This window comes from Streptomyces clavifer (genome assembly GCF_036345975.1).
Taxonomy (GTDB): domain Bacteria; phylum Actinomycetota; class Actinomycetes; order Streptomycetales; family Streptomycetaceae; genus Streptomyces; species Streptomyces clavifer.
Window position 1 is genome coordinate 7159107 of the sequence record NZ_CP107793.1, and the last position, 57671, is coordinate 7216777.

The window sequence follows — 57671 nt, forward strand, 5'->3', positions numbered from 1 at the left end:
AGTCCGTCCAGCATGGCCAGTCCCATCGCCGCGCCCTCGTAGGCGAAGCCGCGGAACCGCACCGGAATCCGTTCCAGCCGCTGGTGCGCCTCGTCCTGGTCGCGTGCCTCGACGGCGAACGCGTACCCGTCGAGGAAGGTCGCCCCGACTGTTTCGAGCGTCTCCCGCGCCTCGGGGCTCTTCTCGTGGAAGCCCCGGGTCGACAGCTTGGTCTCGTTGTGGCTCGGTGTCATCAGACGGCGCCTGACCGCTCGCCAGCTCGCGCTCATCGTTGCCCTCCAGCCCGCCGCGCGCCCGGACGGCCGCAGCTCTCCGGTTACATGCTCCGGTTCCGCGGCCCGCCGTACTACTTCTGCCGTGCCGGTACCGGGCAATTCAGGAGTAGGCACGGAACGGGTCGGGTCCCGACAATCAGTCGCGTCGCCCGCACGTCCCCACATCCGAGGTCTCGCATGCGGCCGTCCCGCAGGGGAGCGGCCGGGATCGCGGACCTCGTGCACCGGTTCCGGCACCGCCCCACCCCAGAGGAGACCTCACGTGACCGATACCACTTCCCCTCCGGCCCCGACGGCCCCACCGCACGCCACGTCGCTCTTCGTCAACGGCCTGTTCCCGCGCCGCCGGGTCCTGCTCCTCGTGCTCAGCCTGCTCGGCGGCTTACTGATCGCCTACGCATGGTCCTCGAAGCTGGCGGACGACGAGATCGGCTTCCGCACCGCCAGCCAACTGCTCGGTCATGACGCCAAGGACACGCCGCTGTCCGGCATCGCCTCCGGGGTGCTCTTCGCCCTGGTGTCCGGGCTGGCAGGCTCCTTCACGGCCTGCAACGTGGCCGTGTTCGGAGCGGTGGGACCGCTGGTCGGTCAGATCAGCCTGACCCGCCGTCAGCGGCTGGCACACGCACTGCGGCCGCTGGGCTGGATGGTTGCCGGCATGCTGCCGGTCTCGGCCGCCTACGGGGTGCTGGTCGGTCTCATCGGCACCCACATGCCGCAGTTCTCGGCGGCGCAGACGCACGGCATGTCACCCCGAATCGCCCAGGCCATGATCGTGTACGGGGTGCTCGGCCTGTTCATGCTGGCGCTCGGGCTGGCCGCGGCCGGTCTGATCCGCGACCCGCTGGCGGCAGTCTCGCGCCGGTACCCGAACGCTCCGCTGGTGTTGATCGGCGCCATGGTCGGCGCCTTCCTGATCGGCCGCCCCTACCCGCTGTTCCGTAACCTGTTCCGGCAGGCGGCCGAGGAACACAACCCGCTCTACGGAGCAGTCGCCTTCTCGCTCCAGTCCATCGGCAACTTCGTGGTGATGGCGGTGCTCTTCCTGCTCCTGTCCTACACCCTCAGCCGGCCCGTCCAGCGCTGGCTGGCCACCAAGCCGGGCCGGGTGGCGACGCTGACCGCGTCCGCGTTCCTGGTGGCCGGCGCGTTCACGGTCATCTACTGGGACATCCGGATGCTGGGCAGGCTCGACTACATATGGTTCCCGACGGCTCCCTGGAATGCGTAGCGGGTTTCTCTCCACCCCGGCGTGACCACCAACGGCGGCTCCGGGCCCTACTGGGTCCGGAGCCGCCGTTGTGCGGCCCTGGCCAGGGACTCCTGGGCCCGCTGCGGATCGTCCCCCGCGCCCAGGATCATTCCGCTCACCTGCGCCTCGAAGCAGACGTCCGCGGTGTTGGGCTCGACCAGGTAGCCGCCGAGGTCCAGGGTGACCAGGCCGTGCAGGGCGATCCACAGCTGATGGGCGACCAGTTCGGGGTCGAAGGGACGGAAGCGGCCGGTCGCGGCGCAGCGCTTGACCGCTCCGACGAGGATGTCCAGGGTGTAGCGGCCGTGCTGCCGGTCGGCGTCGGTGAGGGAGAAACCGCTGAGGCCCGAGCCGCCGAACATCACGTTGTACAGGTGCCAGTGCTCCCGGGCGTTGTCCCGGTACGCCCAGCCGAGCGCGAGCACGTCGGCGACCGGGTCGTCGCTCTCCTCGACCGCCCCCATCCTGTCGCCGAGCAGCCTGAACCCCTCGTGGACCATCGCGCGCACCAGGTCGTCCATTCCGCCGAAGTACGTGTAGACGGCCGTGGTCGAGGTGCCCACCATGGCTGCCAGCTTGCGGGTGGACAGTGCGGCCGGCCCCTCCTCGCCGAGCAGCTTCGCCGCGGCGTCGATGAGTTGGGGACGGAGATTCGGGTCAACGGGTCGTGGGCTCACCCTTGACAGTATGGCGGGCGGCTGTGACGCTATTACGTGACAGCGTTACGTAACGATGATACTCAACAGAGGAGGCGGCCATGCCTCGCACCACCGACCTTGCCCGCGGCACACTCCCGCACAGCACGGTGCACCTTCTCGGGCGTGGCTACCAGCCGGTGCCGGCCGAGACCGACCACACCGGACTGACGGTGCGCGGCACGCTGCCGTCGCAGCTCGACGGAACCTTCCTGCGGATCGGGCCCAATACCCGGGGCGCCCACGACCCCGCCGTCGACCACGCCCTGGGGGGCGACGGCATGGTGCACGCGATCCGGCTGGGCGGCGGCCGCGCGCTGTCGTACCGCAACCGCTGGCTGCGGACCGACGCGATCAGCGGCGCGCTCAACGAACTGCCCACTCCCGGGCCCCGTAACGGACCGGACGACAACGTCAACGCGAACCTGGTCCGGCACGCCGGCCGCACCCTGGCCGTGGCCGCCGCCACCGCTCTGCCGCTCGTCCTCGACTCCGGCCTCGCCACCCGCGCCCGCACCGACTTCGACGGCACCCTCCCCCGCGGCTTCTGCGCGCACCCCCTCACCGACCCGGTCACCGGCGAACTCCTCGCGGTCGCGACCGACCACGCGAGGGACGAGGCGGTTCTGCTCACCCTCGACGTCGCGGGCCGGGTCCGCGAAACGCTGCCGATCCCGGTCAAGGGCCGCCCCTGGATGCACTCCTTCTCCCTCACCGAACGCCACGCCGTCCTCTTCGACCTGCCGGTGACCCACGACCCCGCCGAGGCGCGGGCCGGCTCGCCCCTGCCCTACTCCTGGCAGCACGACCACGGTGCCCGGATCGGGATCGTGCCCCGCGGCGGCACGGACGCGGCCGCATCCTGGCTCGATGTCGCACCCTGCTTCGTCTTCCACCCGGTCAACGCCTTCGAAGAGGGCGACGGCCGGATCACCGTGGACGTGATCCGCCACGAGCGTGCCTTCGACCGTGACCGGCTGCACGCCAGCGAGTCGGCGCCCACCCTGTGGCGCTGGACCCTCGATCCGCGTGAGAACGCCGTGACGGAACGGCAACTGGACAGCCGGGTGCAGGAGTTCCCGCTGATCGACGAGCGGTACACGGGGCTGCCGTATCGGTACGCCTTCACCGTCGAACTCGACGCGGGCCAGGGCGCCGCGCTCTGCGGCCCGGCACTGCTGCGGCACGACCTCGCCACCGGCCGCTCGGAACGTCATGTCTTCGCCGGCGGACGGCTGACCGGCGAACCCGTCTTCCTGCCGCGCGACGCGCGAGCCGCGGAGGCCGACGGCTGGCTGCTGACCCTGGTGTACGATCCCGCGACCGACCGCAGTGAACTGGTGGTCCTGGACACCGCCGAATTCACCGGGCCGCCCGTCGCTGTGGTCCCGCTGCCGGTGCGGGTGCCGCACGGCTTCCACGCGCAGTGGGTGCCGGGGGAGCGGTGAGCGGCGCGGGGAGGCCCACGAAGACCCCGCCAGGGACGGCCACCGGGCAATCACCCGGGCCCACCGGCACGAACTCGGCGGATCCGGCCCGAAACACCACGGAGTCGCACTCGGTCGAGTGCGACTCCGTGGGGCCAGGTGTCAGTCCAGCGGACGGGCCAACGCCTCGTCGGCCTCCCCCGGCAGCGGCACGACTGCCCCCGGAGCGTCCGCGCTGCGGGCACGCAGCCCGAACCAGACCAGGACCACGCTCGCCAGGGTCACCACGACGTTCACGATGAGCGCGCGGTGGAGGCCGTCCAGTTCCACCGCCTGGGTCGCGGCGACCGCGCTCAGGATCGGGATGCCGACCGTGACGGCCACCTGCTGGGTCATCGCGGTCATGCCCGTGGCCAGGCCCTGCTCCTCGTTGGGCAGGCCCGAGGTTCCGGTCACGGTGTAGGCCACGATGGAGGTCACATGCCCGAAGAACGCGATGAACAGCGCGGGGATCACGATCGCGAGCGCCACCCGGTCGGTACCGAGGAAGATCAGCGGAACGATCGCCAGGCCCTGCACGGACATGCCCACGGCCAGCACCTTCCGGCTGCCGTGGCGTCCGATGGAGCGCCCGGCGATGACCCCGGCCACCATGGCCGCCAGGCCCGGGACGCCGAAGACCAGGCCGGTGATCAACGGTGAGTAGTGCAGAACGTTCTGAAGGTAGAGGGTCATCAGGAAGATCATGGCGGTGCCCATGGAGAAGGTCACGAGACCCCCGTAGTTGCCCCACTTCACCGTCGGCCGCTTGAGGATGCGCACCGGGGCGAGCGGCGCGGGCGAACGCAGCTCGATCATCCAGAACGAGGCCAGCAGAACCACGCCGATGATGGCCGCGTAGATGTTCGTCTCGATGATCGCGTAGATGACGGCCAGCAGACCGCCGGCCGCGGTCACCGCCCCGGGCACGTCCATCTTCACCCGGTCGGGGACGCTGCTCTCCCTGATCAGTGAGGGGGTGAACGCCAGGATGACCACCGCCACCGGGACGTTGATGAAGAACGCGGCTCGCCAACTCAGCAGGCTGACCAGGACTCCGCCGACCAGCGCGCCGACCGTGAAGCCGCCGGAGAGCAGCGCACCGTTGAGGCCGAGGACCCGGTCTCGCTGCGCGCCTTCCGCGAAGGTGCTGGTGAGCAGGGACAGTGACGCGGGGATCGCCATCGCGGTGGCGAAGCCCTGCAGTGCGCGGGCGATCAGCAGTACCTCGGCGTTCTGGGCGAATCCGCCGAGCAGTGAGGCCGCGCCGAGCAGCGCCAGTCCCGTCATGAAGAGCCGACGGCGGCCGAACAGGTCGCCCATCCGGCCGAAGAGGAGGGCGAAGCCCGCCGCGGGGAGGGCGTAGGCCGAGGTGACCCAGGGCAGTTCGGACAGCCCCAGCCCGACGCCCGCGCCGACCTCGGGCAGCGCGACGTTGAGGATCGAGAAGTCGACGGACAGCATGAATCCGGACCCGAGCAGGAGGAATAAGATCATCCGTTCCCTGCCGGTGAAACGTGGAACTGAGCTCGCTTCGCTCTTGCCTGCATCGGTCGTCATGAGATGGTTCCCTCGATCGAGAGTCCGGTTTCGTGAACGGTCACCGCGTCGGCCGACCGTGCCGCCCGGCGGCACGCGTCACCGAGCGCCGGGCCGACGCCTGATGGGCCGTCAGTCCGTTGCCCCTGCCGGGGTGACCTGGAGCTGGGGGAGTGCTGGGAACTGCCGCCCCGTTCCCGTCGTTCGCCCGGCGGGCAGGCCGTGCGACGGACGGGAACAGGGCGACAGGGTCTAAGGGGTGTCTCGCCGTTCCGCTGCCTCGGCGATGTGCTTGATCTTCGCCAGACGCCGATCCCAGTCGGCGGCGAGCATGGTCATCCACCGCGCCGTCGCGTCGAGGGTCGCCGGCTTCACCGCGTACCGCACCTCGCGTCCGACCCGGCTGCCGGAGACCAGTCCGGCGGCGTCCAGGACGGCGAGGTGTTTGGCCACCGCCTGTCGTGATATCGGAAGACTCTCGGCAAGCGTCGTCGCCGTGGCCTCGCCCTGTGCGGCGAGCAGTTGCAACAGCTCGCGTCGCGTGTTGTCGGCCAGCGCGACCAGCACGCTGTCCACCACCCCGACGGAGCCTTGGCGTTCGTCCGTCACACGGACGACGCCTCGACGCGCGTCTTGACCGCGTCGAGCACCTGGGGCCAGCCGCCGGCGTTGTCGCTGTGCGCCTTGGCACGCAGGTCCTCGGACCCGGCCAGCGCCGCGAACCCGCTCTCGACGACGCGCAGCCGCGTCTTGTCACCCTCGGCGGTCAGCGTGAACTCCACCAGGGTGCTGTTGTTCTCGCTCAGCTCCTCACCGGGGAACGCGCTGGCCCAGCGGTACGCGACGTAGGTCTGCGGCTGCACCTTCTCCACCCGCACGGGGAAGCTGCCGTGCTCGGGGTTCTTGGCCACAGTCGATTCGCCCTCGACGGCCACGGTGCCGGACGCACTGGCCGGGTCGGCGACCCAGAACCCCGGCTCGGTCACCAGTGACCACACCCGGTCCACGGGGGCTGCGATCAGGGTTTCGCGTTCGATCAGCCGTTCGCTCATGAGGGACTCCTTCATTGGTGCTCTTGCCAGCAACTCGATGGTTGCACATCGGTTTGTCAGGCGCAATCCAAAGGTTGCGTTCAATGGGAGGGGCGGAGTACTGCCACGGAGGGAGGTGCTGCGTCAGGTCCGGGTGCGCGTGGTGCCGCGCTTTCGGAAGCTGCGGCGTGTCGCGCAAGAGTTGGGTTGCGTAAGGGTTGAGTAACGTGCAACACTTTGGTTGCGGAATCCGACGGGCCAGCCGCCGGGCAGGTCGGCTGGCCCTCGGCAATCGGGTCGGGCGCGCGGTGAGGCAACCTGCGGCTTCCCGACCGGACGGCACCTTGCGGTGGAGTCTCCGCGGCCGGCCGGTGCCATCGGGCGGTGGGCGTCGAGCGCGCCACCGAGGCGGACGACTTCACACAGCACCGAGAGGCGTGGCGTGGCGACAGCCGCTGCCGCGACCTCGGATCACACATCAAGGAGATTCGACATGGCGACACTGAAGCCCGGAAGCATGCTGGTCGGCTCGACTCGTCCCGAGGAACTGCGGGCCTGGTACATCAAGGCGCTGGCTCCGGGGTTCACCGGCGAAGGCCCGATCGACCTGGGCGGCTTCCACCTGGTCGTCTGCGAGCGCGACGACATCGACGCGAAGAACGACCAGCCGGGTCGCTCCATCGTCAACTTCCATGTCGACGACTTCGACGCGGTGGAGGCCCAGCTGAGCGCGGCCGGCGCGGAGTGGATCTCGATCGACGACCGGGAGCCGGGCAAGTTCGGTACGTTCTCCGACCCCGACGGGAATTACCTTCAGATCATCCAGTGGAAGTAGGACACCCGAGGCCGGGTGTTCCCGCAGCCCCTCTTCCGGTCCGATGCGGACCGGAAGAGGGGCTGCCCCTTGTGCACCGCTCCCCACCCCGCGTCCGTGCGAAGGCGGCGGCTCTTCCCTCGGAGCCGTGCGACGCCGTTCGTGCCGACGGCGGTGGAGACCGCCGGGGGCGTTCGGTCTCCGGCCGGCCTCAGTCCTGCTCCGCGCCGTAGGCGTGGGCGTAGTCCACGGTCCGCGGTGGCGGGAAGCGGGTGACGAAGTCGCACACGATTACATGTGTGGGGACGATGGTGATCACGGCCATCTCGCTGGTGCTCTCCCGTTTCACCCGCATCCACTCCTCCATCTGCGCCTCGTCGCCGATGTTCCGGCGGGACGCGTCGATGTGCTCCTGGGGGATCCCCTGCCGGATCTCGACCGAGGCTGTTCCGCGTACGTTCATGATCAGCGGCGTGTAGGTGGTGGTGTCGACCGTGAAGGCGACCTGCGGGTGCGCCGTGAGAGCCTTGACCTTGTACGCTCCGGTCGGGGTGGCGAAGACGAAGGCCTTGCCGTTCCAGATGTAGGACACCGGCACCGCCCGTGGGTGGCCGTCCAGCCCCACGTAACCGAGCCGCATCGGGATCGGTGCCTCGATCAGCGTCCGGATGACCGGGTCAGTCTCCATCAGGTGCAGGATCTCGGCGTAGTCCATGGATACCGCTCCTTCTCGCCGGGCGGAACTCCCGGTCCGGTCTCTTGGGCGTCGTGGACGCCCGCTCTTCTCATCGTGCCTGGCCACAAGGGGGCCGGCCGCGGTCACACGGCGGCTGTGGGCTCCGGTACCTGCGGGAGCCAGGACACGGCGTCGTCGCGGAAGTGCTGGTTCCGCGGAACGAACACACGGTCGTCGTCCAGGCTCATGATGGTCACGAACACGGCGTCCGAGCCGTCGTCGAGCGCGCACACCCGGGAGCCGCAGTCGCCGCAGAACCCGCGCCCGGCGCCCGGCGAGGTCGCGTACCAGGTGGGCTCGCCGCCCGGACCGTCCCAGGCGAAGCCGGACAGGGGAAAGCCCACAAAAGCCATCATCGGGCCGCCGGAGAGCTACCTGCAATGCGGGCAGCTGCACACTTCCCTGTCAAGTGCTTGTGTTCTGTATGGATAATCCTGCCGTGTTTTCAGGGGCGTTGAGGCCGCTTCGCTGAAATTGAAGGGCCCATTCGCGGGGGCTCGCATTCATCACCGGTTCCCCGATGCTTGGCGCACCCAGATTCCACGAAACCGACACCGCCCGAGAACTCAATGCCCTTTTGAGTACCCCCACCCGGAAACCAAACATCTCAGCACTTGTGCGTCAGAACCGACGGAAATGCTCGCGGACTCACCGTCGGCACGCACCGACGTTGGGTCCGCGAGCCGGACCGCCTTGTCATGGTTCCGGTCCGGTGGTCGGGGCCACCAGGGTGTGGCCGGTGTCAGGAGATGGAGAAGACCGACGCCCACTTCTGGCTGGCCGAGGCGGCGGACGCAATATTGGCGGTGACCGCCTGCCCTGCGGTGGCGTTGCCGTCCAGGACGAAGCCGGTGGCCGGGTTGGTCAGGGTGTAGGTGCCGACCGCGTTCTGCGTCACCTGCCAGCGCTGGTTGGCGGCCCCGAGACTGACGGCCTGGAGGGCGATCTGGCCGCCGGCGGTGGCAGGTGCCGTCAGGTAGAGCGGGATCGCGCAGCTGTCGTAGATCCGCACGGTGCCGTCGCCGTTGGCGACGAACTTCCAGCGCTGGGATGCCCGGGAGGTGTCCAGGGCGGCGAACTGGGCCACCCCGGAGACGGCGACGCTGCAGCCCGTTCCTCGCTGGAGCGCGACGCCACCGCCGTTGGTGAGCGCGTGGTAGGCGTTGTCACCGACGACCGTGGGACCGTAGTTGATGGCGTGAGAGTCCACGGCGGTCAGCGCGGCGCCGGTGGTGGACAGGGGCGGGACGGCCGTAGGGCGGACGTTCTTGAACCAGTCCGCGAAGGTGGAGGGTGTGTTCGCGGCCAGGGTGGCAATGCTGCGGTTCCAGCTGCCGTCCACCTGGTTCCACAGCTGGAGCAGCGAGGAGGCCACGTTGCCCTGTACGTGGTCGCCGGTCTGCCAGCCCGCGCTGTGGGTGAACGAGGTGGAGTCGCCGTTCGGGAACACGTAGCGCTGGTCGCCCAGGAGGTAGGCGGCCACCGCGTCGCCGAAGCCCTCGGTCCAGGCGCAGGTGGCGGACGACGCCAGATGGATGAAGTGCGGGTTGCAGTTGATGACGTTGGGCCAGTTGCCGTTGTAGAGCCGGTGCTGGAAGAAGTGTCCCGCCTCGTGCAGCACGGTGTGCTCGGAGTCGGGGTCGCCTTCGGCCAGGTAGATGGTGTTGGCCAGGTCGTAGTACGGGCCGTTGTTGGACCCGGTCTGCCAGCGCAGCGTCAGCGTGGTGCAGGTCGCGGCGTTGACTTCGGCGGTCGTCCAGCACGGTGTGGTCGAGTTGGCGCGCTGGGACCAGAGCAGGTTGACGGTGTCGAAGGCGTGCCAGGCGCGGGCCGAAGCGGCCGGTTTGACGGTGCCGAGAGCGACGTTCGCCGAGACGTTCGTCAGCGTCGGGGTGTCGTGGGTGTAGACCGTTCCGTTGGAGTTGGCGACTCGCCACACCTGGTTGTTGCGGGTGGCGAACCGCACGAACAGGTGGTCCAGGGAGGTGGTGTTGACCGGGGTGTAGCAGAGGTTGAACGAGCCGTCGGCCGCACCGGTGAGCTGCGTGCCGGTGTTCAGCTTGTGGTCGGTCTCGGTCGCCAGCTCCCGGCCCCAGAGCTCGACCGAGGCGTTACGGGCGCCCCGGGTCCTGAGCGGTTTCGCGGTGCCCTCCTCGGCGGACTGGTAGTCGAACTGCAGCGTGCCGCTCACGCAGATCGGGGAGGCGGCGGAGGCGGTGCCTGCCGACAGCGGCACGATGGCGCCGGCGGCGAGTAACGCGGGTATCAACAGGCGGAGCAGGGCTCTGGGTCTGCCGAACATGGACGTCCTTCCCGAGGAGCGCCCAGGGCCGCCGACGGCAGACCTGGCGCGCGAAGAAGGCCGAGTGGACCCCGGCCGGTGTATGCCGCCAGGTGCGGGCGGTCTGGACCGGGAGCCATAGTCGGCGTGAGGCCGCGCTTCCGGCAGAGGCGCACAGAATCACGACCCGCAGTCGTGAGACTGGTGTGAACATCGGGTAAGGATTCAGCGTGCACGAACGGAGACCGCTCCGGCCGGCCATGCGCCCCATCCGCCGTGGTCCTCTACGCCCGGTCTTGCTGCTGAGCTGTGGGTCTCCCGCGGAGGATGGGAGGCGAAGGCGTGCCCGCAAGCAGGCAGATAAGTGCGCAGCAGTCCGCGCGCCCCCGTGACCCCATGCTCTGCCGCCTTGTGGCGACGAGATGCTGTGGTTCACGCCCGCTCGCCCGTGGAGCTGCGGGTTCCGTTTCCAGAGGTAGCCCAGTCAGCACGTGATTGCTCCCCAATGCCTGCCGACGAGCCGAGAGCAGCACGCTGGTCCCGCATCCTCCGCGGGGCAACGGCGGTGCGCTCCACAACGCCGGCGACCGCGCACCCCGGGCCTCCCAGGCCGAGCAGCCGGCGTCGGAACGCGTCGCTGCGGCAGCAGGCGGCGGGGCGCGGTCGACACGGGCCCGGCACGGTGACGCGGGCGGTGCCGCGGTGAGCGGGGGCGGCGACGACTGGAACCTGCCAGTCCTGCTCATGGCCGCGCTCTCTGCTGGTGCGTGCTGACGCTCTGGCGGGGTTCGCCGACTCCTGGGTGGAACCGGCGAACCCGTTCGAACGCTCGCCCGGCACGCACTCGTCCGTCACCCGTCGCACCGGAAACCCCTGCGCGAGGGGTGACGGCGTGGTGGCGGACCCCCGCCGGCTTCTGGGTCGGCGGGGGCAACGGCATCGGGTGGCCGGTTTCAGCGCCTGGCTGGTGTCAGGGGCAGGTGACGAGAACGATGGACAGCGCGTTGCAGGTGACAGCAGCGGTGTCGTTGGCGGTGTTGGTGTCGGTGGGTGCGGAGGCGGTGCGTTGGCCAGTGACCGTGACCGGGCCCAGGGTCAGCAGGCCGAGCGGGACACGGAAGGTCTTGTTGACGCTCGCACCGTTGGCGACGGCCCCGTAGGTGCAGGTCACCGTGGTGCCGGTGGTGGTGCATCCGGTGGAGAGGCTGGTGGCTGCGGCGCCCGGCGGGAGTACCGCCTTCACAGTCGCGGAAGTGACCGCGTCGGGGCCGGTGTTGCGGGCGGTGAGGGTGTAGGTGATGTAGGGCGCCAGGATGCCCAGCCGCGGCTGGGCGGTGAGATCGACGTCGACGTCCGCGGTCGGCGGGGTGGCGACGGTGGTGGACTGGGCTGCGGTGTTGTTACCGGGGACCGGGTCGGTCTCGGTGGCGTCGGCGGTGGTGGTGGCGGTCAGGGTGCCGACGGCGGTCGGGGTCACGTTCACGGTGACGGTGGCCGACGCGCCGTCGGCGACCGTGCCCAGGGTGCACGTGATGGTCGGCGCGGTGACGGCGCAGGAGCCCTGGGAGGTGCTCGCGGAGGTGATGGTGCGGGCGGCGCCGGAGAGGGTGATCGTGGCAGTGGTGCCCGTGGCGGTGTCAGGGCCGTTGTTGCCGATGGTGGTGGTGTAGGTGAGCGGGTCGCCGGCGTTGACGGGGTCGGCGGAGTCGGCGACGGCCACGCTCAGGTCCGCAGCGGGAACCGCGGTAGGGGCGGGAGCGAAGGCGACAGCGTAGGGGAAGGAGCCGAGCGGAAAGGTGGCGGTGACGGTGTTGGTGGCGGTGTCGATGACCGACATGGTGCCGTCGTAGCCGTTGGGGACGTACACCGAGGCGCCGTCGGGGGTGACCGCGGACTCGAACGGGCCGCTGCCGACGCCGACGGTGGCGACGACGGTGTTGGTGGCGGTGCCGATCACAGAGACCGAGGACGCGCTGTTGTTGCTGGCGTAGGCGCGGGTGCCGTCCGGGGACAGCGAGAGGCCGAACGGGCCGATACCGACCGGGACGGTCGCGGTGACGGTGTCGGTGGCGGTGTCGATCACCGAGACCGTGTGTGAGTTCTGGTTGCCGACGTAGGCGCGGGTGCCGTCCGGGGTCACCTTGATGACGTTGGGCTTCTGGCCGACGCCGACGGTGGCGGTGACGGTGTTGCTGGTGGTGTCGATCACCGACACCGTGTTGCCGTTGTTGTTGGAGACGTAGGCGCGGGTGCCGTCCGGGGAGAGCGCGATGCCGAACGGGAGGGCGCCGACCGCGACGGTTCCGGTGACCGCGTTGGTCGTGGTGTCGATCACCGAGACAGTGTTCGCACTGGAGTTGGCCGTGTAGAGGGTGCCGCCGTCCGGGGACACCGCGAGCTTGACGGGTCCGGTGCCGACCGCGACGGTCGCGGTGACGGCGTTGGTGGCCGTGTCGATCACCGACACCGAGGACGAACCGTTGTTCGCGGCGTAGACGGACGCACCGTCCGGGGACACCACCACACCGAGCGGGGAGGAACCCACGGGGATCGTCGCGACCACCGTATTGGTGGCCGTGTCGAGCGCCCTCACGGTGTTGTCGTCCAGGTCGGCGACGTACGCCACCGGCGCGGCCACCAGCGCCTGCGCGGCGGGGGCGGGCAGTGCGACCAGCCCGGTGATGGCGAGCGCGCCGGCGGCGACCAGCGCGGAGAATCTGAGTCGCAGACGCGACGGGCGTAACGCGGAACGTGAGGACATCAGGTGCCTCAACCCTTCTTCGAGGCCCGCCCCGCGTCAGGGTGTCGGAGGGGCGACCCGAGGGCGCCGCGTGCTCACCGGCCCCGGCCACCGCCACCGGGACATACCCGCGCCGGAGCGAACATCCCTGGCGGCCAACGACGTTGGCCCCCTCGACTCGCCCAGCATGACACCCCGGCCTCCCGCATCAGTTCCGAACCGGCACATCCGCAAGCGCGCGGCCCAAAGGAACGTCGCCAGCCCAGCGACAGGGCGTGCAGGTAGAGGGAGAGCCCGCTCGCATGTCGGTGTACTCGACGAGGAGTCCGGCGGCGCGGTCGTCGACATTCTCGCCCGCGTCCAGTTGAGCCGGGCCGAGGACCATGTCCGCGAGTTCAATGCCGCTCTCGCGCCCTGGCGGCGCGAGCCGGCTGTCCGCGAGTTCATCCACCGGACCCGCAAGGAACTCGGCGTCGCCGCGTGATGGCTGGCTCTATTTAGTTGCCGGACGGGCGGAGCGGGAAGACGTTGTCGGGGGCAGGCTGGTCCTGGCTGTCAGGTTGCCGGAGGATGAGGACGGCTGCCGCGAGGGCCATCTGCTCCGCCCGATGCCGGGAGGCTGCCTCGGCAGCCCGGGAGTCCTTGAGAGCTTCCTTCAGGCGGACGACCTCCTTGCGAAGCCGCTTTTCGACTTCCGGCGTCTGGTGCGTTTCCGTACGCACCCGCGCGTAGAACTCCTCCTTGAGGTCGGCGTGGCGCTTCTGCAGAGCCATACGGTGAACACCGGCCTCTGCGGCGAGCGCGACCACCGTGAGGCTGCCGTTCGAGCTGGTGGGCTGGCCGGCCAGGAGTCGGTCCATGGCCGCGCGGATGCGCGAGCGTTCGTCCTCGTGCTGCTGGTTCATGCGATGGCCTCCTCGGCGGATTGGGCGGCGGAGTCGTGGGCGTCGGCGAGTGCACGGAAGCGGCCGGCTGTTCGGCGAAACCGGTCGCCCAGGGGCTGGGGCACGAGGGCTGCCTTCGCATCGAGCCGATCAGCGTGCTCCCGTGCTGCCTGCGCGTGGCTGTCGGTGCGGACCGCGTTGCCGCAGGCGAACTGGTTGGGTGCCGTCGCCCCGGGATCCGGATCGCACAGGGCCGTGTCCCGCTTGAAGGCGCATATGAGGAACGAGTCCGGGTTGTCGAAGAGGACGAGGCCATCGCGCGCGAGGAACTTGGCGGCGGCCTTCGGGGTGGTCAGGTCGCCTTCGAAGCTGGAGATCGAGGCCGCTCCGACAATTGCCCGCCGCGCTGCCGGGCCGGAGATCTTCTCGCCGGCCGCCGTGGCGTCGCGCAGACGTGCAGCGGTGGTCGCTGCGGCGAGGGCGGTCTCGACGTCGAGTTCTCCGTGGAGGCCTCTACGCTCGCGGCTGCCGTAGCCGCTGGAGGTGCGGGCATCCAGGGCGGTGCGCATGTGTCCGTACTGGATGGCGAGGGCGACCAGGCCACCGGGCTGGCGGGCGATGTGCCAGGCCAGGGTTCTGCGCAGACGGCTCAATCCAAGGTTGCCGTGCGGGTCCTCCGGTACACGTTGACCCGGCAGGCCCTGAGCAGTGGCCTCCTGGTTGATCCACGACACAAGGTTCTCGACGCGACGATCCAGCGTGGCCCGCTTCAGCGCACCGTGGTGCCTTCGCTGGGAGACGATGTCGTGGTGGGTGGAGCTGAACAAGAGCTCGCCCTTGGGGACGATGCGTTCCAGGACGCGGATGGCGTTGACGACCGGAGTGATCGCGACCCAGGGGACTGCCCGCTTCTCGCCGGCGGAGACATGGTGCCCGTCGGAGTCACGGACGTTCTTGTAGTGGTGGGAGCGGATCAGATGCCGCAGCTTGGAGCCGTCGGGATTCGGTTGCGGGTCGGGGCAGCAGCCGGATCGCAGCGACCGTGCCTCCTGGGAGCGCATCCCGGTCGAATACAAGATCACGATTGCGGCTGCCGTAGCCAGGTGCCGCACCAGGATCGGCGTCTCCTCGTAGTCCATGAACTCGCGCCATGGCCGTCCCTGGATCCGGCCCGTAACCGGCACCTGCATCGGGCTGGGCCCAGGCCGCTGAGCCGCGAGTCCGTAGAGTCCGTGCCGGGCGACGATGGTCTGGACTTGGGTCCGGCTGCACCCGGTGACCGCGGCGACGTAGTGGTGGGACAGTGTGACGCCGTGCAGCCGGCTCACGGTGGCGGGCAGCGTGGCTGCGGTACGGAGAGCTCGGCGAAGTCGAAGACCCGCTTGAAGCCCTCCTTGTTGACCACCGTGACCTGCAGTCCGTCGGCGGCTGTTCGCTGGGTCGCCTGGAAGTCCGGCGGTGGCAGGACCGCCCGGCGTCCCCGCCCGCTCATGAGGCTTCCGCGACGGGAGGGCGTCAACCAGCACCTCGATGTCCTGGATCCCAGAGGTCTCCCGGGCCAGCCGGGCGAACAGACCGTTCAGATCCTTCGCCTCGTCCGTCTCCTCCCCGTGTCCGTCTTCGGTATCGAAGGTGAGGATCGACTCCAGCTGCAGATGCATGACCGGGCGGAGGTAGTGCTCCTTCGTCGTCTCAACGTCCTTGTGCCCCAACAGGGTCTTCACCAGCCACTACGGGTCGCCGTAGAGCTGGGCGAAGTCGCGCCGGTCCGCGGCAGTCAGCCCGTATTTCTTGTCCATCAGCTCGTTGAGCAGGATCAACATGTAGAGCGCCATCGAGTGACGCATGGAATGAGGTGTCGCGCACGGGACCCTCCCGCGGATCTCCGCGACCCGCAGCAGTCGGGGCGTCTCCCGCTCCTGCGGAGTCAACAGAGCCTGCTCGCACCGTTGGTTGGCCTGCTGGGACACGGTGTTCCAGCGGTCCGGCAGCATGGGCAGGCCCTGCTCGGTCAGCCACATCCACGCCGGCTCCGGGCCCTGGGGACCCTCGACGAACAGCCACTGCCGCTCACGCCAGTCGAGCAGATTCAGGTCATATCGGCCTTGGACGCCGTCCCGGTCGACCCAGTGGACCGTCGTGGTGCGGCCCGTCGTGACCTTCGTGATCAGCCGCATCAGCCGCATCAGCGGCAGCTTCTCGTAGCGTCCCTGGGCCTGGGCCCGAGCGACTGCCCAAGCCCGCTCCGACTCCGCGTAGGTGCTGACCTGGCACAGGGACTCGACCGACGCGTAGAAGGTCCGGTCTCGCTTCGAGCGGGGCAGCGCTCGTGCCACCTCCCCGTGGCAGTAGCGGCCCGAGCGCAGCGGGCGGGACGGCACTTCGAACGTCAACATGGCGCCAGATTCCTGCCGCCGCAGTCCCGAGCTGAGCGTGAACCCGACGAACGAGGTGTTCCGGAGCTCGGTCCGTCCGTCCCAGCCCGGCACCGGTGTCCCGTCGGGACCGAGGCCGCGAAGACCAACATCCTGCCAAAGAGCCCAGGTCCGCGGCGTCAGCCACGACACCCGCGAGCTGCGGGCGTCCGCGGCGCGGTCCGCCCGGCGCCTGCTGTCCACCGGCAACGGCGTGACCTTCGCCCACCGGTAGAGCCGCGTGAAAGCCGGCGCCTCCCGATCCCACTTCGCCCCGCTGATTCGGCGTGGGTTGAGTGGTGAGTCACACCGAAATTCCCGGTACGCGCGCAAGTCGCTCTCGGTCGCCTGCCGCCACGGGATCCCGCGCCGCCACAACCAAGTCAGCAACAGTCGGATATCCAGCGCATAATTCCGCCGAGTTTCCCGCTCCAGCGGATGGAATTACGGAGAGAGTACGAATTCCAGCAGCTCGGGATCGACCACGAAATTAGGCCGTACAAAAACCGGATCACCCGGCTGAAGCCCCACCGCGGCCACAGCTGCCGGCAAGTCGTGGACCCCCAGCACACCTTCCTCCGGCAGCGGGCCCCACCGCTCCGGATCCGGCACGAACACCAGCCACCACTCGTCCATCTGCCACCCCTGTGAGTCCCTTGAACTCACTCAATCATCAGGGAAGCAGGTATGGGGTTAGAACGGCCGGCTGTTCGCGCTGTACCGGATCCTCCCGCACAGGCAACCGCCGGTATGGGTCTGCTGCTGGTCGATCTCGCTCATCGTGGTGTCCCCAGGCTCTCGGTCCGTCGGCTGTGCCCCGCAGGGAAGCCCGCTGTCGCCGGCGGGCTTCCCTGCTTTCTCCGGGTGTCGGGCAGGGGTCAGAAGGTGCGGTCCGCCACCCGTACCCTCTCGACGTTCACCAGTGCCGCTCGCAGCGCGGCGGCCGGCAGGGGAGCCCCGAGGGCTTCGGTCCGGTCCTCGAAGGCGGTGTCCTTGTCGGCCATGTAGAGCCAGGTGTAGGCGGTGGTCTCCGGCTCGATGCGCCAGCTGTCCGCCAGCGAGCCCACGTCGACGGTGTCGAAGCCGATCGTGTGGATCAGCGCCGATGCCCCGGTCTTCGCGGAGGCGTCGTTACCGGCGATGGCCACGGCGCTGCGCTCCGGATGGCCCGAGGGACGGGCGAGCTGGGTGATGTGGTGGGCCAGAATGCCGCTGAACGCCTTGACCAGGTGGACCCCGTCGAAGTGCTGCTGGATCAGCTCGCTGGTGGTCAGCTTCTCCGAGTCCAGCTCCTCGATGCGGCCGTCGCGGATCGGGTAGTAGTTGCTGGTGTCCAGCAGGGTCCGACCTCGCAGCGGCGCCGCCGGGACGGACCGGTAGTCGGTGACCGGCAGCGCCATCACGACCAAGTCACCTGCTCGTGAGGCCTGTTCGACGGTACCGGCTGTGGCCAGCGGGCCCAGGTCCGCGACGAGGCCGGCGAGGCTCTCGGGGCCGCGGGAGTTGGACATCACGACCGGAATGCCGTTCCCGACGGCGAGCCGAGCGATCACTGTGCCCATGACTCCGCTGCCGATGATTCCAAGGGTGGACATGACGACTCCTCAGGATTTTTGGTGGACTCTCTCGTGCCGGGGACGGCTCGGCACCGGTCAGATGTAGTAGGTGTTGGGCTCCAGGCCGCAGAGGATCCGGCCGTAGGTCTCGGCGTTGACATCCGGATTCATCATCGCGTGCAGGCCGAAGGTCTGGAGGTCGTTGGCTATCTGCTGCACCGGCACCTTGGTGTAGGCGGCGGAGCCGCCGCTGGACGAGGCGAGGATCTCCACCGCTTCCCGGGTCAGCCGCACGGCCGAGCCCTCGTCCGCGCGGCTGCGGCCGCGTTCCGCCATCTCCCAGGGCTCGGCCGAGGCGCACTTGGCGTCCAGCTGGGCGGCCAGCCGGGTCGCGTGGAACGCCGCCTCGTCGAGCTTCATCGCCGCTTCGGCGACCCGCAGATGGGTCACCGGGGCCTCGCTCTGGCTCGGGTACTCGGTGTAGGTGATCTTGCGGCCGGGGAGCCGCTCGAAGAAGAGGTCCCGCACCGCCTTGCCCATGCCGACGGCGACCCCGACCGTGGACGCCGCGCCCACCATGATCAGCGGAGCCCGGTACATCGGCGAGTCGGCGTTCAGCTTGGAGACCGACTGGCCACCGAGCACCATGGGCGCCGGCAGGATGCGTTCCTGCGGGATGAACAGGTCCTTCGCGGTCGTGGTGACGCTCCCGGTTCCGCGCAGGCCGCCGGTGTGCCAGTCGTCGACGATCTCCAGCTCCGACACCGGGACCGGGCCCATCACCGGGTACGGCTGCCCGTCCGGGTCCAGGAATATCGCCGCGACCTGCTGCCAGGTGCTGCTGAGGGCGCCGCTGATGAACGGCCACGAGCCGTTGACCAGGACGCCGCCGGGAACGGGGACGGCCGTCGCGGTCCCGGGCCCGATGGTGGCGCAGAGCCCTGTGCCGGACTCCGCGAACACCTCGTCCTGGACCTCGTCCGGGTACAGGCCCACGCTCCAGCCGGCGACCCAGGAGCTGGCCACCACCCATGCGGCGGACCCGTCGGCCTTGGCTATCTCCTCGGCCACCGCCACCATGGTCTGCGCGTCGCTCTCGTACCCGCCGTAGCGCAGCGGGATACGCATCCGGAAGACACCCGCGTCGCGCAGGGCCTCTACCGAGTCAGAGTGCAGTCGGCGGTTCTCCGTCGACCACGCGGTGTTGGCCCGCAGCACGGGCGCGATCGCGGACACCTGCCGCACCAGCTGTTCCCGGGTCGGGATGACGGATGTTGACATGACTTCTCCTCAACGGGCTTGGGATCAGGGGTCAGACGAAGAACGCGTTGAACGCGTCGATGACGGCCTGCGGGGCCTCTTCGACGAAGTAGTGGCCCGCGTCCGGGACCAGCACGACCCGCACGTCGCTCCCCTGGGTGGGCAGCGTCGCCTCCATCTGCTTGGCGAACATGCCGTCGGCGAGGTTGGAGACCAGGCCGAGCATGGGCGCGGTCACCTGCCCGTAGGTGCCGAGGTCGGCGATGTCCTGGCCGAACGTCTGGTACCAGCCGTTGCCGCCGCGGATCCCGTCCGCCGTGTCGTAGGCCCGGGTGTAGACGGCCCGGTCCGCCGGGGTCACCGCGCCCGGGTCCAGCAGGAAGTTGTCGAAGACCCAGTCGATGAGGAAGTGGGCGCGTCCGGCCAGCAGTTGTTCGGGCAGGCCGACGACCTGGTTGAAGGCGAACCACCACGGGAAGAAGGGCAGGCCCGGGGCAGGCAGCACGGGGATCTGGTACATCGACGCGTCCGGGTGGAGCACGTCGAGCAGGGCGACCCTGCGGGTGGCCTCCGGGTGGTTGACCGCGAAGCTGAAGGCGACCTGTGCGCCGACGTCGTGGCCCGCGATGTCCACCTGGTCGTAGCCGAGGGTACGGACGAATCCATGGACGACCCCGGCCATCGTCTTCTTGTCGTATCCCGTGGCGGGCTTGTCCGAGCCGCCCATGCCGGGGAGGTCGAGCACGATGACCCTGCGGCCGGCCGCGGCGAGGGCGGGCATCACCTTGCGGAATTCCCACCAGGTCTCCGGCCAGCCGGGCAGCAGGACCAGCGGAGTGCCCTCGCCGCCGGTGACGTAGTGGAGGCGGAGACCGTTCACGGTGGCGTATTCGCTGCTGAAGCCGCCGTCCAGGGAGCTCGCGAGTTCGGCATCGGTCGGGACTCCCGGGGCTTCCCCGCCGGAGTCCGGTGTGCTCGTACTGCTGCTGTTCGTCGTCACTGTTCCCACTCCTCGTCGTCGTGGCCGAAACAGGTATGCGAAGGACCGGCCCACGGGCTCGGTGCTGCTCAGCCATCATCGAAGACGGGAATCCCTCCCGGCCTCTTCCTACGTGCCCTCCGTCGTTCCCGGGCGGGACGGACGTCGGGTTCGGGGCATGCGTGCTCAACGGCTCGGCAGGTCTGTTCTCTCTGCCTGCCAAGCCGTATCCGGGAGTCGTAACGACGTACGGGGCAGGGCCGACCAGCGGCCCTGCCCCGTACCCATGACGTGGAACCGAGTCAGGGCAGCTTCTTCAGGCCGGCCCCGGTCAGGAGGTAGCCGGGCGCGACCGCGGTCGCCTCCGTCCGGACCAGCTCGACCATCGCTGAGCCGGCGATCTCCGGAGTGAGCAGCGGCCCCATCTGCTTCAGGTACTCCTCCTCGGACCGGCCGTCGCGAGCCGCGTACGCGCGGGCCGCCGACCTGCCCAGCTCGGTCACCGGGGTGATCCGGGGAAGCACCGCGGAGAACGTGATGTCCAGTCCGGCGCGCTTCGCCTCGTCCTGGGCGTATCCGGTGATGAAGCGCTGGGTGGCCTTGGCGCCGGCGTAGCCCCCGGAGAGCGGCGAACCCGCCATCGCCGCACCGCTGCTGACCACGATCACCCTGCTGCCGGGCCGCAGCGGAGTGAGCAGGGCCTCGCGCAGCCAGTGGAACGCGATTCTGACATCGGTCTGCCAGTTGACCGAGAAGGTTTCCCAGGTCTGGTGTTGCAGCGGACGCATGTGCGGGCTCGCACCGGCCGCCAGGACGACGACGTCGGGCCGGTATCGGTCGAGGAGGCTGCCTGCCACTGTGGGGTCGCCGGCGTCGGCGAGTTCGGGAACGGTGCTGCCGGCGGCGCCGGCCGGGTCGGCGAACGGCGCCGCGGTGCGCGAGACGGCGACCACTCGGGAACCGGCCTCGGCGAAGGCCGTGGCGATCCCGTGGCCCAGGCCGCGGCTCGCGCCGACGACGATGGTGGTCTTGCCGGACAGGTCGCTCATGATGTCCTCCAGGTGATGGGCGTGTCCGGTCGCGGACGGTCGAGAACTCCGGACCCGGGACCTGTCGCGGGGAGGCAGCAGGTCCCGGAGCCGGAGTCACGGGCCCTCCCGGCTGTCGCCGGAGGGCGGGAATCGACGGGCTACGACTTGAAGCGTGTCCCATTCCACCAGTTGTTGCCGGGCACGGCTGCGTCCTCGCTGTCGTAGCTGTCCTTGTAGCGCCACCAGTCCCAGGGGTGCTCGAGCTCGTCCTCCTGCCGGCCCAGGGCGGTGATGTCCAGGTAGTTGTAGAAGTTCTTGAAGATGTCCCCGCCCCGGTCGAAGACCGAGTAGGTGTGGAAGACGTCGTCGCCGTCACGGATGAACGCGCTCACCCCGGGCGACTCGCCCATCTCGGTGGCGGCCTCGAAGTCGTAGTTGAAGTCGTTGCCGAACGACGAGTACCAGGGGTACTCCCAGCCCATCCGGGCCTTGAAGGGCGCGAACTTCGCCAGCGGCGCCCGGGAGACCAGGGCGAAGCTGGTGTCCCGTGCCCACATGTGGGCGAGTTCACCGACGCTGTCCGTCTGCATGGAGCAGCCGATGCAGCCCTCGTCGTCGTCCGGGCCGAACATGAAGTGCCGGACGATGAGCTGGCGGCGGCCCTCGAACAGGTCGAGCAGCGTCGCTGTGCCGTCCGGTCCTTCGAAGAGGTATTCCTTCTCCACCTTGACCATCGGCAGCTTCCGGCGCTCCGCGGCGATCGTGTCGCGGGCGTTGGTGACCTCCTTCTCCTTCTCCAGGAGCACCCTGCGGGCCTCCAGCCACTCCGATCGGGAAACTATCTTCGGAAGGTTCATCGGTTCTCCCTGGTTGGTCTGCTTCAGAGTTGCGATTACCGGCCGGTCCGCTCGCGGGCCAGAAGACTGCGGCGCTCGATCTTGCCGACCGGTGTGCGGGGGATCTGATCGATGAACTCGATCTGCCGGATCTTCTTGTAGGGGGCGACCCGTTCGGCGACGAAGGCCATGATCTCTTTCGGCGTGACCGGCTCGCCGGTCACCACGAATCCCTTGGGGATCTCGCTGGCCTCCTCGTCGGGTACGCCGATCACCGCCGCGTCCGTGACCTTCGGGTGCGACATCAGGACCGCTTCGAGCTCGACAGGGGACACCTGCTGGCCCTTGTACTTGATGAGTTCCTTGATGCGGTCGACGAGGAAGAGCTCTCCGTTCTCGTCCACGTGGCCGAGGTCGCCGGTGTGCAGGAAACCGTCCGGTTCGAGCACCTTGGCGGTGGCCTCCGGGGCGTTGAGGTAGCCCTTCATCACATGGGGGCCGCGGATGAGGACCTCACCGTCCTGGTTGTGCCCGAGTTCGTCGCCCGTGGTGATGTCGACGATCTTGCACTCGATATTGGGGGAGTTGGGGCCGACCGACCCAGATGCCACCGGGTCGGCGAGTTGCATGAACGAGACCAGTGCCTCGGTGAGGCCGTATCCCTGGCCGATGCTCACCCCCAGGCGCCGCCGGCAGAGCTCGGCCGTCCCGGGGTCGAGCGCGGCGCCGCCGGAGACGATCGAGCGGAGCGAGGAGAGGTCGTACCGGTCCACCAGCGGGCTCTTCGCGAGGAGGACGGCGATGGTCGGCACGACGTAGAGGCGTGTGACGTAGTGGTCCTGGATCGCGTTGAGGTAGGCCTCGGGGTCGAAGCGCGGCATCGTCACGAGTGTCGCGCCCTGGAGCAGACTGGCGTTCATCGTCATGATCAGGCCGAACGCGTGGTGGAAGGGCGGGACGGCGAGCACCGTCTCGTGCTCATCGAGGGGCGCGACCAGGCTGGTCTGGAGCACGTTGGCGATCATGTTCCGATGGGTCAGCAGCACCCCCTTGGGATAGCCGGTGCTGCCGCTGGAGTGGAGCACGGCCACCACGTCGTGCGCCGGGTCGACGGCCGGCTCGGGCAACACACCGTCGGTGAGCAGCGCGGAGAACGACGTGGCGCCCTCCGCCTCACCGAACACGATGATCTCTTCGACCTTCGTCCGCGCGGTCAGTGCCGTGGCCTTGACCACCTCGGACGGCATGGTCACCAGCAGGCGCGCGCCGGTGTCGTTCAGGTGGGCGGTGAGATCGTCCGCCGTATCGAGGGGATTGAGCACCACCACCGTGCCGCCCGCCAGGGCGGCGGCGTGGAACGCGATCGGGTACGCGGGCACGTTCGGCGCGAGGAGGGCCAACACGTCGCCCTTGCCGAAGCCGCGAGCATGAAGCCCGGTGGCTGCGCGGCGCACCGCCGATGCGAGCTGGCCGTAGGTGTGGCCGTTCTCCCCGTCGACGTCGACCGTCGCCAGGCGGTCCGGGTACTGCTCCGCCTGTCGCAGTATGAAGGCGGTGAACGTGGTCTCGGGGACGTGGACGCGTGGACGTGGGCCGGTGAAAATCATGACGCGGCTTCCACCCGGCTGTACGTGCTGAGGCCTGGCTGGTAGTCGCGCTTTTCGAACTGCTTGAGCGCCACGTTGATCCACTCGTTGCCGCTGAGACGGGAGAGCTCCCAGAGCTTCGCCTGGTCGTAGTCGATCGACGCCGGAAGGTCCATGGTCGTGGTGCGCTCATAGACCTGCTTCGCCAGTTCCAGGGTGATCGGGTTCTTGTTGATGATCCGTCCGACGATTCGGTCGGTCTCCGCGTCCAGTTGATCCGCCGGTACGGCCTTGTTCACCAGCCCGTACGTCTCCGCCTGCCGCCCGGTGAGAGTGTCCCCGGTGAGGATGTAGTACAGCGCCTGCTTGCGCGGCAGGTTGTGGGTGGCCGCCCAGGTGGCTCCACCCGCCGGGAAGATGCCGAAGTTGATTTCGGAGAGTCCGAACTTCGCGGTCTCCGTCGTGATGGCCAGGTCGCAGATCCCCGCGACCAGGAACCCACCGCCGAAGGCGTACCCGTTCACCTTGGCGATGGTCACCGCGGGAAAAGCCTTCAGCCGCTTGAACCAATTGAGCGCCACCAGATTGGTCCGGTAGAACAGCTGCGGGTCATCGAAAGGCTGCAGGAAGCACTCTTCGAGGTCCATCCCGGAGCTGAAACTGTCACCGCTGCCGGTCACGACGACCGCCTTTACGGTTCCGGCTGCCTCGATCGCGTCCAGGGCCTCATTCATATCCAGGTGCATCTGCGGATTCATCGCGTTCTTCTTGCCCGGCCGGTTCAGGTAGATCGTGGCCTTCGGTCCGTCGATCTCGACGTTCACCGTGTCCAGCGTGATCATTTTTTTGGCCTCTTCTCCAGACGAAGTGCGCACGCGCACAGCAATTCACCAATCCACCGTCCGTGGCTCCGGCCACGGATATGAGCATCACATTTTCTGTATCGGGTCGACTTCTCCCAATGTGCCCTGCAGTGAATCGGTGCGGAGCGCTCCGGGGCGGTGCCGGCGGCCGAGGTGCCTCTCAGGCGTCGCACGCGGGCGGAGGGCCTTGCCACCGGCGAGATCCCCGCGCCTTTCCGAGACCTGAAGAGGGCAATTGGGAAGAGGCGAACCCGGCGGACTGGGGGCAGTCTGCTGTGTGGGAGGCACGTGGGCGGAGTTCCAGATCGTAAGCAGCGGGAGGGTGCTGGTTCTGCTCGTGCCGGGGGAACCCAGGACGGGCTCGGGGTCCCGGATTTCGGTCACTGCCTCAGGGGGCTGCCGAACGCCGACAGCTGTTTCTGTGACCTTTCCGCACGGTCGAGAAACAATCAGGGAGAAACTCCGTACGGATCACTTCGGCATGCCTGGGATGGCACCCGCCGTGTCGACGGTGGACACGGCCGGCGCTGTTCTCTTCATCGGCTGGGCCGTCGCGACGTGGGCCGCCGTCGCCGTGCTCGCGGTCGGGAACGGGAGGGCGGTGAAGCCGTGGCTGTACAAACTCGCCGTGGGGCTTGTGGGCGTCGGCGTGGTGGGCCAGGTCGGCCACTTCCAGGAACATGTCACACAGGCGGGCTACTGGATCGCCCGTCCCTACGCCCTGGCGTGGATGACTCCGTGGGCTGACAGCTCTGCCCGTGGGATGGGTCAGGTCGACGCCGGCAAGCCCGCCCTCGGGATGGAGATCCTGCACCTGGTCGGCAACTGCATCTTCGGTGCCGGACCGGTCGGCATCGTACAGATCACGCACCGGGTCGCCGGGCAGTTGAAGGCGCGCAAGTTCGCGGGTCGATTCGGCCCGGCCCGGGTAGCCGCGCTCCTCGGTGGGGATCCGCCCCCGGGAGTCGAGTGCGTACTTCGGGAACCCTCGTACCCGCGGCGGTGGCCCTCGTGGAGGGCGATGAGCATGACAGGGAACCAATAGGGCGCCCGTGCTGATGAGTTGAGCCTTCGGATGTCTCCTCGACGCACGGGCGCCCTGTGCGTTGCGCCTTCGGTGCCGTCGCCTCATCGGTGGCCACTGCGAATTGCTCACTCATGGGCGCGATCCGGGCCCTGGCCCGTGAAAGCCGCGGCCCTGGTTGTGCGAGCACTTCAGCGATTTCGTGCTGCACATTCTCGGCGTCGTCGCGAGAGCCGTGCACAAGCACCACGAAGCCATGCTCGATGAAGCGTGGGCAGGGGGCCGTGGAAGTACGGCGGGACCACGGGCACCGCCGGCCGACGCGTGCGGCGTCGGGCAGAGCGCCGACGTGGCTGTGTCGAACAGCGGCGGAGACAAGCCACCGCACCGTGACGTCCCGGTGCCGATAGGAGCTCCGGCCCCCAAGTTCGGTAGGAACCCCGGACTTGAGGAACTACCTCATCACGGCCACGACGATGAGGTGGTGCTCGGAGCCGGGGGCGCGTAGACGCGTCCCGGTTCTGCCGTGCCGCCTCGAACACCCGCGACCGGCCCCCCGCTCCACCAGCAGGTGAAGCCGATGAAACCCGTTCGGGGCCGGAGATTTAATTCGCATCGCGCTGAACACCGTGAACGGAAGCGGTACCGTAAACGCGATTTTCGGCCATCTTCTCTCAACATCCATCTCAAACCGCAATTTTGAAGATGCGGACGGTTTCGAACAGTTAAACGATATTCGTCGGCCGGACTCGGCCGCCACGGCATAGGCCGGGTTCGACACGTTCGGGAAGGTGTACCGCCACATGAGGGAGCCACCGCGCGACCGGTGCAGAACGATCAGGCAACCCAAGGCGAAGCCGTCAACCTGCAAGGTAACTCGCTGTAATGAACGCGTCGGTGGGTCGGGGTGCGCTGCGGCCGCTCACCGGAACAATTCCGATCGGGATTCCGAAATTCCCGACAGGCAATTGGTAATTTCGTGCACATGTAAATGCATTCTCAGCATCCAAAGCCAGGGGATACGGATGGCCGCAGAGGTAGCGATCGAGCGCAGTATAAGAGCTATGTGGAATCACCACGCCGACCCGCTCTCCCTGGGACAACTGGCGGACACCGCCTTTTACAGCAAGTTCCACTATTCACGGATGTTCAACGAGGTGACCGGGACGTCGCCGGGCCGGTTCCTCGCCGCGGTCAGACTGTTCATGGCCAAGCGGCACCTGCTGGAGTCCGCGGCCAGCGTCTCGGACATCACCCACCGGGTGGGCTACAACAGCCTGGGCACGTTCACCAGCCGCTTCACCCGCAGCGTCGGCATCGCGCCGACCAGGTACCGGTTCCTGGCCCGCTGCGGCATGCCACCGCTCACCCTGCCGGCCGCCCAGGCCCGCCACGGGTTGTCCACTGTGGCCGGACGACTGCACTTCCCGGCAGACGTCGGCCCGGTCCGGGTCTATGTGGGCGCGTTCAGCACCCCGATCATGGAGGGACTGCCGCGCTCCTGTGACATTTTGGACGAGTGCCGCCCGTTCCGCCTGAACGTCCCCGACGGGCTGTGGTTCATCCGGGCGGCTGCCGTGATGCTGCACGACGGCGCGCCTGGCCCGCAGGTCCGCCTGCCGAGGCTGATCGGCTCGGGGTGGGCGGTCCGCGCCCGCGGAGGACGGATGTACAACGCCGATGTGCAATTGCGGGCGGCCACCCAGCTCGACCTGCCGATCCTGCTGGCTCTGCCGGAACTGGACGGCCCGTACCACCGGCCCCTGCACGCCGCCCCGTCCGGCGAGTCCGGGGTCGCCGACAGCGGGTTCGGTCGGGCTGCCTGCGAGGGCGACTGGCAGGCGGATCCGTGGGGTCGGGCCGGAGCGCACCGGCTGAGGGCCGTGCAGGAGGGCTCACCATAGGCGGAACCTGCGTCCGGCCCCTGGGAGACGGACACGAACGGATGCGAGCCGTCCGGGCGGCCCGGGGCCCGGACGAGCGGTCCGGCGAGGAAGCGACGGCCTCGCCGGACCAGTTGCCGCCGCACGGACCCCGCCGTCCGCGTAGTCGGCTCCCGGTGGGGTCCGGCCGCAGCGGCCACCGCCGTACCGGGCGCTCGCCCTGCCAGGGTTACGACCGGAGGATCACCTGCTGGAGTTCGGCTGTGCACATCATGTAGCCGTCCGGGGGCGGCAGCTGCTCCAGGTAGTGGCCGAGGTCCGCCCCCAGCGCGAACACCCTCACCGGGGTGCCCGTGGCGCGCGCCGACTGCACCACCCTCCTCATGCCGTCGATGACTGCCGGGTGCCGGGTCTGATAGGACCCGGCCACCAGGTGGTTGCCCCGGTCCGCCGCGAGGTAGAACTGCACCAGGTCCTTCGTGCCGACGAACAGCTCGCTGGCCCCCGAGGCACAGATCGCCGCGGTGGCGTGCACCGCCGCGGGAGTCTCGATGAACGCGGACACCGGCACGTCGGCCGGCAGCTCCAGGTGCCTGCTCAGCGTGGCGAACTCCTCCGCGTCGTTGACGAAGGGAACCGAGAGGTGCACCCGGCCCGCCTCGTCACCGAGCCGCTCGCGCAGGGATCCGAGGACCGCGTGCAGCGCGTCCCGGTACGCGTTCGACCCCAGCAGCCAGCGGGCGCCGTGCAGGCCCAGCTCGGGGTTCGGTTCGACCGCGACCTGGGCCAGCTCGGTCACCCGGGCAGCGTGGTCCGAGCGGAGGTCGAGCAACCGCAGGACGAGCCGCTGCTCGGGCAGGAGAGCCTCGACGAACCCGCACAGCCGGTCCGCGACGGCCTGCCCGTACGCTGTGATGTCGGCCGGGCTGCCGCCCATCGAGTCGAGTGGACGCAGGCCCGCCGCCAGGCAGAGGAACTCCTCCCGGATGAAGAAGGAGTCGACCCGCTTCGCGTCCGGACCGCACGCGTTGATCGTGGCGATGTCCTGCAGGTCCGCGATGACCGCGCAGGCCGAGCCCAGGTCGTCCAGTGACGGTTCCCCCGCTTCCGGGCTCGCGGCCCGGGAGACCGTGTCGGACTCGACGATGATCGACTGGCTCTCCAGATGCAGTGTCACCTCGCCGGTGACGCCCGCCAGATCGCTCTCGTCGACACGGAGCACGGGTATACCCCTGCCACGGCAGATGGACTGCATGTGCCCGGTCAGCCCGCCCGCGCCGCAGACGACCGCACGTGAGGCCACCATCGCGTCGTAGAGGCCCGCTTCGAGGGAACTGGCGACGAGGATGGATCCCTGAAGCGGGCTCCTTGTGCGGTTACAAGTGCCTCGCAACACCTTCTCTGTTCCGTCGCTCAACAGGAACCCTTGAATTCGTCGCCCGCTCAACTGGTCCTCCGCGTCCTAGGAGTTCGCTATCCCGAGTTGTCTGCGCAGTTGCTTCGGCGTAACTGAGATGTCGGTGAGCCGTTCAACGGCTGCCCGGTTGACGACAGCCCTCATCAGACGGTCGCGCCGGGACGTGTCCATCGAAAGGTTCGGCAGTTCTCCCGCGGCCCGAATGCAGGAATCCAAACGGGAATCCTTGATTTCCCGCTCACTTCGGGTACGTGTAGCCATCCTCCTCACTTCCAGAGTCACAGCTTCCTCGAATTCGACCCGCTCCACTTCCTTGATATTGCTGGAACGGGCATAGTATTCGGCCAAGCTCTCGGCCAAAGCGTCTCCACCCGGTTCCAGCGTCTCGATGACATGCGCGGCAACCGCGATCGAGTGGTTCTTGATGGCCGCGAGGTTGAAGGTGAACGCACCGGTCCGGCCGTTCCGGACGATCTCGTCGCCTTCTCTCAGCACACCAACCGCGAAGAGAGGGCCGACCGCCTCCCCGCCGGGGCCGAGCAGCGCCCCCCGTCCGTCGACCTCCAGACCGCGCCCGGTGCGCCCGTGAGGGACCGCCATGCCCCGGCGCAGGAGGTTCTTCCACAGCGGCTGTCCGACCCTGCCGTAGTCCGACTCCCTGCTGAAGTGGGAAATCACCAGGTCGGTCTCGATGGACCGCGTCCCGTTCCCGGCGTCGACGGAGACGGTCAGCCCCCCGGACTCCGTCGGCTTGATCCCGGCCACCTTGCCGACCACCAGTTGCACCGTCCCGTCCGCCGGGTGCATAGCGCGCTCGATCACCTCCATCGTGTACTCCACCGCACCCACCCGGAAGGCGGCGATCGCGGTACCGAACTCGTCGAGCAGCCACCGCAGTTCCGCGGAGGGAATCAGCTCGATGGCCTTCGGTAGATGCGGCTCCCACGCCTTGGCCACCCGCTCCGCGACCACGGTCGGATGGATGCCGGGGTGCTCGCGGACGATGGTCGAGCACGCGGCCTCCCACGCGCTTCGGACCCGGGCCAGGAACTCCTGACGATCGAGGTACGGCTCCAGCAGTGTCTTCGGACAGGGCAGCCGCACCACCTCGTGTTCATGGTCGGCGGGGTACGTACGGAACACCGTCCCGGTCCTGGAGACCAAATGGATCTTCCCCGTGTGGCCCTGGCGCAGCAGCAGGCCCGCCGAGTCGTACGCGCTCAGCACGGATCCGACGATCGCGACGGTCGCCCCGGGCGGGAGCGTCATCAGTTTCCGGACGCCGGCTTCGGAGTACGGGTTGCGCACGAAGGACTCGTGATCGAGCACTTCCGCGGCGTACGGCGGCTCCCTGAGCTCCAGGCCGGTCGCGAGGACGACGCGGTCCGCGAAGAGCACCGTCGCCTCCCGGCTCTGCCCGCCTCGGGAACCCTTGTCCCCACTGTTCAGGGAGAAGTGCCGTACCGTCACATCGACGCCGCTCGAACGGACTTCCATGTCGACGGCCTCGCCGTCCGCCTCGACGAGCACGACGCCGGGACAGGCTTCCCGCCTGGCCTCGGCCAGCCGGTCGATCAGATAGTTCTGGAAGATCCGCCGGGGCGCCGGTCCCCCCTCGGTGAACGTCGTCCCGGCCCAGGGGGCAGGCCAGTCCTCGCGGTCCGCCTCGGAGTTGGCCCAGCGGATGAAGTCGTGGACGTCCTCACGGAAGGCCGACATCCGACCCGCCTGGATGTTGAACGCATGACCCCAGGGGTTGCCGTCGCGGTGGTAGGCGACACCTGCGCACCGGTAGTCGGAACGCCGCTCGAGCAGAACGATTTCCAGGGGGCTGCGCGCGAAACGGAGCAACCGCATAGCGGTGGCGGCGCCGGCCAGGCCCGATCCGACAATGAGCACTCTTGGGCATAAACTTGTGCGAAGTATGGTAGAACCTCCCTGAAGAGGATGGGACTGCGGCTCTGCCGACTCACACCAGCCTCGGGCTTTCACGAAGCGGGCTGTCGGGCAGAAGAGAAGAAAGTGCCTTGGCCAGCAAGAACGAGACGTGTCGAGGTCCTGGTTCCTGACATGGCGCGAGGTGCTTCCCGGGTGAAGTACTATATCGGGCCACCCGCCTTTCGTATGGGGACGTTTGCCGGTCCAGCGCCGGGTTCGAGGGTGCTGGACCGGTTCGTGTCAACTCCGCGTTGGCTCAAGCGCAGCGGGGATGCCCCCCCCGGCCCCCCGCCCCCGTCCCGACCCGCAGCTCAGCGTCGAGACCCGTGAAGTACGCGGGGCGCCGGGGGAGCTGCCGCCCCGTCAGCGCACCGTTCTCGATCTGCACGTGGACGAGCTCTCGTCGCAGGGGATCGCGACAAGCCGGGTATCTCGGTCAGGACGGTGCGGGTCGAACGAGGCGCGTCCTCGCTATGCGCCTTCAGCTACGGGGGCCGGGGGCGCAGGCGGTCGTTCGATGGTGAACGCGCGCGTGACCGGATTGACCCGGGCCGGCAGCACCGTCCCCTGCGTGGCGCTGCCGAACCGGTACCTCAGGACTTCGGTGTCGCACTCGAAGGGTTCGAAACCGGATCCGCTGATGCGCATCAGGAGCCGGACCTGGTAGTAGTCGTCGTTGGTCGGCGGGGCGGAGGCGACCGCCAGAACGAGGGCGCTCGCGTCGACGCCGAGGGCGGCGAGCTGGAGCGTGGCCTGCCGTTCCGCGCGGGCGAAGAGGATGGTGGACAACCCGACGCAGGCAGTGAACGCCGCGGCCAGGGCGAGGCCGACGCCGACCCACACCCACTCACTGCCGGTCTCGTCGAGGTCGGCGACGGTGCGTACGGTGACATGGGCACAGGCCCCTCCCGCGCCCAGGAACAGGGCCGCGCCCACGGTGCACGCGATTGCTGTGATCACCGGACCCTTGGGGTCCAGCAGGACGGGTTCATGGGCGCGGGCGGTGGCCATGGTCGCACCCTAACCAAGGAGACGTGGCGTGGGCAGGGCCCCCGGGCCGCCCCCGCGACGCGGCCTCAGGCCGGTTCGAGCAGCAGCCGCTCACCGCGGAGTCGGAGGTCCCCACGGCAGAAGGAACGGGCGGCACCCGGCCGGCGACCTGGCGAAGACGACGGACACTGAGGGCAAGTACACGCTCTTCGGCTACGACTCCTCGAACCGCCCGGCGGAGATCACCACCCCAAGGGCCGGGTGACGGTCTCCACCTACGGCAACCAGAAGCGCGTCACCTCGATGCTCCGGGCCACCGCGCTGAACAGTCGGCGATGGACCGCATCATCGACGACCTCGGACCGATGTTCGCGCTGCAGCTCGGCAAACGGCCGCCAAGGCACTGCCCCGCTCCGGCGAGCGGCGTCTTGCAGTGCGTTGAGTCCGCCCAGTTCCTGCCCGAGCACGGGGGCGAGCGCGGGGCCGGACCCTTCTGCGGCTGCCCGCTGCACGGCATCGATCAGACAGTGGGTCTTTCCCTGCCTCTCCGCACAACAGCCAGGTTCCCGTCTCGGCTGCCCGTGAGGCATCCCGGCCCCCCGGGGGGTGCGCCTTTCGCGCGGGCGCATCGCTCTCCCCTCAGACGCGCGCCCAGGCGTGGGGAACGTGAACGGAGCATCGAAATGCGCCGTGCTTCGGGCATCGCGATGATCCTGCAAAGTAATTGCTCGCACAAATGAACGCGCCTCGGCTGTGCGACTGCTCTCGCATTACCTTCCATGGCCAATAAGGCCGTAAGATTTCTGTGAGTCGGACATGATTAAAGTCGTGAGGCCGGGAAATGTATCATCTGGGCTGAAGAGGTCGGGGGCTTCAGTTCACGCCACGGCCGAATTCTGTCGGGCCCGGGTGTCTGAAATCCGTCAACGCAGGGCCGGGACTGTCCCCGGGTTCGCCGATGTGCTCAAGGCTGCTCTGACCTGCTCTGACCTGCTCTGATGCGATGCATTGATCCTTCTCCCGGTTGCCGTCTCCTGTGGGGGTCACGGATGGACGAGTGTGGGCGCGCCGTTGATGGTGAAATCTATTCATCCGACTATTCGGTTGCCCGAAAGAGACTGGTCGGTAAAGTCGCGGCCCGGTTTCTCGGTATGGCCGCCTATCCTGCTCTCCTCCTCGCGGTCATTCTCGTCGGGGTGTTCGCAGTGCGGCAGAAGTGGGATCCGGCATGGGTCAGCCCGCTTTTCCTGCTCGGGGTCATCGCCTATCTCGTCCTTCTGGAACGGCTGATTCCTTACGACCGGAAGTGGCACCCCGAAAAGAGAGAATGGTGCTTCTACGGCATCTACTTCCTGCTCACCATGGCCGGAAGCGGACTGGCCCAACTGCTTGTCGCGCTGGCCGTCGGCCTCATCTCGCCGGCGGAGCCGACCTACCACCTGGGGATCGAGATCCCGGGCGCGCTCCTCACCGGATCGCTCGCCAGCTATCTGGTGCACCGGCTTGGCCACCGCAGCCCCTTGCTCTGGCGGCTGCACGGGATCCACCACGTGCCGGAGAAGGTCAACGTCGCCAACAACGGAGTCAACCACGTGCTGGACATCGTCCTGGCGCAAGGCCTTGTCCAGCTGGCCCTGGCCCTCGTCGGATTCTCCCGGCCGGCCGTGCTGGTGGTCGGACTCTTCGTCGCCGCCCAGGGCTACTTCGTCCACGCGAACATCGACGTCCGCATCGGACCGCTCAACCACCTGCTGGCCAGCCCCGAGCAGCACCGACTGCACCACAGCACCGATCTGGCCGAAGCCGGCCACTACGGTTCCGACCTGTCGTGCTGGGACCACCTCCTCGGCACCTTCACCTGGCGCCCCGGCCGCGAACCCGCCGCCGTCGGCCTCCACGACCCCGCCGCCTTCCCCGGCACCGGCGAGATCTTCGCCGCCTTCCTGCACCCCTGGCGGCGCCGACCCGCGCCGGGCCCCCGACCGGAGTGACCGCCGCACCCTGCCGCTCCACCACGACTTGAGGAGTTCGACATGTCCGATGCGAACAACCGGGCGTTACGGGCCAAGGTGGCGATCGTCGGGATGGGCTGCCGTCTCCCCGGCGGCGCCTCGGACCATCGCACGTTCTGGCGGAACCTGGTGGTGGGCAAGGACTGCATCACGCCCACCCCACCCGACCGGTACAACGTGGGGACACTCGGCAGCCGGTACCGCGACAAACCAGGACGCCTCGTCGGGAGCCGCGGCGGATACATCGACGGCTTCGATGAGTTCGACCCCGCGTTCTTCGGTATCAGCCCCCGCGAGGCCGACCACATGGACCCGCAGCAGCGCAAACTGCTCGAAGTGGCCTGGGAAGCCCTGGAGGACGGCGGCCAGCGGCCCGCGGATCTCGCAGGCGGCAACGTCGGCGTATACGTCGGGGCGTTCACCCTGGACTACAAGATCCTGCAGTTCGCCGACCTGGGCTTCACCTCGCTGGCCGCCCACACCGCAACCGGCACCATGATGACGATGGTGTCGAACCGCATCTCGTACTGCTTCGACTTCCGTGGCCCCAGTCTGTCCGTCGACACCGCGTGCAGTTCCTCCCTGGTCGCCGTCCACCTCGCGTGCCAGGCGCTGAACAACGGGGAGAGCGACCTCGCCCTGGCCGGCGGCACCCTGCTGCACATGGCCCCGCAGTACACCATCGCCGAGACGAAGGGCGGGTTCCTGTCGCCCGAGGGCCGCTCCCGTACGTTCGACGCCGCTGCCGACGGTTACGTCCGCGCCGAAGGCGTCGGCCTGGTCGCGCTGAAGCGGCTGGACGACGCGGTACGGGACGGGGACCGGATCCACGCGGTGATCCTCGGCAGCGGCGTCAACCAGGACGGCCACACCAACGGCATCACCGTCCCCAACCCCGACGCCCAGGTCGACCTGATCCGCCGGGTCTGCGCCGAAGCGGGCATCACCCCCGGAGACCTCCAGTACATGGAGGCGCACGGCACCTCGACCCCGGTCGGCGACCCGATCGAGGCCAACGCCCTGGCCCGCGCGCTGGCCATCGGACGGGCCCCGGGCGCCCGCGCCTATGTCGGCTCGGTCAAGACGAACATCGGCCACGCCGAATCCGCCGCCGGGATCGCCGGCTTGATCAAGACCGTCCTGAGTCTCAAGCACCGGACCATCCCGCCCCACATCAACCTGGAGAACCTCAACCCCGCCATCGACCCGGCGACCCTGCCCTACGAGATCCCCACCCGGCTCACCGACTGGCCCGACCACGAGGGACCCGCCCGGGCAGGTGTGAACTCCTTCGGATTCGGCGGCACCAATGCCCATGTCGTCCTGGAGGAGGCCCCTCCGACCCCGAAGGAGACCCACCCCGCGCCGCCCGCCCAGCGATCCTGGAGCCTCCTGCCGCTCAGCGCCCGCAACCCGGACGCCCTCAAGGAGATGGCGGCCGGGATCCGGGGCGAACTCGCGGGCGACAACGGCCCGGCCGTACCCCTCGACGACCTCGGCCACACCCTGGCCCACCGCCGCCAGCACCTCCCCGAGCGGCTGTCCGTCGTCTACTCCACGCGCGCGTCCCTCGACGATGCGCTGGCCGCCCACGAGCGCGGCGAGCCGCACCCCCGGGTCGTCCACGCCCGCGCCCGGGAGACCGCCGATCGGAAACTGGCCTGGGTCTTCACCGGGATGGGCCCCCAGTGGTGGGGCATGGGCCGCCAACTGCTGGAAAGGGAAACGGTCTTCCGCGACGCCGTCGCCGCCTGCGACCGGGCGATGAGGGAGTTCGCCGACTGGTCCCTCATCGAGGAGATGACCGCCGACGAGTCCGTCTCCCGGATGAGCGAGACCTGGCTCGCCCAGCCCGCGAACTTCGCCGTACAGGTCGCCCTCGCCGCCCTGTGGCGGCACCACGGGGTGTACCCGGACGCCGTGGTCGGCCACAGCACCGGCGAGATCGCCGCCTTCCACACCGCGGGCATCTACTCCCTGCGGGACGCGGCCAGGATCGTCGTACACCGCAGCCGCCTCCAGCAGACCCTGGCCGGCACCGGCACGATGCTCGCCGTGAGCCTGTCCGAGGACGAGGCCGAGCGCCGCGTGAGGCCCTACAACGACCGGGTCTCGGTCGCCGCCGTCAACAGCCCCACCGCGATCACCCTGGCCGGGGACGAGGAGGCCCTGAACCTGCTGGCCGAGGAGCTGCGGGCCGAGCAGCAGTTCGCGAGGTTCCTCTCCGTGGAAGTGCCGTATCACAGCATCGGCATGGAACACATCAAGGGCGAACTGCTGGACGCGCTGGCCCCGTTGTCTCCGCGCCCGGCCCAGATCCCGCTGTACCTCACGGGCGTGGAGGGAACTGCCCAGGGCGGGGAACTGGATGCCGGCTACTGGTGGAAGAACGTTCGCGACCGGGTGCGTTTCCGCTCGGCGGTCGACCGAATGGTCTACGACGGCCACCACGTGTTCCTGGAGGTCGGCCCGCACCCGGTCCTCGGCCACGCGATCCGCGAATGCCTCGACACCACCGGCGTATCCGGCCTCACCCTGCCCTCGATCCGTCGCCGGGAAGACGAGAGCGAGCGCTTCGCGGCCTCCCTCGGCTCGCTCCACACCCTGGGTGTCCCCGTCGACTGGAAGCTGCTCCAGCCCGCCGGCCGGCCGGTCACCCTGCCCCGCCATCCCTTCCGGCGCGACCGCCACTGGACCGAACCCCGCCCGGTCGCCCAGGTCCGCCTCGGCCACCGCGACCACGCCCTCCTCGGCCGCCGCACCGACGCCACGGAACCCACCTGGCAGACACGCCTGGACATCGAGGACCTGCCCTACCTCGCCGACCACCGTATCCAGGACACCGTCGTCTTCCCCGCCGCCGGCTACGTGGAGATGGCCGCCCAAGCCGTCCTCGGGCTCACCGGCGGAACCACGGCCGTCCTCGCCGACATCGAGCTGCGCAGGGCGCTCTTCCTGCCCGACGGTAAGGACCGGACCGTCGAGGTGTCGCTCTCCCTGGAGAACGCCACCTTCACCATCGTCTCCCCGACCGGGGACGACGAGGAGCGGGCCGTGCACGCCAGTGGGATCGTCCGCACCGGGCAACGCCGCCGCACCACCCCGCCGCTCGACGCTCCCACGATCCGGGCCCGCAGCCTGCGCCACCTCGACGGCCCCGACTGCTACACCGCGCTGGCCGCTCTCGGCTACCACTACGGCCCCTCCTTCCAGGCCGTCGAGGAGGTCTGGATCGGTGCCGGGGAGGTCCTGGCCCGGATCCGGCCGCCCCGCGCGATCGGCGACGACGCCGCGGGCCACCAACTCCACCCCGTCCTCCTCGACGCCTGCTTCCAGACTCTGCTGACCCCCCTCATCCTTGACGGTTCCGCCCGGGACGCCGGGATCAGGCTGCCGCTCTCGCTGGACGAGGTCGCTCTCGAACCCATCGGCGACCAGCCGTTCTGGGCCCACGCCACCCTGCTCCCCGGCGACGCGGACACCACGCTCGGCAACATCGCCCTGTACGCCGACAACGGCACACCGCTGGGCCGCGTGGAGGGATTCCGCGCCGCCGACGTGGAGAAGGCCGCCACCGCCGTCGCCCGCACCACGATCGACTCCTGGCTCGCCGAACCCGTCTGGACCGACTGCCCGCCGCTACCCGTCCGCGACACCGTCACCGGCCAGGGGGCCGCTGCACCCGACACCGTTCGGGACGAGCCGCCCGGGACGGACGGCGTACAGCGCCCCGCACCGCCGGACGGCCCGGCGAAAGCCGCGCGGGACCACGGCTGGCTGGTCCTCGCCGACACCAGGGGCGTCGCGGACGCCTTCGCCGCCCTGGCCGCAGCCCGTGGCGAACGCTGCCGTCTGGTGCGCCGAGGCCTGGCCTACGCCGCCTCTGCCGACGGCTCCACGTACACCCTCGATCCCGCGTCCGACCTCGACCTGCGCCGCCTCTTCGCCGACCTCGACCGCGACGGCGGACCGTTCCTGGGGACCGTTCTGCACCTGTGGAACCTCGACGCCCCCGCCCTCGCCGAGTGCGACCGGGCCGCCCTGCGCGACCACACAGGCGCGGGTGCCTACTCCCTGGTCGTCCTCGCCCGGCTGCTGTCGGCCCGGGACGGTGAAGGCCGCCTGCACATCGTCACCCGGGGCGCCCAGCCCGCCCTGCCGGGCGAGGGACCCGAGCCCTTCGGGGCACCCGCCTGGGGCATCGGCCGCGTCCTGCGGCACCAGGAGCTCATCGGACATGCCGGCAAGATCGTCGACCTCGACCCCCGGCGGCAGCCGGGCCCCGAAGGCAACCGGGCCGACGCCGAAGCGCTCCTCGCCGAGGCCCTGAGCGACGACGAGGAGGAGATCGCCCTACGCGACGGAGGCCGCCGCACCAGCCGCCTGCGCCCCGCAGAGGCCCTGACCCGGCCCTTGCCGCTGCGCCTGCGGACCGACGGCAGCTACCTGGTCACCGGTGCGTTCGGCGCGCTCGGCCGACTGCTGTGCCGCACCCTCGTACGGCGCGGGGCCCGCAGGCTCGTCCTGGTCGGGCGCACCCCCGTCCCGCCCCGGGAGAAGTGGGCCGGCACCGACCCCGCCACCGCCACGGGACGGGCCGTGCGCCTCCTCCGCGAGTTGGAGGCGCTCGGCGCCCAGCCCGTCCTCGCAACCCTCGACATCACCGAGGAGGACGCGCTGGCCGACTGGCTCGACGTCGACCGGCACAGCGGGGCGCCGCCGATCCGCGGAGTGTTCCACCTGGCTGGACAGGTCCGCGACAGGCTCGTCGCCGACCTCGACCGGAACGCCTTCGACGCCGTCCACGACCCCAAGACCGTCGGCGCCCACCTCCTGCACCGTCACCTGCGGGGCGAACCCCTCGAACACTTCGTGCTTTTCGCCTCGATCGCCTCCCTGCTGACCACAGCCGGCCAGACCAACTACGCCGCCGGGAACGCCTTCCTGGACTCCCTCGCCCACCACCGCCGCGCCCAGGGACTGCCCGCGCTGAGCCTCGACTGGGGCCCGTGGGCCACCGGGATGATCCAGGAACTCGGGCTGGTCGACCACTATCTGCACAGCCGGGGCATGAGCTCGCTGTCACCGGACGCCGGCATGGCCGTCCTGGAACGCGTCATCGGCCAGGAACACGCCCAGCTCGTCGTCGCCACCGTCGTCGACTGGCCCGTCTTCCTCGCCTGGTACCCGTCCCCGCCACCGCTGGTCGCCGATCTCGCGGCAGCAGCCGCTCCGCCCCGCGACGCTGCCTCCGGCAACGGATTCCTCGACACCTTCCGCGCCGCAGACCCGCAGACCCGCCGCACCCTGGTCGCCGAGCGGTTCACCGAGCTCTCCGCCACCGTGTTGCGCACCGGCACCGACCGCATCGACCCCACCACCGGCCTCGGCGAACTCGGCCTCGACTCGCTCCTCGCCATGGAGCTGCGGGCCCGCATCCATGCCGAACTCGGAGTCGCCCTGCCCGTGGTCGCCCTGCTCAGCGGCACTCCGGCCGGGGAACTCGCCGCCCAGCTCCACGATGGCCTGAGCGCCCTGACCTCGGCCGAAGGTCCCGACAGCTCGGCTGGCGCCGTTGAACTCCACAGGGACGAGCGGAGCTATCCGCTGACGCACAATCAGAAGGCGCTCTGGTTCCTCAAGCACCTCAACCCCGACGGCTACGCCTACAACATCGGCGGGGCCGTCGAGGTGAACGTCGCCCTCGAACCGGACCTGATGTTCGAGGCCGTCCGCCGCCTCATCACCCGCCACCCGGCGCTGCGCACCAACTTCTTCCTGGAGGACGGGCAGGCCGTGCAGCGGGTCTGCGAGGACGGCCCGAGCGACCTCGCCCTCTTCGACGTCCAGGGCGAGGACTGGGAAAGCATCCACGCGACGATCGTCCAGGAGTACCGCAAGCCCTACGACCTCGCCCAGGACCCCCTGGTCCGCTTCCGCCTCTTCAAGCGGGGCCCGGACCGCTGGATCATCATGAAGGCCGTCCACCACATCATCTCCGACGCCATCTCCACCTTCACCTTCATCGAAGAACTCCTCACGGTGTACGAGGCGCTGCGCCGCAACCAGGAACCCCGGCTGCCACCGATCGAGGCCCGCTACCTGGACTTCCTCAACCAGCAGAACGCGTTCCTTGCCGGACCCGAGGCAGCGGGCATGCTCGACTACTGGCGCTCCCACCTGCCGGCCGTGGTCCCACTCCTGGACCTCCCCGTCGACAAGCCCCGCCCGGCGGTCCAGACCCACAACGGGGCCTCCGAGTTCTTCGTCCTCGACGCCACGCTCAGCGCCCGTGTCCACGGCCTGGCCCGCGCCCACGGCGTCACTCCGTTCATGGTGCTGCTCAGCGCCTACTACCTCCTGCTGCACCGCTACTCCGGGCAGGAGCACATCGTCGTCGGCAGCCCGGTGACCGGCCGCACCCGACAGGACCTCGCCTCCGTCTACGGCTACTTCGTCAATCCGCTACCGCTCCACGCCGATCTGTCCGGGGACCCGACCGTCGCCGAACTGCTGCAGCAGGTCCGCCGGACCGTGCTCGGCGGCCTGGACAACCAGGAGTACCCCTTCGTCCTCCTTGTCGAGGAGCTGGGCCTTCAGCACGACCCCAGCCGCTCCGCCGTCTTCCAGGCAATGTTCATCCTGCTGACCCACAAGGTGGCCACCGAGCAGTACGGCTACCGCCTGGACTACATCGAGCTGCCGGAGGAGGAAGGGCAGTTCGACCTGACGCTGTCCGCCTACGAAGACGAGGCGGAAGGCCGCTTCCACTGCGTGTTCAAGTACAACACCGACCTCTTCCTCCCGGAGACCATGCGCCGCATGGCCGCCCACTACACCCGGCTCCTGGACCGGATGACCCGCGCCCCGGGCGAACAGCGCACCTCCCGGTTGGAGATGCTCGGAGACCGGGAGCGGGAGCGGCTCCTCGAGGAGTGGAGCCGCCCGGCTCTGCCGCCCGCCGGGCCCGATGAACAAGAGCCCTTCACCTCGGTCCAGGCGCTGATCGGCCGTGTCGCCGCCGTGCAACCCGCCGCCGTCGCCGTGACCACGCCCTCCCCGCGCGGCGAGGCGCACCGGCTGACCTACGCGGAGCTGGACCAGCGTGCCGACGACGCTGCCGCCCGGCTGCGTACGCTCGGAGTCGGCGAGGGCTCGGTGGTCGTGCTGTCCCTGGAGAAGTCGGCCGAGCTGGTCATCGCCCTGCTGGCCGTGCTCAAGGCCGGCGCCGCCTACCTCCCGCTGCGGCCCGACCACCCGGCCGACCGGCTCGCCCACCTCGTGTCGACCACCGGCGCGGAACTCGTCGTCGTGGCGGACGACGCCGTGCCGGAGCGGACCGGGGCCCTGACCGTCCCGACGCTGACCCTTGCCGCGCTCGCCCGCACCGCCCCGCACCCGGACGGTCCGGCGTCCGAGGCCGGCCCTGAATCGTCCGCGTACGTCATCACCACCTCCGGCTCCACCGGCCGCCCGAAGGCCGTCCGCGTCAGCCATCGCAATCTCGCCTCCGCGTACGCGGCCTGGCTGCAGGAATACCGGCTGGAGACCGACGTTCGGGTGCACCTCCAGATGGCCGAACCGTCCTTCGACGTGTTCACCGGCGACCTGGTACGCGCCCTGTGCTCGGGCGGCGCCCTCGTCCTGGCCGACCGCGACCTCCTCTTCGACACCACCCGCCTCTACCGCACGATGCGTCAGGAACGTGTCGACTGCGTCGAGTTCGTCCCCGCCGTCGTCCGCGGACTGATGGACCACTGCGTGCGCGAGGGGCTGCGGCTGGACTTCCTGCGGCTGCTGGTGGTCGGCTCGGACGTGTGGAGCGTGGGGGAGTACCGCCGACTGGCCGAGCTGTGCGGCCCCGGCACCCGCCTCGTCAACTCCTACGGCCTCACCGAGGCCACCATCGACAGCGCCTACTTCGAAGGGCCCGTCGACGACCTGGAGCCCGGCGCCATGGTCCCCATCGGCCGGCCCCTCCCCAACAGCACCCTCCACGTGCTCGACACCCACGGAGAACCAGTCCCGCCCGGAGTGCCCGGCGAACTCTGGATCGGCGGCCGGGGCGTCGCCCTCGGCTACGCCGGAGACCCCGAGCAGACCGACGAGCGTTTCGTCACCCGTATCCTCGGCCGCGACGCCGACGCCCGCCCGGAACGCCTCTACCGCACCGGCGACATCGCCCGCTGGGACGCCCGCGGCCGAGCCCACCTGCTCGGCCGGACCGACGGCCAGGTCAAACTGCGCGGTCACCGTATCGAGATCGGCGAGATCGAGGCCCACCTCGCCCAGTGGCCCCCGCTCGCCCGGGCCGTCGTCACCGTACGCACCGACGCCGGGGGAGACACGGCGCTCTGCGCCTACTGCGTGACCGCACCCGGTGCCGCCCTGGACGTCCGGTCCCTGCGCCGTCACCTGACCCGCTCGCTGCCCTCGTACATGATCCCGTCCTACTTCGTCGAACTGCCCGCCCTGCCTCTGACGGCCAACGGCAAGGTCGACACGGCCGCTCTGCCCACGCCCCGCGCCGAGGCGGGGGACCGGCCCCACGAGGAACCGGCGACCCTGTACGAGATCAGCGTCGCCCGGCACTGGAAGGCCCTCCTGGGGTGCGATCAGGTCGGTCTGGAGGACGACTTCTTCGAGCTCGGCGGCAGCTCGACCAAGCTCATCGAACTCCTCCACCACCTGCGCACCGAGTTCGGCGTCGGCGTCCCCGTCAGCAGGCTCTACCAGGTCACCACCCTGCACGGCATGGCCGCCACCGTCGAGGACGTGCTGCACGGCACCAGCGCCGAGGAACTGCCCTTCCTCACCTTCAACGCCGGACAGCACCCCGCCCTCTTCTGCTTCCCGCCGGCCGGCGGCCACGGGCTCGTCTACCGGGGCCTGGCCGCCCACCTCCCGGACCACACCGTCATCGGCTTCAACTACCTCCCCGGCGACGACAAGACCGCCCGGTACGCCGACCTCATCGAAACCGCCCAACCCGAGGGCCCCTGCCTGCTCCTGGGCTACTCCCTCGGCGGCAACCTGGCCTTCGAGACCGCCAGGGAGCTGGAGCGCCGGGGCCGCCGCGTCGATCACGTCGTCATCCTCGACTCCCGCCGTATCCTCTTCGCCTACGAACCGGACGCCTCCGGCATCGCCGCATTCGAGAGCGAACTCGCCGAGCACCTGCGTAAACACACCGGGTCCGAGGCCGTCACCCAGGAGACCCTCGCCCACGCCGCCGAATACCTGGCGTTCTGCGGGCGCACGCCCAACACCGGCACGGTCACCGCGACCGTCAGCGTGATCACCGACGAGGACAAGGCCGCCCTCTACGCCGCCGGAGAGCTGGGCACCTGGCACGGCAGCTCCACCGCTGCCACCACCGTCCTCCGCGGCTCCGGCACCCACGCCGACATGCTCGACGCCAAGCACCTGCCCCGCAACGCCGAGCTGGTGCGCTCCGTCCTGACGGGAGACGCGGCCCATGGTGGATGAGGACGCAAGCGACTGGACCAGAAGGCAACGCACCCCGGGAACTCCGCCCCGCGTCATCGTGGTGGGAGCCGGTGTGGCCGGCCTCTCCACCGGCTGCTACGCCCAGATGAGCGGAGCCAGGACCCGCATCTTCGAGAAGCACGTGCTGCCCGGCGGCTGCTGCACCGCCTGGTCGCGGGAGGGCTACCTCTTCGACTACTGCATCGAGTGGCTCATCGGCACCGCCCCGGGCAACGACGCCCACCAGGTGTGGAGCGAACTCGGCGCGCTGGACGGCAAGTCGGTGACCAACTTCGAGCTGTTCAACAAGGTCGAGGACGAACACGGCCGGTCGGTCACCTTCTACAACGACCCCGACCGCCTGGAGGCCCACCTCCTGGAGCTCTCGCCCGCCGACACCCCTCACATCCGGGCCTTCACCCGGGACCTGCGGCGCTTCGTCGACATCGAGCTGTACCCGTTCCTGACCGCGCCCGCCCTGCGGACCGTACGGGAGAGGGCCCAGACCCTGCGCACGGTGCTCCCCGCCTTCCGGCTGTTCTGGCGGACCGCCGCCACCCCCATGCACGTCTTCGCCGACCGGTTCCAGGACCCGCTGCTCCGCAAGGCGTTCCGTAACATCTTCTTCCAGGACCCGGAGGGCTTCCCGCTGCTGCCTTACCTCTTCAACATGGCGGCCGCCCACCACGGCAACGCGGGCTTCCCGCAGGGCGGTTCGCTCGGCCTCGCCCGCTCCGTCGAGGAGCGCTACCGCAACCTCGGCGGCACGGTCACCTACCGGGCCCGTACGGAGCGGATCCTGATCGAGAACGACCGGGCGATCGGCATCGAACTCCGCAACGGAAGAAAGTACTTCGCCGAACACGTGGTCTCCGCCTGCGACGGCCACACCACCGTCTACGGTCTCCTCGGCGGCCGGTACACCAGCCCCCGCATCGACAAGCTGTACACCGACCTCCTGTACCGCCCCGGCACCCTCTTCCCCGCCGTCGTCTCCGCCTTCGTCGGCCTGCGCGGCGACCTGGAGCCCGACGAGGCGCACAGCACCACGCACCTCCTCGGCCCGGACGACGCGAACCACCTGCCCGGCGCGCTCCAGGACAGCCTCGTCGTCCAGGCACGCTCCCGCTACTCCGGCGGCTTCGCCCCGCCGGGCCACTCCGTCCTGCACTGCACCTACTTCAGCGACTACGCCCACTGGAAGGAGCTGCGCACCCGGAACCGCAAGGAGTACCGCCGGCGCAAACGCGACGTCGCCGACTTCGTCAGGGACTTCCTGGAGCGCCGCACCCCCGGCATCGCCGACCGCATCGACGTCATGGAAGTCGCCACCCCCGCCACGACCCACCGCTACACCGGCAACCTGGGCGGCTCCATCCTCGCCTGGAAGGCGTTCTCGGAGGCCGACGACGTCGCGGCGCGGCTGGTCGGCAAAGACCGCATGAGGCTACCGGGCCTCAGCGGCTTCTCCATGGCCGGCCAGTGGATCGGCATGGGCGGCCTGATCCGCGCGGCCTCCACCGGCCGCTTCGCCGTCCAGTACCTCTGCCGCGAACTCGGTCTGGAATTCCGGGCCTGGGAAAGCAAGGGCACCGAGCCGTGGCACCCCGGGAAGCTGGGCCACCTGCCCCAGCTGGACCGGTGGTCGGCCCGGGAGAGTGAGGACTCATGAGCCGCAGCACGAGGCGATCCCGGCCGAGGGGCGCCCGGCCCCGGGAGTCGATGATCATCATCGGGGCCGGTCTCGGCGGCCTTTCCACCGGCTGCTACGCCCAGATGAACGGCTACCGCACCCGCGTTCTGGAGATGCACGAGATGCCCGGCGGCTGCTGCACCGCCTGGGAGCGCGGCGGCTTCACCCTGGACCCCTGCGTCAGCTGGCTCCTCGGCAGCGGCCCCGGCAACGAGATGCACCAGATCTGGCTGGAACTCGGAGCCCTCCAGGGCAAGGAGATCCGTCACTTCGACGTCTTCAACATCGTGCGCGGCACCGACGGGCGGGCCGTCCACTTCTACTCGGACCCCGACCGGCTCGAAGCCCACCTCATCGCCCTCTCGCCCGCCGATGCCCGGCTGGTGCGCAAGTTCTGCGGGCAACTGCGCAGCTTCCGCAAGGCGCTCGCGGTCTACCCGTTCCTCAAACCCGTCGGGCTGATGGGGCGCAGGGAGCGCTGGCGGATGCTCGCCTCGTTCCTGCCCTACTTCAACGCCGTCCGCACCACCATCACCGTCCTCATGAGCGACTTCTCGGCGAGGTTCGAGGACCCGCTGCTGCGGGAGGCGTTCAACTTCATCCTGTACGAGAAGCACCCGGCCTTCCCCGTCCTGCCGTTCCACTTCCAGCTCGCCTCGCACGCCAACCTCTCCGCAGGCGTCCCCGAGGGCGGTTCCCTCGGTCTCGCCGAGTCGATCGAGGCCCGCTACCGGCGGCTCGGCGGCGAAGTCTCGTACAACACGAAGGTCGAGTCGGTGATCGTCGAGGACGACCGGGCGGTCGGCGTCCGGCTCAGCGACGGCGGCGAACTGCGCGCAGACATCGTCGTGTCGGCCTGCGACGGCTACACCACGGCCATGAAGTTCCTGAAGGGCGAGTACCTCGGTGAGGACTACCGCAGGCTCTACACCGAGACCATCCACGAACCCGGCATGGTCTTCCCCGGCTACTTCACCCTCTTCCTCGGCCTCTCCCGCCCCTTCCCGGAGGGCGCACCCTGCACGACGCACCTCCTCGACGAGGCCATGGCGGCCGAACTGACCGGCATCCGCCACCCGAGCATCAACGTCCAGTTCCGCAGCCGCCACTACCCCGAGCTGTCCCCGGACGGCACCACCGTCGTCTACGCGACCTACTTCTGCGACATCGCTCCTTGGCGCGCCCTGGACGAGGGCCCCGAACAGGTCACCCGCACCCGCGGCGGCCAGGAACTGCACACCCTGCCCGTACGGCACGGGCGCGGCTACTACGCGGCGAAACGCCGCGCCCGCACGGCGCTCGTCGGCTTCCTGGACCAGCGCTACCCCGGCCTGCGGGATGCCATCGTCGTCCGCGACGTCTCCAGCCCTCTCACCCAGGTCCGCTACACCGGCAACTACAACGGCACCGTCCTGGGCTGGCAGCCCTTCGTCGAGAGCGGCGAGGCCCTCGAGGAGCTGATCAAGAAGCACGGCCCGGGGCTCCCCGGACTGCGCGACTTCTACCAGTCCGGGGTCTGGGCCACCACCGGCGGCCTCATCCGGGCCGCCGCAGCCGGCCGCCACGTCATGCAGTTCGTCTGCCGCGACGACGGCAGACCCTTCACCGCGACCCTCGACCTCACCGCACCCCCACCGACCCATCGCGTCATCCCCGTGCCCGTTCGCCCCGCCGCCCCGACGGAGAGGAAGCCATGAAGATCGCCAAATGGGTGGTCCGCGAACACGTCGAAGGCGTCCCCGACGTGGACCGCGTCTACGAGAAGGTCGTCGAGAACGTCGACGTCGCCCTCGCCCGCGACGAGATGCTCCTGCGTACCCGGTACGTCTCCGTCGACCCCTACCTCCACGGCATCGCCCTCGACACCCCCATCGGCGGACACATGGGCGCCGACTCCATCATGGAGGTGGTCGAGGCGGGACCGGACGCCGCACACCGCGTCGGTGACCTCGTCCAGGGCTTCGGCGGCTGGCGCACCCACGTGATCTCCACCGGCGCAGCCGAACTCTGGCAGACAGGCACGTTCCCCATGGTCTTCCCGGACTTCCGCAGGCTCGACCCAGGCTGGTACGACGACGCCCTGCCGCTGCCGACCGCCCTCAGCGTGATGGGCGGCCCCGGCATGACCGCCTGGGGGACCCTCACCAAGTACATGACGATCAGCCCCGGCGACACCCTCGTCATCAGCGGGGCCTCCGGAGCCGTCGGCGCCCTCGTCGGCCAGCTCGCCCTGCTCGAAGGGGCCCGGGTGGTCGGCACCACCTCCTCCCCGAAGAAGGCCGAGCGCCTCACCGCGCTCGGCTTCGACGCGGTGATCGTCTACCGTCACGGGGATGGGGCGGACACCGTGCGCGACGCCCTGGCACAGTCCGCCCCCGACGGCATCGACCGGTACTTCGACAACCTCGGCGGCACGGTCACCGACGCGGTGTTCCCCCTGCTCAACGTCGGGGCCCAGGTGGCGGTCTGCTGGCAATGGGCGACCCAGGTGGGTAACGAGCACACCGGCCCCCGGCTCCTGCCGTACCTGATGTTCCCGCGCGCCACCGTCCGCGGCATCTTCTCCCTGGAATGGTTCACCGAAGAGAACTGGCGGGACCTGCACACAGAGCTGGGCGGCCGGGTCCGGCGCGGTGAGGTCGTCTGCGACCACACTCTGCACCACGGCTTCGACAACATCCCCGCCGCCTACGCCAGCCTCTACGCCGGACATGCGCCCAACCGGGGCAAGGTCCTCATCGAGCTATGACCGCCCGTGCCCCGACGGCCCGTTCCAGGAGGTATGTTGACCGCCACCGAGCCTGACCATCCCGCGCAGGTGCCCATGCACCGCTTGCACTTCGACGAACCCGGACCGCCCCGCCCTGCCGAACTGCCCGGCGGCGCCCCCGCCTGGTTGGTCAGCCGCTACGCAGACGTCCGCCAGGTGCTGACCGACCCCCGCTTCGGCCGGGCCCTCCTGTACGCCCCCGACGCACCGGCTCTCTCCGACGTGCCCGACCTCGTGAACAGTCCCGACCTGATGTTCAATCAGGACGGTCCCGACCATCTGCGACTGCGCCGCACACTGCGCCGCGCGTTCACCCCGCGGGCCGTCGCCCGCTGGCGGCCGTGGATCGCGGCGATCGTGGAGGAGCTCCTCGACCGTCTGGAGGCCTCGCCGCAACCGGCGGACGTGGTCGCGGGGTTCGCCCTCCCCCTACCGGTGGCGGTGATCAGCCGGCTGATGGGGCTGGACGAGCCGGCCTGGGACCGGATGCGGCACTGGAGCGAGCACGCCTTCTCGGACGGGACTCATGACAGCGAGCAGGTGGCGTCCGCACTGCAGGAGTTCGGCGCCTTCGGCGCAGACCTCCTCGCCGAGCGGCGGCGGGCTCCCGGCGACGACCTGATCAGCGAGCTGGTCGCGGCCGCCGACCAGGAGGGGGGCGTCCCCGAGGCCCAATTGGTCGGCCTCGTGTGCGGGCTGGTCGTCGGCGGCCACGACAGCACCATGACCATGCTCGCCAACGCGCTGTTCTACCTCCTGGGCGAACGTCCCGAGACGTGGCCCCTCCTCGGCGCCGACGAGGAGGCCGCCGGACGCGTCGCGGACCGGATCATCCACCTTGTCCCGTTGGGCGACGACCGAGGCAGCGCCCGGCACACTGCCGCGGACGTCGAGGTCGGCGGGGTGACGATCCCGGCCGGCGCGATCGTGCTCGCCGACTGCGGCATGGCCAACCGCGACCCGAAGGTCTTCCCGCTCGCCACCCTCCATGACCTGTTCGCCCCACTGGAGGCCCCCACACTCTCCTTCGGCGCGGGCCCCCACTACTGCCTCGGCGCGTGGCTCGCCCGTCTGGAGCTCCAGCTCGCCCTGCACCGGCTGGCCGCCCGCTTCCCCGGCCTGCGCCTGGCCGAACCCATGGGGACGGTCTCCTGGCGGGCCGGCACGACCTCACGCAGCCCTCAGCGGCTCACCGTCAGTTGGTAGTCGCCGCAGTGCGCGGTTCAGCCTCGACGCACGGGGTGCGCACCAGGCTGATCCGACTTCCGCGTCGGTGCCGACCACCGCAGCCGGACCGGCTTCGGTGTGGCCCCGCTGGGCAGGTGGTCGAGTACAGGCGGATGACGGTCCCTCGACGATCGGGAGAGTGCCGTCGGCTGCGGCCCAGGACGCCCGGTTGGTGAGCTCGGGGTGAAGCCGGCCCCAGAAGCGGGCGAGGGCGGTGCCGTAGAGGCGGGTTCCGGTGACGGTGTCGGTGTCCCGGGTGCCCCAGGTGCCGGGTTCTGCCCGAAGACGAACCCGCCGCCGTGCCCGGGCGGCCGACCCATGAATGTGCGGCTGCGGCGGCGGGGCCGGCCTGCGCAGGACGCGGTCCGAGGGCATCCTGGCGAGCACCTGCACCGGCAGGTCCTTCAGCAGGAAGGCGAGGCGGGGTGCGTCGTATCGGGCGTCCGCGATGACGAGGACATCCGGGTTCCCGGCCTGTCACTCACCTGCGGAGATCAGCCGTTCGACCAGGTCGCGCAATGGTCGGGCGGTGACGGTCTCAGTGTCGTCCCCAGGTTCCAGACGCCGGCTGTCCAGGGGTGCGGTCCACCAACTGCGGCCCGGCTCCAGAGCGCAGACGATCGAGTACGGCCACTCGGGAACAGCAATGTGCTGGTCCGTGCCCCGGCCGTAGGTGTGACACAGGATCCGCTCCGGTGAGGTGTGGAGCCGGCAGCCTCGGCAACAACTCAGTGGCCACTACTCATCACGAAGATGGACGCCACCGGGCGGGAAATCCTGCGGGCCCGTACGTAGGGCCGACCCCGCCCCCGGCGTGAGTCGGGGCCGATCGGCATTCCGGCGAGGGTCTGTGATGGTCAGGCACTGATGCGACCGAAACCGCAGACCGGTTCGTGCCGACGGGCCCCGTCCTTGCAGCGTTGCTCGTGGGAGACCCAGTTCCCTACTGGGGCATCAGGACTGTGTCGACGAGCTCGACCGTTGCGTTGGCGGTCGGGATGCCCCCACAGACGATGTTCGCGGAGTTGTTCACCTTGAAGGTGTCGCCCGATCCGGACGTGGTGAGGTTGCTGCCCTGCAAGGTCTTGAAGTCTCCGTTGCCGAGCTGGCTCTGGGTGATCTTCTGGTCCACTACGTGGTACGTGAGGACCTTGGTCAGCTGGTCCTTGTCGGCCAGCAGAGCGTCGAGATCCGCCTTCGGAATCTTCTCGAACGCAGCATTGGTCGGAGCGAACACAGTGATGTCCTTTGACTTGTTCAGAGTGTCGCCCAGATCGGCCGCGTTGATCGCGGCGGTGAGCGTCGACAGCTCCGCGTTGTTGGAGGCTGCGGTGGCCACCGGGTCGTCGGCCATGCCGGCGGCGCTTCCCTGGCCTTCCGCCGGCAGGGAAGAACATCCCGGCCCGAACGGTTGCGAGCCGCTGTCGGCGGAAGCCGCCGGTGCAGCGATTCCCAGTGATACGGGAAGGACTACTGCCGCTGACACGCCAACGACGGAGCGGCGGACTCGAGTGATGTTCATGGGACGACTCCTCCGGGCTCTGGACCGGGACATGTGCATGGTCTCGTTGGCGAAGGCCAACCGGACCGGTGGCGCAGGCACCGCGACCGCAGACCGCGTCGCTCCGCGGGCCCGTCATCCAGCGTCACACACATGCCTCGAATCCGCTCAGGGAAACTGTGCTGACGGACGACAGCAGATGCTCAGGCCCTGCCCTTCCGGATGCCGCCGCAGGTCGCCGCCGAAGGCGGTGAGCGGATCCGAGCCGCCGTGTCCGGGCGCTCCCTGATCGCCCGGAATGGCATCAAGCGGGCAGCTCACGACCAGGCTACGAAGAACCGCTTGAGCTCGCGATGACCGAGCGGCCAGACCGACGTGATCCATGAGGTACGGCCAACCGCACCCACCGGCGTGCGGGGTTACCGTTGCGCATCGGCTTGTGCGCGGGCGCGTTCAATGTCGGGGACGTGGCTCTCGGCCCATTCCCGGACGGCACGCAGGGGGGCCAGCAGTGACCGCCCGAGGTCGGTGAGGGCGTACTCGACATGCGGGGGATGTGCGGGAATCTCCTTGCGAGAGATCAGACCGTCGTACTCCATCGCGCGCAGCGTCTCGGTGAGCGCCTTCGGTGTGATCCCCCGGATGTGCGCCTTGAGCTCGGTGAATCGCTTCGGCCCGTTGTCCAGCGCGTTGACGATGAACACCGTCCAGCGCGCCCCGATCCGGTGCAGAACGGTGCGACTGGGGCAGGTCGCGGCCATGACGTTGTAGGCGTTACCCATGCACGACTCCCGGTAGCGTTGTAGATACCAGTATAGAATCTATACCGTCCGGGCTGTGACTACTCCCGATTGCACGGTCCGCCCCTCGACAGCTCGGCACGGCCGTCTCGTCGCAGCGATCGTCATCGACTCGATCGGCACCGGTGTCTTCGTTCCCGTTTCGATGCTGTACTTTCTGGCCACGACGCCGCTGACGCTGGTGCAGGTGGGCGCGGCCCTGACGACGGCCGGGCTGCTGGCGCTCCCGGCAGGCCCTCTGGTCGGAGGACTGGTTGACCGGTACGGCGCCAAGCCCGTACTGCAGGCGGCGAACGTGGCCCAAGCGCTCGGCTTCGCCGGGTATCTCCTCGTGGATCAGACATGGCAGATCGCCATCTGCGCCTGGTTGAACAGTGCCGGGCGGGCGGTGTCCTTCAGCTGTTACGGCGTGACCGTCACGGCGCTGGCCGCGCCCGGCCAACGCGAGCGCTGGTTCGGCCTCCTGGGGTCGGTACGCAACCTGGGCTACGCACTCGGCGGCCTCCTCTCTGCTGTCGCCATCAGTTTCGGTGCTCACGGCGTCCATACCGCGATCGTGGTCGTCAACGCCTTGTCCTACGTCACCGCCTACGTGCTGATCCGGGCCGTGCCGAATATCCGTCCCGAGGCCGGCCAGGACGCTGCTGGAGGCTGGGGGCGCGTGCTCAGGGATCGGAGGTACCTGTCACTGGTCGCGCATCAACTGTGCTTCGCGATCTCCTTGTTCGTGCTCAACATCGCGATACCGGTCTACGCCGTGGATGTGCTGGGACTGCCTGGTTGGACTGCCGGCGCGGTCTTCTCACTCAACGCCCTGATGGTCGGCTTCGGCCAAGGCGTCGTCGTCAGGTGGCTCAGAGGGCGGATCCGCAGCCGCGTCCTCGTCGCCGGACACGCCTGCTTTGCGGCCGGCTACCTCCTGTTCCTCGCCGCCGACCGCTCGGCTGCGCTCGCCCTCGCGGTCGGCGTCGTGCTGCTCGGCGCGGTCAGCTACACCTTCGGTGAAATCCTCGGCGGCCCCATCACGTCGACTGTCGCCGCGGAGAGCGCCCCAGACGCTCTCCGCGGCCGGTACTTGGCCCTCAACCAACTCGCCGTGACTGTCGCTGGAGCGGTCTCACCGGCCGCGCTCTCCGCATTGCTGTCCATGGGGGCCTCCGCGATGTGGCTGACCCTGGTCGGCATCAGCGTCCTCGGAGCCACGCTCGCCACTGCGATCGGCAAAGTGGTGCCAGCGGCTCAGAGCCGCATCGGAGTAGTGCCGTGACCGCACAGGTTCGCAGAGTTGGCGGTCATGGCGGTTGGATGACGCTTTGAGGTGACGGCAGGCGCGAGGGCGCCGGCATCGCGGGCGCGAAGCAGGATTACGCCCGTACAGCCTGAACGGGATTCCCTTGGTACTCCAGCTGTAGATCGTGACCGGCATTCGCGTGAAGCACGGTCCCGTGCAGGTGCTCCCTGCACCCGCGGGGATGGCCGGCAGGACCCGAGGGCTTCGGTCGGTGCGCAGTCGGCGACCATCCGAGGAACCCATGTTGTACGTGGTCCTCGTGCGGCATGCTGTCGACAGGGCGAGGAGAGTTCCGGGAGGGACACCCGAACTCCCCGCCCGAGAAACCGGGAATGGCATCTGACCCTGGGGGAGACCATGCGGCTTGTCGTGACGGTACGCGGCGAAATGGGCAGCGACGACGGCGTCGCAGATCTCGGGACGTGGTTGAAGGACGTACCGCAGCTGAGGGGGCGCGTCGACCGTGCTGAACGGGACGGCGGCCCACCGGGGACGATGGGTCCGGCCATGGACGCCCTGGTGGCGGTCCTGGAGCCCGGAGGCGTTGCCGCAGTCTTCGTGGGGGCGGTGGTGGCATGGCTGCAGACCCGCCGCAGCAGCTACACGATCAGTGTGACCCGCCCCGACGGCACCCGGATCAGCCTCTCCTCACGCCAGGCCCGTGCGCTGAGCCCGCAGGACGCGGCCGACCTCGCCGAGCGCCTGGCGCGCCCGCCGGCCGACGGTGGCGGCCGGGCGGACCCGCAGGACGGTGTGGTTCGGGAGGAATCGCAGGACGGGAACCCGCCGGGCTCCCCGACGACATGACGGGTGGCGGTCTCGCGGTCCCCGGCGCACGTGCGGTGCTGTTCGGCACCGCGAGCCACGTCCGCGAGTCGGATCTGCCCGACCTCCCCTCCGTCGGAACGACACTCGACGATCTGCAGCGCACGCTGCTCGATGTATGCGGCATGGCACCCGGACACGTCGAGCGCGTCCCTGCCGACGCCGATGCCGCCCAAGTGCTCGACGCGGTCGAGGTGGCGGTGCGTACCGGTGGCGGCCCCGTTCTCTTCTACTACGTGGGGCACGGACAGCTCGGCCCGCGCGACGCTCTGTACCTCGCCACCCGCGCCAGCCGGTCCTTCCGGCAAGTCGCACAGTCGGTCTCGTACCGCACCATCAGCGACGTGCTGGGTGACGCAGGCAGCGGCAGTCTCGTCGTCCTCGACTGTTGCTTCTCCGGACGTGGCGGCGCTCCGGCCTCGGACGGCGGGGTCCGTCGGGCTTTCGCCTCCGCACGGCCGCGGGGGAGCTTCCTGCTCACGTCGGCCTCGCACTACGCCCTCTCCTTCGCGCCCGAGGACGAACGGCGCACCCTGTTCACCGGCCGGCTGCTCGAACTGCTCAACGACGGGGATCCGGCCGGACCGCCGTGGCTGACCGCCGACCGACTTCATATGGCACTCGATGAGCGCTTCGCCGAGGACCCCCGGGTCGATCCCGCCCGGCAGAGCGAGGGCGCATTGGGCTCGCTGCGCCTGGCGCGGAACCGCGCCTACCGTAAGCAGCCCGATGGGACCGTGGCTGCCGAGCAGCCCGCTGACGTGCCGTGCCCCTACCCGGGGCTGGAGCCGTACCGAGCTGTGGACAGCGCGCACTTCTTCGGTCGCGACGGCCTCACCGCACGGTTGCTGGAGTTGGTCGACGAGCTGCCGGACGGTGGCCAGCTGATGCTGGTGGGTGCCTCGGGCGCGGGCAAATCATCGCTGCTGCGTGCCGGCCTGGTGGCCGGCCTCGAGGCCCGTACGGATGCTCCGGGTTCGACGCTTCTACTGCCGGCCCCGGGACCTCATCCGATGCGGGCCCTGGCGGAAGCGTGGGCCCGAGCCACCGGGCGGGACTCGGACGAGGTGAGGGCCGAGTTCGAACACGGTTGCTTCCCGGCACCACGCCACGGGCTGCCCGACTGCGCGCTGCTGGTGGTGGACCAGTTCGAGGAGATCTTCACCCAGTGCGACACGATCGAGGAGTGTGCCGCATTCGTCTCCCTCCTCACACGAGACGGACCGGGCCGACGGCCCCGCGTCGTCCTCGGCCTGCGGGCGGACCACTACGGAAGCTGCCTGGAGCACCCTGGTCTCGAGCGGGTGCTGGCCCGGGCTCAGCTCGCCGTCCCGCCTCTGCGCGAGCAGGAGCTGCGCGCGGCGATCGAGGGCCCGGCCGCCGCCGTGGGCATGACGATAGAGCAGGGCCTGACCGACCGGCTCCTGGACGACCTCCGGTCGGGCCGCTCCGCGAGGGACGCGGCCACGGGGCTGCCGTTCCTGGCTCACGCTCTACGGGAAACGTGGCGCAGTCGCAGCGGAGTTCGACTCACCCTCGCCGGGTACCAGGCGACGGAAGGCATCTGGCAGTCGGTGGCCACCACGACCCGACGCGTCTACGAGTCCCTGGACGACGACGGGCAGGCGACGATGCGCGAGTTGCTGTTGCGCCTGGTCCACCTTCCGCCAGACGGTGGCCCCGCTGTGCTGCGGCACAGTGTCCCGCTCGCCTCACTGCCGGACCGCTCAGGCCAGATCCGGGACCAGCTGGCCACTGCACGGCTCCTGACGGTCGATAAGGACAGCGTCCAGATCGCACACGAGGCGCTGCTGCGGGCCTGGCCCCTGCTGCACCAGTGGGTCCAGGAGAATGCTGCCGCCCTACTGCTGCGGCAGCAGGTGGGAACCGCTGCCGAGGAATGGGACACCGCAGGCCGAGACGCAGCCTTCCTGTTCCGCGGAAGTCGCCTCCAGACCGCGGAGGAGCTTGCTGAGCACATCGAACTGCACGCATTGGAGCATGAGTTCCTGGCGGCCGGGCAGTCCCACGCGACCAGTGAACTACGCCGGGAGCAGCGCCGAACCATTCTCCTGAAGCGAGCGCTGTCCGCAGTCGCCATTGCCCTGTGCCTCGCACTCGTCGCCGCGGTCGTGGCGGTGAGGGAGAGGGGTCACGCGCAGGCGCAACAGGAAGTGGCGACGGCCCGTGCGCTGTTGGCCGAGGCGGACATCCTGGGTACGTCGGACCCTGACGCGGCCCTACGGCTCCAACTTGCCGCAAACGTCTTGCGTCCCAGTGCCGAAGCTCACCGCGCGCTCTTCGACACGCTGGCCGACAGCGCGTTCCGCGGGGTTTCGGAGTTGCCCGTGGCACCTGCGGACATGGCGCTCGCGCGTGGCGGGCGCATGCTGGCGACGTCGGAACGTGACCGCCTGGCAGTCTGGGACACCAGCCGTGATCCGGTTCCTCGCACGCCACTGGTCCGGATGGCGTGTCCCTCGAACGACGAGGCACATACGCCGGTGACGTTCGGCGGCCCTGGCGAACGCATGCTCGTAGCCGTCTGCGGCGACGAGGTGCGACTGTGGAACCTCGCCGATCGCCGGGGGAACGGGAAACCGCGTCCGGTCGCGACACTGCGTGCGACAGGTCTGAAGGACGTGGCGCACGGACCGAGTGCGGTGGTCCTGAGCCCGGACGGAAACACAGTGGCTGCCATCGGCTGGTCTCGGTACGTCGGCCACAGCAAGCTCGTCCTGTGGGACGTCCGCGACCCCCGGAAGCCGCGGCAGCTCGGGCTCGTCGAGGACTCCTCGACCACGCAGGAGCTGGTGCAGGGCGACCGGGCCGCGTTCAGCCCGGACGGCCGCCTGCTGGTCACCGCCGACACCCACGGAGAGCTTCGGCTGTGGGACGTCTCGGACCCCGGCAAACCCAAGCCGCAGGGCGTGGTGGAAGACGCCGGTGGTGCCCTGGCGTTCAGCCCGGACGGAGATCTGCTGGCGGCGAGCGACGACCGTGCGGTCAAACTGATCGACATCCGCTCGCCCCGTAGCCCGAAAGTCCTTGACGAACAGGCAGCTCACACCGACACGGTCAGCTTCCTCGACTTCTCCCCGGACGGCCGTCGCCTGGCCAGCTCGAGCTGGGACGAGACTGTCGCTGTGTGGGACGTCAGAGATCCGAGGGACATGACCAGGGAGTCCCGCTTGTACAGGCACTCGTCGTTCGCCCACGCGGCGCGGTTCGGCGCCGACGGAGACTCTTTGGTCTCGGTGAGCTACGACGAGGTCATCCACTGGGACCTCACCGACGTCCGACCACCTCGAGTCCTGGACGTGCTGCCCAACGGGGCTCTGCTCGCGCTGGCGCGGGACGGCACGACACTTGCCGTTGCCCGAGGCGATCGGATCGATCTGTGGAACCTGGCCGATCCAGCCGAGCCACGGCGACTGGCGAAACTGAGCAACCCTGTGAAGGAGCGCTTCGACACGGTCGACGGCGGCTCCGTCATCGGTGTGGGTGACGTCCTCGCCGATATCGAGTTCAGCCACGACGGCACGCTGCTCGCGACCATCAACCACGACCGAAGGGTTACCCTTTGGGACGTCTCCGCCCCGGCTCACCCGCGCGTTACGGGCACCGTGCGCAGCGGCGACGACGGCGCTCCAGGGCCCTCGCTGGCCTTCGCCCCCGGCAGACGGCTGCTCGCCGTGAACGACCTGAAGCACGTACAGGTCTGGGACGTGTCCGACCCGGCCCGCCCCGCCTCGATCGCATCCCTTGCCGCTCGCGGCGACGATGTCATCTTCAGCCCGAACGGTCGCCAACTCCTTATCGCGGGGACGAGCCTACGCCTTTGGGACCTGCGCTCAGGGAAGACGGCGCCGCTGTCCGGCGATCGCTTCTACCAAGGCAGCTCCGTGGTGGCGTTCTCTCCACGGGGGAACGTGGTGGCGGCCGTCGCCGAGGTGCCCGCAGAGGCCGACACCGGAATTCAGTTGTGGGCCGCCGAACGCGCCGGTTCCGTGCACCTGTTGGGGGAGTTGCAGCCTTCGGCGCTGAACGGGAGGAAGTTCACCCGACTGGCCTTTCATCCCGACGGCGTTCTCCTGGCCGGTGCGGAAGAGGACGGCGCCGTACGCGTGTGGAGCGTCACCGACCCCGGACGGCCGCATCTGGCGTTCACGTTCAGCGGCCACAGCGAGGGCGTCGACGACGTGGTCCTGGGCGGACCGCAGGGACGGACGATGATCACGACTAGTGCGGGTTACGCGCATGTCGTCGACATCGGCGACTACCCCGAGATCGCGGCCGACTCCATCCGCATCGCATGCCGGGCCACGGACGGCGGTCTCAGCCGCGAGGAGTGGGAAGAGCACGTACCGGAGGTCGAGTTCAGGGACAGCTGTCCGTACCCAGCGGACGAGGGGGACGCCTGAGTCCTCGGAAGGAAGAGGGAGAGGGTACGGGCCGGCACCAGCCTGCTCCTGACGAGCCGTGGCCGGGCCGGACGGCCGGGCCGCTCAGGCCGCGTACGGGCAAGCCCCAGGTCCGCAGTGGCCGGCTCATCGCGGTCCTTGCCGTAGAC

40 protein-coding genes and 2 pseudogenes (1 of these 42 only partly in view) are annotated in these 57671 nt (G+C 69.4%); 14 read left to right on the top strand and 28 right to left on the bottom strand.

The features are described from left to right. Positions 1-269, bottom strand: partial view of a DUF1702 family protein gene (locus OG927_RS31020; protein ID WP_056799854.1) — the 5' portion only. 715 nt of this gene lie to the left of the window's left edge; the window shows 269 of its 984 coding nt (coding positions 1-269); its start codon is at positions 267-269; the stop codon falls past the left edge of the window. A gap of 268 nt (positions 270-537) precedes the next feature. Here OG927_RS31020 and OG927_RS31025 point away from each other — a divergent pair, with 268 nt between their 5' ends. Further along, a complete protein-coding gene (locus OG927_RS31025; protein WP_330321158.1) occupies positions 538-1506 on the top strand; it encodes a hypothetical protein in 969 nt (322 codons plus the stop codon). 47 nt (positions 1507-1553) lie between these two features. On the opposite strand, the gene OG927_RS31030 is transcribed toward OG927_RS31025, so the two are convergent. Then, entirely contained in the window at positions 1554-2204 is a 651-nt protein-coding gene (locus OG927_RS31030) for a TetR/AcrR family transcriptional regulator (RefSeq protein WP_056799846.1), read from the bottom strand. An 80-nt stretch (positions 2205-2284) separates the two neighbouring features. Here OG927_RS31030 and OG927_RS31035 point away from each other — a divergent pair, with 80 nt between their 5' ends. After that, positions 2285-3670, top strand: coding sequence for a carotenoid oxygenase family protein (locus tag OG927_RS31035; protein WP_056799843.1), 1386 nt, complete (start codon positions 2285-2287; stop codon positions 3668-3670). A 141-nt stretch (positions 3671-3811) separates the two neighbouring features. Here OG927_RS31035 and OG927_RS31040 read toward each other — a convergent pair whose 3' ends face one another. The 3 genes from OG927_RS31040 to OG927_RS31050 all read right to left on the bottom strand — a co-directional run bounded on the left by OG927_RS31040 (position 3812) and on the right by OG927_RS31050 (position 6279). Then, positions 3812-5248 (bottom strand): MFS transporter, encoded by a 1437-nt coding sequence (locus OG927_RS31040; protein ID WP_164494079.1) that lies wholly within the window; start codon positions 5246-5248, stop codon positions 3812-3814. Positions 5249-5479: 231 nt separating this feature from the next. Further along, positions 5480-5836, bottom strand: a complete 357-nt coding sequence (locus OG927_RS31045; RefSeq protein ID WP_209471706.1) for an ArsR/SmtB family transcription factor — start codon at positions 5834-5836, stop codon at positions 5480-5482. Further along, on the bottom strand, positions 5833-6279 hold the full coding sequence (locus OG927_RS31050) for an SRPBCC domain-containing protein (protein ID WP_079100823.1): 447 nt from the start codon (positions 6277-6279) through the stop codon (positions 5833-5835). Before OG927_RS31050 ends, OG927_RS31045 begins: the two co-directional genes overlap by 4 nt. Before the next feature lie 472 nt (positions 6280-6751). Between OG927_RS31050 and OG927_RS31055 the strand changes: the two genes are divergently transcribed. Beyond that, positions 6752-7093 (top strand): VOC family protein, encoded by a 342-nt coding sequence (locus OG927_RS31055; RefSeq protein ID WP_056799830.1) that lies wholly within the window; start codon positions 6752-6754, stop codon positions 7091-7093. A 190-nt stretch (positions 7094-7283) separates the two neighbouring features. On the opposite strand, the gene OG927_RS31060 is transcribed toward OG927_RS31055, so the two are convergent. The 17 genes from OG927_RS31060 to OG927_RS31140 all read right to left on the bottom strand — a co-directional run bounded on the left by OG927_RS31060 (position 7284) and on the right by OG927_RS31140 (position 24217). Continuing rightward, the gene (locus tag OG927_RS31060) at positions 7284-7787 is read right to left on the bottom strand and encodes a pyridoxamine 5'-phosphate oxidase family protein (protein WP_056799826.1); all 504 of its coding nucleotides are present in this window, start codon (positions 7785-7787) and stop codon (positions 7284-7286) included. A gap of 104 nt (positions 7788-7891) precedes the next feature. After that, complete coding sequence (locus OG927_RS31065; protein ID WP_456293804.1) at positions 7892-8161, bottom strand: GFA family protein; 270 nt, start codon at positions 8159-8161, stop codon at positions 7892-7894. A gap of 389 nt (positions 8162-8550) precedes the next feature. Next, the gene (locus tag OG927_RS31070; RefSeq protein ID WP_245377951.1) at positions 8551-10110 is read right to left on the bottom strand and encodes an RICIN domain-containing protein; all 1560 of its coding nucleotides are present in this window, start codon (positions 10108-10110) and stop codon (positions 8551-8553) included. 949 nt (positions 10111-11059) lie between these two features. Next, positions 11060-12850, bottom strand: a complete 1791-nt coding sequence (locus OG927_RS31075; RefSeq protein WP_330321160.1) for a YVTN family beta-propeller repeat protein — start codon at positions 12848-12850, stop codon at positions 11060-11062. 187 nt (positions 12851-13037) lie between these two features. After that, entirely contained in the window at positions 13038-13280 is a 243-nt protein-coding gene (locus tag OG927_RS31080; RefSeq protein ID WP_330321161.1) for a hypothetical protein, read from the bottom strand. A gap of 46 nt (positions 13281-13326) precedes the next feature. Then, on the bottom strand, positions 13327-13734 hold the full coding sequence (locus OG927_RS31085; RefSeq protein WP_209471704.1) for a hypothetical protein: 408 nt from the start codon (positions 13732-13734) through the stop codon (positions 13327-13329). After that, positions 13731-15041, bottom strand: a complete 1311-nt coding sequence (locus OG927_RS31090; protein ID WP_330321162.1) for an integrase — start codon at positions 15039-15041, stop codon at positions 13731-13733. Before OG927_RS31090 ends, OG927_RS31085 begins: the two co-directional genes overlap by 4 nt. Beyond that, a complete protein-coding gene (locus tag OG927_RS31095; protein ID WP_209471854.1) occupies positions 15038-15205 on the bottom strand; it encodes a hypothetical protein in 168 nt (55 codons plus the stop codon). Before OG927_RS31095 ends, OG927_RS31090 begins: the two co-directional genes overlap by 4 nt. Positions 15206-15443: 238 nt before the next feature. Continuing rightward, entirely contained in the window at positions 15444-16109 is a 666-nt protein-coding gene (locus OG927_RS31100) for a hypothetical protein (protein ID WP_307840679.1), read from the bottom strand. A gap of 462 nt (positions 16110-16571) precedes the next feature. After that, positions 16572-16763 (bottom strand): hypothetical protein, encoded by a 192-nt coding sequence (locus OG927_RS31105; protein WP_245377950.1) that lies wholly within the window; start codon positions 16761-16763, stop codon positions 16572-16574. A gap of 242 nt (positions 16764-17005) precedes the next feature. After that, positions 17006-17722, bottom strand: coding sequence for an NADPH-dependent F420 reductase (locus OG927_RS31110; protein ID WP_056799821.1), 717 nt, complete (start codon positions 17720-17722; stop codon positions 17006-17008). 57 nt (positions 17723-17779) lie between these two features. Then, positions 17780-18964, bottom strand: coding sequence for an acyl-CoA dehydrogenase family protein (locus OG927_RS31115; protein ID WP_319101138.1), 1185 nt, complete (start codon positions 18962-18964; stop codon positions 17780-17782). Positions 18965-18995: 31 nt separating this feature from the next. Then, the gene (locus tag OG927_RS31120; protein WP_056799815.1) at positions 18996-19943 is read right to left on the bottom strand and encodes an alpha/beta fold hydrolase; all 948 of its coding nucleotides are present in this window, start codon (positions 19941-19943) and stop codon (positions 18996-18998) included. 281 nt (positions 19944-20224) lie between these two features. Then, entirely contained in the window at positions 20225-20971 is a 747-nt protein-coding gene (locus OG927_RS31125; protein ID WP_056799812.1) for an SDR family NAD(P)-dependent oxidoreductase, read from the bottom strand. A gap of 140 nt (positions 20972-21111) precedes the next feature. Then, positions 21112-21810 carry a DUF899 domain-containing protein gene (locus tag OG927_RS31130; RefSeq protein WP_056799810.1) on the bottom strand — a complete coding sequence of 233 codons (699 nt, stop codon included), beginning with the start codon at positions 21808-21810 and terminating at the stop codon, positions 21112-21114. Between the two features lie 35 nt (positions 21811-21845). Continuing rightward, positions 21846-23396, bottom strand: coding sequence for an AMP-binding protein (locus OG927_RS31135; protein ID WP_209471703.1), 1551 nt, complete (start codon positions 23394-23396; stop codon positions 21846-21848). Then, positions 23393-24217: a p-hydroxycinnamoyl CoA hydratase/lyase gene (locus OG927_RS31140; protein WP_056799802.1), complete on the bottom strand. Its 825-nt coding sequence runs from the start codon at positions 24215-24217 to the stop codon at positions 23393-23395. Before OG927_RS31140 ends, OG927_RS31135 begins: the two co-directional genes overlap by 4 nt. 511 nt (positions 24218-24728) lie before the next feature. Between OG927_RS31140 and OG927_RS31145 the strand changes: the two are divergent. Both OG927_RS31145 and OG927_RS31150 read left to right on the top strand, forming a co-directional pair. Further along, positions 24729-25145 (top strand): annotated as a pseudogene (locus OG927_RS31145) (DUF6008 family protein); the annotation flags it as partial. 1142 nt (positions 25146-26287) lie between these two features. Further along, positions 26288-27166, top strand: a complete 879-nt coding sequence (locus tag OG927_RS31150; protein WP_330321163.1) for a helix-turn-helix transcriptional regulator — start codon at positions 26288-26290, stop codon at positions 27164-27166. A 208-nt stretch (positions 27167-27374) separates the two neighbouring features. Here OG927_RS31150 and OG927_RS31155 read toward each other — a convergent pair whose 3' ends face one another. The 3 genes from OG927_RS31155 to OG927_RS31165 form a co-directional block, all read right to left on the bottom strand. Next, complete coding sequence (locus OG927_RS31155; protein ID WP_245377949.1) at positions 27375-28562, bottom strand: putative PEP-binding protein; 1188 nt, start codon at positions 28560-28562, stop codon at positions 27375-27377. 45 nt (positions 28563-28607) lie between these two features. Next, positions 28608-30488 (bottom strand): FAD/NAD(P)-binding protein, encoded by a 1881-nt coding sequence (locus OG927_RS31160; RefSeq protein WP_330321370.1) that lies wholly within the window; start codon positions 30486-30488, stop codon positions 28608-28610. A 483-nt stretch (positions 30489-30971) separates the two neighbouring features. Beyond that, on the bottom strand, positions 30972-31511 hold the full coding sequence (locus OG927_RS31165; RefSeq protein ID WP_330321164.1) for a hypothetical protein: 540 nt from the start codon (positions 31509-31511) through the stop codon (positions 30972-30974). Positions 31512-32539: 1028 nt separating this feature from the next. On the opposite strand from OG927_RS31165, the gene OG927_RS31175 reads away from it, so the two are divergent. The 6 genes from OG927_RS31175 to OG927_RS31200 are packed head-to-tail and all read left to right on the top strand — an operon-like array spanning position 32540 to position 48660. Next, positions 32540-33481: a sterol desaturase family protein gene (locus tag OG927_RS31175; protein ID WP_330321165.1), complete on the top strand. Its 942-nt coding sequence runs from the start codon at positions 32540-32542 to the stop codon at positions 33479-33481. A 42-nt stretch (positions 33482-33523) separates the two neighbouring features. Continuing rightward, positions 33524-42991, top strand: a complete 9468-nt coding sequence (locus OG927_RS31180; protein WP_330321166.1) for a non-ribosomal peptide synthetase/type I polyketide synthase — start codon at positions 33524-33526, stop codon at positions 42989-42991. Continuing rightward, positions 42981-44663 carry a phytoene desaturase family protein gene (locus OG927_RS31185; RefSeq protein WP_056799781.1) on the top strand — a complete coding sequence of 561 codons (1683 nt, stop codon included), beginning with the start codon at positions 42981-42983 and terminating at the stop codon, positions 44661-44663. The genes OG927_RS31180 and OG927_RS31185 overlap by 11 nt, the downstream gene beginning before the upstream one ends. Further along, a complete protein-coding gene (locus tag OG927_RS31190) occupies positions 44660-46381 on the top strand; it encodes a phytoene desaturase family protein (RefSeq protein ID WP_056799777.1) in 1722 nt (573 codons plus the stop codon). The genes OG927_RS31185 and OG927_RS31190 overlap by 4 nt, the downstream gene beginning before the upstream one ends. Continuing rightward, positions 46378-47433 (top strand): MDR family NADP-dependent oxidoreductase, encoded by a 1056-nt coding sequence (locus OG927_RS31195; RefSeq protein WP_056799774.1) that lies wholly within the window; start codon positions 46378-46380, stop codon positions 47431-47433. Before OG927_RS31190 ends, OG927_RS31195 begins: the two co-directional genes overlap by 4 nt. A gap of 33 nt (positions 47434-47466) precedes the next feature. Then, positions 47467-48660: a cytochrome P450 gene (locus OG927_RS31200; RefSeq protein WP_403089329.1), complete on the top strand. Its 1194-nt coding sequence runs from the start codon at positions 47467-47469 to the stop codon at positions 48658-48660. Here OG927_RS31200 and OG927_RS31205 read toward each other — a convergent pair. The 3 genes and pseudogenes from OG927_RS31205 to OG927_RS31215 all read right to left on the bottom strand — a co-directional run bounded on the left by OG927_RS31205 (position 48625) and on the right by OG927_RS31215 (position 50964). Continuing rightward, positions 48625-49413 (bottom strand): annotated as a pseudogene (locus OG927_RS31205) (transposase). The gene OG927_RS31200 and the pseudogene OG927_RS31205 overlap by 36 nt on opposite strands. A 211-nt stretch (positions 49414-49624) precedes the next feature. Continuing rightward, the gene (locus OG927_RS31210; RefSeq protein WP_124280294.1) at positions 49625-50203 is read right to left on the bottom strand and encodes a fasciclin domain-containing protein; all 579 of its coding nucleotides are present in this window, start codon (positions 50201-50203) and stop codon (positions 49625-49627) included. A 398-nt stretch (positions 50204-50601) separates the two neighbouring features. Then, the gene (locus OG927_RS31215; RefSeq protein WP_056799768.1) at positions 50602-50964 is read right to left on the bottom strand and encodes a winged helix-turn-helix transcriptional regulator; all 363 of its coding nucleotides are present in this window, start codon (positions 50962-50964) and stop codon (positions 50602-50604) included. Between the two features lie 55 nt (positions 50965-51019). Here OG927_RS31215 and OG927_RS31220 point away from each other — a divergent pair, with 55 nt between their 5' ends. The 3 genes from OG927_RS31220 to OG927_RS31230 all read left to right on the top strand — a co-directional run bounded on the left by OG927_RS31220 (position 51020) and on the right by OG927_RS31230 (position 57522). Further along, a complete protein-coding gene (locus OG927_RS31220; RefSeq protein WP_241191659.1) occupies positions 51020-52249 on the top strand; it encodes an MFS transporter in 1230 nt (409 codons plus the stop codon). A gap of 381 nt (positions 52250-52630) precedes the next feature. Beyond that, the gene (locus tag OG927_RS31225; protein ID WP_124280293.1) at positions 52631-53080 is read left to right on the top strand and encodes an effector-associated constant component EACC1; all 450 of its coding nucleotides are present in this window, start codon (positions 52631-52633) and stop codon (positions 53078-53080) included. Next, complete coding sequence (locus tag OG927_RS31230) at positions 53077-57522, top strand: caspase, EACC1-associated type (protein WP_330321168.1); 4446 nt, start codon at positions 53077-53079, stop codon at positions 57520-57522. The genes OG927_RS31225 and OG927_RS31230 overlap by 4 nt, the downstream gene beginning before the upstream one ends. Positions 57523-57671 lie beyond the last annotated feature (149 nt).

What these genes read in the sequence shown, in the direction of transcription:
- OG927_RS31190 (WP_056799777.1), top strand. Translation starts at nt 44,660, where the DNA reads ATGAGCCGCAGCACGAGGCGATCCCGGCCGAGGGGCGCCCGGCCCCGG.
- OG927_RS31100 (WP_307840679.1), bottom strand. Translation starts at nt 16,109, where the DNA reads ATGTTGACGTTCGAAGTGCCGTCCCGCCCGCTGCGCTCGGGCCGCTAC.
- OG927_RS31180 (WP_330321166.1), top strand. Translation starts at nt 33,524, where the DNA reads ATGTCCGATGCGAACAACCGGGCGTTACGGGCCAAGGTGGCGATCGTC.
- OG927_RS31210 (WP_124280294.1), bottom strand. Translation starts at nt 50,203, where the DNA reads ATGAACATCACTCGAGTCCGCCGCTCCGTCGTTGGCGTGTCAGCGGCA.
- OG927_RS31040 (WP_164494079.1), bottom strand. Translation starts at nt 5,248, where the DNA reads ATGACGACCGATGCAGGCAAGAGCGAAGCGAGCTCAGTTCCACGTTTC.
- OG927_RS31035 (WP_056799843.1), top strand. Translation starts at nt 2,285, where the DNA reads ATGCCTCGCACCACCGACCTTGCCCGCGGCACACTCCCGCACAGCACG.
- OG927_RS31230 (WP_330321168.1), top strand. Translation starts at nt 53,077, where the DNA reads ATGACGGGTGGCGGTCTCGCGGTCCCCGGCGCACGTGCGGTGCTGTTC.
- OG927_RS31185 (WP_056799781.1), top strand. Translation starts at nt 42,981, where the DNA reads ATGGTGGATGAGGACGCAAGCGACTGGACCAGAAGGCAACGCACCCCG.
- OG927_RS31225 (WP_124280293.1), top strand. Translation starts at nt 52,631, where the DNA reads ATGCGGCTTGTCGTGACGGTACGCGGCGAAATGGGCAGCGACGACGGC.
- OG927_RS31215 (WP_056799768.1), bottom strand. Translation starts at nt 50,964, where the DNA reads ATGGGTAACGCCTACAACGTCATGGCCGCGACCTGCCCCAGTCGCACC.
- OG927_RS31175 (WP_330321165.1), top strand. Translation starts at nt 32,540, where the DNA reads ATGGACGAGTGTGGGCGCGCCGTTGATGGTGAAATCTATTCATCCGAC.
- OG927_RS31065 (WP_456293804.1), bottom strand. Translation starts at nt 8,161, where the DNA reads ATGGCTTTTGTGGGCTTTCCCCTGTCCGGCTTCGCCTGGGACGGTCCG.
- OG927_RS31075 (WP_330321160.1), bottom strand. Translation starts at nt 12,850, where the DNA reads ATGTCCTCACGTTCCGCGTTACGCCCGTCGCGTCTGCGACTCAGATTC.
- OG927_RS31060 (WP_056799826.1), bottom strand. Translation starts at nt 7,787, where the DNA reads ATGGACTACGCCGAGATCCTGCACCTGATGGAGACTGACCCGGTCATC.
- OG927_RS31105 (WP_245377950.1), bottom strand. Translation starts at nt 16,763, where the DNA reads ATGGACGAGTGGTGGCTGGTGTTCGTGCCGGATCCGGAGCGGTGGGGC.
- OG927_RS31055 (WP_056799830.1), top strand. Translation starts at nt 6,752, where the DNA reads ATGGCGACACTGAAGCCCGGAAGCATGCTGGTCGGCTCGACTCGTCCC.
- OG927_RS31115 (WP_319101138.1), bottom strand. Translation starts at nt 18,964, where the DNA reads ATGTCAACATCCGTCATCCCGACCCGGGAACAGCTGGTGCGGCAGGTG.
- OG927_RS31050 (WP_079100823.1), bottom strand. Translation starts at nt 6,279, where the DNA reads ATGAGCGAACGGCTGATCGAACGCGAAACCCTGATCGCAGCCCCCGTG.
- OG927_RS31200 (WP_403089329.1), top strand. Translation starts at nt 47,467, where the DNA reads ATGTTGACCGCCACCGAGCCTGACCATCCCGCGCAGGTGCCCATGCAC.
- OG927_RS31130 (WP_056799810.1), bottom strand. Translation starts at nt 21,810, where the DNA reads ATGAACCTTCCGAAGATAGTTTCCCGATCGGAGTGGCTGGAGGCCCGC.
- OG927_RS31085 (WP_209471704.1), bottom strand. Translation starts at nt 13,734, where the DNA reads ATGAACCAGCAGCACGAGGACGAACGCTCGCGCATCCGCGCGGCCATG.
- OG927_RS31165 (WP_330321164.1), bottom strand. Translation starts at nt 31,511, where the DNA reads ATGGCCACCGCCCGCGCCCATGAACCCGTCCTGCTGGACCCCAAGGGT.
- OG927_RS31070 (WP_245377951.1), bottom strand. Translation starts at nt 10,110, where the DNA reads ATGTTCGGCAGACCCAGAGCCCTGCTCCGCCTGTTGATACCCGCGTTA.
- OG927_RS31125 (WP_056799812.1), bottom strand. Translation starts at nt 20,971, where the DNA reads ATGAGCGACCTGTCCGGCAAGACCACCATCGTCGTCGGCGCGAGCCGC.
- OG927_RS31150 (WP_330321163.1), top strand. Translation starts at nt 26,288, where the DNA reads ATGGCCGCAGAGGTAGCGATCGAGCGCAGTATAAGAGCTATGTGGAAT.
- OG927_RS31195 (WP_056799774.1), top strand. Translation starts at nt 46,378, where the DNA reads ATGAAGATCGCCAAATGGGTGGTCCGCGAACACGTCGAAGGCGTCCCC.
- OG927_RS31140 (WP_056799802.1), bottom strand. Translation starts at nt 24,217, where the DNA reads ATGATCACGCTGGACACGGTGAACGTCGAGATCGACGGACCGAAGGCC.
- OG927_RS31135 (WP_209471703.1), bottom strand. Translation starts at nt 23,396, where the DNA reads ATGATTTTCACCGGCCCACGTCCACGCGTCCACGTCCCCGAGACCACG.
- OG927_RS31110 (WP_056799821.1), bottom strand. Translation starts at nt 17,722, where the DNA reads ATGTCCACCCTTGGAATCATCGGCAGCGGAGTCATGGGCACAGTGATC.
- OG927_RS31095 (WP_209471854.1), bottom strand. Translation starts at nt 15,205, where the DNA reads ATGAGCGGGCGGGGACGCCGGGCGGTCCTGCCACCGCCGGACTTCCAG.